The 57,671-nt window shown below is 38.5% G+C and carries 59 protein-coding genes, 1 tRNA gene, 1 riboswitch and 1 other annotated feature (2 of these 62 cut by a window edge); of the genes, 52 read left to right on the top strand and 8 right to left on the bottom strand.

What is annotated here, in order from left to right; genetic code table 11:
• A protein-coding gene (locus TZ94_RS05580) for a lactonase family protein (RefSeq protein WP_045615045.1) crosses the window boundary here: on the bottom strand, nucleotides 1-862 show its 5' portion. The gene continues 152 nt to the left of window position 1, outside the view; 862 of the gene's 1,014 nt are visible here — the first part of the coding sequence; the start codon lies at nucleotides 860-862; the stop codon falls past the left edge of the window.
• A gap of 188 nt (nucleotides 863-1,050) precedes the next feature.
• Between TZ94_RS05580 and TZ94_RS05575 the strand changes: the two genes are divergently transcribed.
• The 4 genes from TZ94_RS05575 to TZ94_RS05560 all read left to right on the top strand — a co-directional run bounded on the left by TZ94_RS05575 (nucleotide 1,051) and on the right by TZ94_RS05560 (nucleotide 4,836).
• The gene (locus tag TZ94_RS05575) at nucleotides 1,051-2,214 is read left to right on the top strand and encodes an AI-2E family transporter (protein ID WP_045615043.1); all 1,164 of its coding nucleotides are present in this window, start codon (nucleotides 1,051-1,053) and stop codon (nucleotides 2,212-2,214) included.
• Nucleotides 2,204-3,436, top strand: coding sequence for a tetratricopeptide repeat protein (locus tag TZ94_RS05570; protein ID WP_045615041.1), 1,233 nt, complete (start codon nucleotides 2,204-2,206; stop codon nucleotides 3,434-3,436). Before TZ94_RS05575 ends, TZ94_RS05570 begins: the two co-directional genes overlap by 11 nt.
• A gap of 180 nt (nucleotides 3,437-3,616) precedes the next feature.
• Complete coding sequence (locus TZ94_RS05565; RefSeq protein ID WP_045615040.1) at nucleotides 3,617-4,453, top strand: DegV family protein; 837 nt, start codon at nucleotides 3,617-3,619, stop codon at nucleotides 4,451-4,453.
• Nucleotides 4,454-4,560: 107 nt separating this feature from the next.
• On the top strand, nucleotides 4,561-4,836 hold the full coding sequence (locus TZ94_RS05560) for an HU family DNA-binding protein (protein WP_004253345.1): 276 nt from the start codon (nucleotides 4,561-4,563) through the stop codon (nucleotides 4,834-4,836).
• 212 nt (nucleotides 4,837-5,048) lie between these two features.
• On the opposite strand, the gene TZ94_RS05555 is transcribed toward TZ94_RS05560, so the two are convergent.
• Nucleotides 5,049-5,291, bottom strand: coding sequence for a type B 50S ribosomal protein L31 (locus tag TZ94_RS05555; RefSeq protein WP_000710764.1), 243 nt, complete (start codon nucleotides 5,289-5,291; stop codon nucleotides 5,049-5,051).
• A 93-nt stretch (nucleotides 5,292-5,384) separates the two neighbouring features.
• Nucleotides 5,385-6,323, bottom strand: coding sequence for a DHH family phosphoesterase (locus TZ94_RS05550; protein ID WP_045615038.1), 939 nt, complete (start codon nucleotides 6,321-6,323; stop codon nucleotides 5,385-5,387).
• Between the two features lie 103 nt (nucleotides 6,324-6,426).
• Here TZ94_RS05550 and TZ94_RS05545 point away from each other — a divergent pair, with 103 nt between their 5' ends.
• From TZ94_RS05545 to TZ94_RS05490, 12 genes are all read left to right on the top strand, one after another.
• Nucleotides 6,427-6,870, top strand: coding sequence for a flavodoxin (locus TZ94_RS05545; RefSeq protein ID WP_036757301.1), 444 nt, complete (start codon nucleotides 6,427-6,429; stop codon nucleotides 6,868-6,870).
• Between the two features lie 114 nt (nucleotides 6,871-6,984).
• Complete coding sequence (locus TZ94_RS05540; protein ID WP_045615033.1) at nucleotides 6,985-7,251, top strand: chorismate mutase; 267 nt, start codon at nucleotides 6,985-6,987, stop codon at nucleotides 7,249-7,251.
• Nucleotides 7,248-7,622 carry a fluoride efflux transporter CrcB gene (crcB, locus tag TZ94_RS05535; protein ID WP_045615031.1) on the top strand — a complete coding sequence of 125 codons (375 nt, stop codon included), beginning with the start codon at nucleotides 7,248-7,250 and terminating at the stop codon, nucleotides 7,620-7,622. Before TZ94_RS05540 ends, crcB (TZ94_RS05535) begins: the two co-directional genes overlap by 4 nt.
• A complete protein-coding gene (gene crcB, locus TZ94_RS05530; protein ID WP_045615030.1) occupies nucleotides 7,616-7,945 on the top strand; it encodes a fluoride efflux transporter CrcB in 330 nt (109 codons plus the stop codon). Before crcB (TZ94_RS05535) ends, crcB (TZ94_RS05530) begins: the two co-directional genes overlap by 7 nt.
• Before the next feature lie 118 nt (nucleotides 7,946-8,063).
• The gene (gene rplS / locus TZ94_RS05525; protein ID WP_001068670.1) at nucleotides 8,064-8,411 is read left to right on the top strand and encodes a 50S ribosomal protein L19; all 348 of its coding nucleotides are present in this window, start codon (nucleotides 8,064-8,066) and stop codon (nucleotides 8,409-8,411) included.
• 42 nt (nucleotides 8,412-8,453) lie between these two features.
• Nucleotides 8,454-8,525, top strand: a tRNA-Arg gene (locus tag TZ94_RS05520).
• 114 nt (nucleotides 8,526-8,639) lie between these two features.
• Complete coding sequence (locus TZ94_RS05515) at nucleotides 8,640-9,305, top strand: lipoprotein (protein ID WP_045615028.1); 666 nt, start codon at nucleotides 8,640-8,642, stop codon at nucleotides 9,303-9,305.
• Nucleotides 9,306-9,391: 86 nt separating this feature from the next.
• Complete coding sequence (locus tag TZ94_RS05510; protein ID WP_045615027.1) at nucleotides 9,392-10,066, top strand: hypothetical protein; 675 nt, start codon at nucleotides 9,392-9,394, stop codon at nucleotides 10,064-10,066.
• An 88-nt stretch (nucleotides 10,067-10,154) separates the two neighbouring features.
• On the top strand, nucleotides 10,155-10,826 hold the full coding sequence (locus TZ94_RS05505; protein ID WP_045615025.1) for a hypothetical protein: 672 nt from the start codon (nucleotides 10,155-10,157) through the stop codon (nucleotides 10,824-10,826).
• Nucleotides 10,827-10,905: 79 nt separating this feature from the next.
• The gene (locus TZ94_RS05500; protein WP_045615022.1) at nucleotides 10,906-11,565 is read left to right on the top strand and encodes a hypothetical protein; all 660 of its coding nucleotides are present in this window, start codon (nucleotides 10,906-10,908) and stop codon (nucleotides 11,563-11,565) included.
• 283 nt (nucleotides 11,566-11,848) lie between these two features.
• Nucleotides 11,849-12,721, top strand: a complete 873-nt coding sequence (locus TZ94_RS05495) for a hypothetical protein (RefSeq protein ID WP_045615021.1) — start codon at nucleotides 11,849-11,851, stop codon at nucleotides 12,719-12,721.
• Between the two features lie 101 nt (nucleotides 12,722-12,822).
• Nucleotides 12,823-13,149, top strand: coding sequence for a hypothetical protein (locus TZ94_RS05490; RefSeq protein ID WP_045615019.1), 327 nt, complete (start codon nucleotides 12,823-12,825; stop codon nucleotides 13,147-13,149).
• A 75-nt stretch (nucleotides 13,150-13,224) separates the two neighbouring features.
• On the opposite strand, the gene yidA is transcribed toward TZ94_RS05490, so the two are convergent.
• Nucleotides 13,225-14,031, bottom strand: a complete 807-nt coding sequence (gene yidA / locus TZ94_RS05485; RefSeq protein ID WP_045615018.1) for a sugar-phosphatase — start codon at nucleotides 14,029-14,031, stop codon at nucleotides 13,225-13,227.
• A 12-nt stretch (nucleotides 14,032-14,043) separates the two neighbouring features.
• Nucleotides 14,044-15,348, bottom strand: coding sequence for an HD domain-containing protein (locus tag TZ94_RS05480; protein WP_045615016.1), 1,305 nt, complete (start codon nucleotides 15,346-15,348; stop codon nucleotides 14,044-14,046).
• A 72-nt stretch (nucleotides 15,349-15,420) separates the two neighbouring features.
• Between TZ94_RS05480 and TZ94_RS05475 the strand changes: the two genes are divergently transcribed.
• Nucleotides 15,421-15,798, top strand: a complete 378-nt coding sequence (locus TZ94_RS05475) for a DUF1934 domain-containing protein (protein WP_142321351.1) — start codon at nucleotides 15,421-15,423, stop codon at nucleotides 15,796-15,798.
• Nucleotides 15,799-15,822: 24 nt separating this feature from the next.
• On the opposite strand, the gene TZ94_RS05470 is transcribed toward TZ94_RS05475, so the two are convergent.
• Together TZ94_RS05470 and TZ94_RS05465 are read right to left on the bottom strand one after the other, a co-directional pair.
• Nucleotides 15,823-16,905 carry a DEAD/DEAH box helicase gene (locus tag TZ94_RS05470; protein WP_045615014.1) on the bottom strand — a complete coding sequence of 361 codons (1,083 nt, stop codon included), beginning with the start codon at nucleotides 16,903-16,905 and terminating at the stop codon, nucleotides 15,823-15,825.
• Entirely contained in the window at nucleotides 16,902-17,879 is a 978-nt protein-coding gene (locus tag TZ94_RS05465) for a Gfo/Idh/MocA family protein (protein WP_045615012.1), read from the bottom strand. The genes TZ94_RS05470 and TZ94_RS05465 overlap by 4 nt, the downstream gene beginning before the upstream one ends.
• Nucleotides 17,880-18,025: 146 nt before the next feature.
• Between TZ94_RS05465 and TZ94_RS05460 the strand changes: the two genes are divergently transcribed.
• From TZ94_RS05460 to sdbB, 10 genes are all read left to right on the top strand, one after another.
• On the top strand, nucleotides 18,026-18,721 hold the full coding sequence (locus TZ94_RS05460; RefSeq protein WP_045615010.1) for a YoaK family protein: 696 nt from the start codon (nucleotides 18,026-18,028) through the stop codon (nucleotides 18,719-18,721).
• Between the two features lie 54 nt (nucleotides 18,722-18,775).
• Nucleotides 18,776-18,862, top strand: a sequence feature (ribosomal protein L21 leader region).
• 41 nt (nucleotides 18,863-18,903) lie between these two features.
• A complete protein-coding gene (gene rplU / locus TZ94_RS05455; RefSeq protein ID WP_003002830.1) occupies nucleotides 18,904-19,218 on the top strand; it encodes a 50S ribosomal protein L21 in 315 nt (104 codons plus the stop codon).
• A gap of 15 nt (nucleotides 19,219-19,233) precedes the next feature.
• The gene (locus tag TZ94_RS05450; RefSeq protein ID WP_006149980.1) at nucleotides 19,234-19,578 is read left to right on the top strand and encodes a ribosomal-processing cysteine protease Prp; all 345 of its coding nucleotides are present in this window, start codon (nucleotides 19,234-19,236) and stop codon (nucleotides 19,576-19,578) included.
• Between the two features lie 16 nt (nucleotides 19,579-19,594).
• The gene (gene rpmA, locus TZ94_RS05445) at nucleotides 19,595-19,888 is read left to right on the top strand and encodes a 50S ribosomal protein L27 (protein WP_006149998.1); all 294 of its coding nucleotides are present in this window, start codon (nucleotides 19,595-19,597) and stop codon (nucleotides 19,886-19,888) included.
• 275 nt (nucleotides 19,889-20,163) lie between these two features.
• On the top strand, nucleotides 20,164-21,423 hold the full coding sequence (locus TZ94_RS05440) for a UDP-N-acetylglucosamine 1-carboxyvinyltransferase (RefSeq protein ID WP_045615005.1): 1,260 nt from the start codon (nucleotides 20,164-20,166) through the stop codon (nucleotides 21,421-21,423).
• Between the two features lie 16 nt (nucleotides 21,424-21,439).
• On the top strand, nucleotides 21,440-21,991 hold the full coding sequence (locus tag TZ94_RS05435; protein ID WP_045615003.1) for a GNAT family N-acetyltransferase: 552 nt from the start codon (nucleotides 21,440-21,442) through the stop codon (nucleotides 21,989-21,991).
• Complete coding sequence (spxR, locus tag TZ94_RS05430; RefSeq protein ID WP_045615002.1) at nucleotides 21,984-23,261, top strand: CBS-HotDog domain-containing transcription factor SpxR; 1,278 nt, start codon at nucleotides 21,984-21,986, stop codon at nucleotides 23,259-23,261. Before TZ94_RS05435 ends, spxR begins: the two co-directional genes overlap by 8 nt.
• A 15-nt stretch (nucleotides 23,262-23,276) precedes the next feature.
• Nucleotides 23,277-24,137, top strand: coding sequence for a methionyl aminopeptidase (locus TZ94_RS05425; protein ID WP_045615000.1), 861 nt, complete (start codon nucleotides 23,277-23,279; stop codon nucleotides 24,135-24,137).
• A 128-nt stretch (nucleotides 24,138-24,265) separates the two neighbouring features.
• Complete coding sequence (gene ccdA2 / locus TZ94_RS05420) at nucleotides 24,266-24,973, top strand: thiol-disulfide oxidoreductase-associated membrane protein CcdA2 (protein ID WP_045614998.1); 708 nt, start codon at nucleotides 24,266-24,268, stop codon at nucleotides 24,971-24,973.
• 12 nt (nucleotides 24,974-24,985) lie between these two features.
• On the top strand, nucleotides 24,986-25,549 hold the full coding sequence (gene sdbB, locus TZ94_RS05415; RefSeq protein ID WP_045614996.1) for a thiol-disulfide oxidoreductase-associated lipoprotein SdbB: 564 nt from the start codon (nucleotides 24,986-24,988) through the stop codon (nucleotides 25,547-25,549).
• Between the two features lie 58 nt (nucleotides 25,550-25,607).
• Here sdbB and TZ94_RS05410 read toward each other — a convergent pair whose 3' ends face one another.
• Entirely contained in the window at nucleotides 25,608-26,594 is a 987-nt protein-coding gene (locus TZ94_RS05410) for an L-lactate dehydrogenase (RefSeq protein ID WP_045614994.1), read from the bottom strand.
• A 195-nt stretch (nucleotides 26,595-26,789) separates the two neighbouring features.
• On the opposite strand from TZ94_RS05410, the gene gyrA reads away from it, so the two are divergent.
• The 25 genes from gyrA to serB all read left to right on the top strand — a co-directional run.
• Nucleotides 26,790-29,258 (top strand): DNA gyrase subunit A, encoded by a 2,469-nt coding sequence (gene gyrA / locus TZ94_RS05405; RefSeq protein ID WP_045614992.1) that lies wholly within the window; start codon nucleotides 26,790-26,792, stop codon nucleotides 29,256-29,258.
• Entirely contained in the window at nucleotides 29,258-30,007 is a 750-nt protein-coding gene (locus tag TZ94_RS05400) for a class A sortase (protein WP_045614991.1), read from the top strand. The genes gyrA and TZ94_RS05400 overlap by 1 nt, the downstream gene beginning before the upstream one ends.
• A gap of 287 nt (nucleotides 30,008-30,294) precedes the next feature.
• On the top strand, nucleotides 30,295-31,371 hold the full coding sequence (locus tag TZ94_RS05395) for an aspartate-semialdehyde dehydrogenase (protein ID WP_045614989.1): 1,077 nt from the start codon (nucleotides 30,295-30,297) through the stop codon (nucleotides 31,369-31,371).
• 51 nt (nucleotides 31,372-31,422) lie between these two features.
• Nucleotides 31,423-32,358, top strand: a complete 936-nt coding sequence (dapA, locus tag TZ94_RS05390) for a 4-hydroxy-tetrahydrodipicolinate synthase (protein ID WP_045614988.1) — start codon at nucleotides 31,423-31,425, stop codon at nucleotides 32,356-32,358.
• Nucleotides 32,359-32,464: 106 nt separating this feature from the next.
• Complete coding sequence (dprA, locus tag TZ94_RS05385) at nucleotides 32,465-33,322, top strand: DNA-processing protein DprA (protein ID WP_142321356.1); 858 nt, start codon at nucleotides 32,465-32,467, stop codon at nucleotides 33,320-33,322.
• Between the two features lie 119 nt (nucleotides 33,323-33,441).
• A complete protein-coding gene (gene topA / locus TZ94_RS05380; RefSeq protein WP_045614986.1) occupies nucleotides 33,442-35,529 on the top strand; it encodes a type I DNA topoisomerase in 2,088 nt (695 codons plus the stop codon).
• Between the two features lie 108 nt (nucleotides 35,530-35,637).
• The gene (locus tag TZ94_RS05375) at nucleotides 35,638-35,997 is read left to right on the top strand and encodes a YbaN family protein (RefSeq protein WP_045614983.1); all 360 of its coding nucleotides are present in this window, start codon (nucleotides 35,638-35,640) and stop codon (nucleotides 35,995-35,997) included.
• Nucleotides 35,998-36,089: 92 nt separating this feature from the next.
• A complete protein-coding gene (locus TZ94_RS05370) occupies nucleotides 36,090-36,722 on the top strand; it encodes a copper homeostasis protein CutC (RefSeq protein WP_045614981.1) in 633 nt (210 codons plus the stop codon).
• Between the two features lie 43 nt (nucleotides 36,723-36,765).
• The gene (locus tag TZ94_RS05365; protein ID WP_045614979.1) at nucleotides 36,766-37,422 is read left to right on the top strand and encodes an MmcQ/YjbR family DNA-binding protein; all 657 of its coding nucleotides are present in this window, start codon (nucleotides 36,766-36,768) and stop codon (nucleotides 37,420-37,422) included.
• Between the two features lie 314 nt (nucleotides 37,423-37,736).
• Nucleotides 37,737-39,299 carry a 2-isopropylmalate synthase gene (locus tag TZ94_RS05360; RefSeq protein WP_045614978.1) on the top strand — a complete coding sequence of 521 codons (1,563 nt, stop codon included), beginning with the start codon at nucleotides 37,737-37,739 and terminating at the stop codon, nucleotides 39,297-39,299.
• An 11-nt stretch (nucleotides 39,300-39,310) separates the two neighbouring features.
• Nucleotides 39,311-40,348, top strand: coding sequence for a 3-isopropylmalate dehydrogenase (leuB, locus tag TZ94_RS05355; protein ID WP_045614977.1), 1,038 nt, complete (start codon nucleotides 39,311-39,313; stop codon nucleotides 40,346-40,348).
• Nucleotides 40,345-40,614, top strand: a complete 270-nt coding sequence (locus tag TZ94_RS05350) for a DUF1294 domain-containing protein (protein ID WP_045614976.1) — start codon at nucleotides 40,345-40,347, stop codon at nucleotides 40,612-40,614. The genes leuB and TZ94_RS05350 overlap by 4 nt, the downstream gene beginning before the upstream one ends.
• A gap of 3 nt (nucleotides 40,615-40,617) precedes the next feature.
• The gene (gene leuC, locus TZ94_RS05345) at nucleotides 40,618-42,000 is read left to right on the top strand and encodes a 3-isopropylmalate dehydratase large subunit (protein ID WP_045614975.1); all 1,383 of its coding nucleotides are present in this window, start codon (nucleotides 40,618-40,620) and stop codon (nucleotides 41,998-42,000) included.
• A 9-nt stretch (nucleotides 42,001-42,009) separates the two neighbouring features.
• The gene (gene leuD, locus TZ94_RS05340; RefSeq protein ID WP_045614974.1) at nucleotides 42,010-42,603 is read left to right on the top strand and encodes a 3-isopropylmalate dehydratase small subunit; all 594 of its coding nucleotides are present in this window, start codon (nucleotides 42,010-42,012) and stop codon (nucleotides 42,601-42,603) included.
• Nucleotides 42,604-42,628: 25 nt separating this feature from the next.
• Complete coding sequence (locus TZ94_RS05335) at nucleotides 42,629-43,408, top strand: L-threonylcarbamoyladenylate synthase (RefSeq protein ID WP_045614973.1); 780 nt, start codon at nucleotides 42,629-42,631, stop codon at nucleotides 43,406-43,408.
• Between the two features lie 199 nt (nucleotides 43,409-43,607).
• Nucleotides 43,608-44,591: a GMP reductase gene (guaC, locus tag TZ94_RS05330; RefSeq protein WP_045614972.1), complete on the top strand. Its 984-nt coding sequence runs from the start codon at nucleotides 43,608-43,610 to the stop codon at nucleotides 44,589-44,591.
• Nucleotides 44,585-44,681, top strand: a riboswitch (purine riboswitch). Its footprint overlaps the gene before it by 7 nt.
• 76 nt (nucleotides 44,682-44,757) lie before the next feature.
• On the top strand, nucleotides 44,758-45,339 hold the full coding sequence (locus tag TZ94_RS05325) for a xanthine phosphoribosyltransferase (protein ID WP_045614971.1): 582 nt from the start codon (nucleotides 44,758-44,760) through the stop codon (nucleotides 45,337-45,339).
• Nucleotides 45,339-46,598 carry a nucleobase:cation symporter-2 family protein gene (locus TZ94_RS05320; RefSeq protein WP_045614970.1) on the top strand — a complete coding sequence of 420 codons (1,260 nt, stop codon included), beginning with the start codon at nucleotides 45,339-45,341 and terminating at the stop codon, nucleotides 46,596-46,598. The genes TZ94_RS05325 and TZ94_RS05320 overlap by 1 nt, the downstream gene beginning before the upstream one ends.
• Nucleotides 46,599-46,690: 92 nt before the next feature.
• Entirely contained in the window at nucleotides 46,691-48,649 is a 1,959-nt protein-coding gene (gene ligA / locus TZ94_RS05315) for an NAD-dependent DNA ligase LigA (RefSeq protein WP_045614969.1), read from the top strand.
• A 107-nt stretch (nucleotides 48,650-48,756) separates the two neighbouring features.
• Complete coding sequence (gene pulA, locus TZ94_RS05310; protein WP_045614968.1) at nucleotides 48,757-51,039, top strand: type I pullulanase; 2,283 nt, start codon at nucleotides 48,757-48,759, stop codon at nucleotides 51,037-51,039.
• A gap of 407 nt (nucleotides 51,040-51,446) precedes the next feature.
• A complete protein-coding gene (gene glgB / locus TZ94_RS05305; RefSeq protein ID WP_045614967.1) occupies nucleotides 51,447-53,375 on the top strand; it encodes a 1,4-alpha-glucan branching protein GlgB in 1,929 nt (642 codons plus the stop codon).
• Nucleotides 53,365-54,507, top strand: coding sequence for a glucose-1-phosphate adenylyltransferase (locus TZ94_RS05300; protein ID WP_004253502.1), 1,143 nt, complete (start codon nucleotides 53,365-53,367; stop codon nucleotides 54,505-54,507). Before glgB ends, TZ94_RS05300 begins: the two co-directional genes overlap by 11 nt.
• A complete protein-coding gene (gene glgD, locus TZ94_RS05295) occupies nucleotides 54,497-55,636 on the top strand; it encodes a glucose-1-phosphate adenylyltransferase subunit GlgD (protein ID WP_045614966.1) in 1,140 nt (379 codons plus the stop codon). The genes TZ94_RS05300 and glgD overlap by 11 nt, the downstream gene beginning before the upstream one ends.
• Nucleotides 55,633-57,066 (top strand): glycogen synthase GlgA, encoded by a 1,434-nt coding sequence (gene glgA / locus TZ94_RS05290; RefSeq protein WP_045614964.1) that lies wholly within the window; start codon nucleotides 55,633-55,635, stop codon nucleotides 57,064-57,066. The genes glgD and glgA overlap by 4 nt, the downstream gene beginning before the upstream one ends.
• Nucleotides 57,067-57,128: 62 nt before the next feature.
• Nucleotides 57,129-57,671, top strand: partial view of a phosphoserine phosphatase SerB gene (serB, locus tag TZ94_RS05285; RefSeq protein ID WP_045614963.1) — the 5' portion only. Its footprint extends 99 nt past the window's final position; 543 of the gene's 642 nt are visible here — the first part of the coding sequence; it begins with the start codon at nucleotides 57,129-57,131; its stop codon lies off the right edge, out of view.

Here is a 57,671-nt window from a genome sequence, read left to right as displayed (position 1 = left end):
CAAAATCACGTGGATTTTTCCCATGCGTTGGAACAATCTCTAATAACCCTAAACTTCCATCCGCTAAAATACTATATACTGCGATAGAATCATGTCCGCGGTTCGAAGCATAGAGGTATTTGCCATCTTTAGAGAGACGAATAGCAGCAGTACCATTGAATCCATTATAGTCGTCTGGTAGGGTTGAGATGACCTGCATTTGTTCAAATTCTCCAACACCATCGTAAATCAATACTTCAATCGTACTATTGAGTTCACAGATGAGATAAGCAATCTTGTAGTGGTGGTGGAAAACAAGGTGACGAGCACCTGCACCAGGAGTACAGTTGTAGGTAGCTAATGGACTTATCTTTCCTTCTGCATCGACATCATAAGTGATAACTTCATCAGTACCTAAGTCACAAGTTACTAAATATTGGTCTGGTGTTAAATCTGTGTAGTGTACGTGAGGAGAAGTTTGGTTTTCATGTGGACCATTGCCCGTGTGTTGAACTTTGTCTGCCAATTCAAGACTGCCATCTTCTTTACGTTTATAAACTAGAACTTGACCTTTATGGTAGTTAGCGCCATAGACTAGCCCTCGTTTCTCATCAACTGCAACATAGCAGTGAGGAGCCCCCTCTTCAACAACATGGTTAAGAAGACTACCATCAGTTTTGTATGCCGCAATTCCCCCTTTGCCATCATGGCTTCCAACCGTGTATAAATGCTGGTCTTGATCAAAGGCTAAATAGGTTGGACTTGGTTCTGCTGCAAAGAGCTCTAGATTTGAGAGTTTGCCTGTTTCTGTATCAAAATCAGCCTTGTAAATCCCTTGGGAAATACGGCGTGTATAAGTTCCAAAATAGACTGTTTCTTTCATATTCATACCTCTAGAAAAATATACTACAATTATAACATAAAAAGGTCTACTAGATGAAAATTCTAAATCATAAAACAGTCCTGTACTCTTGCCAAAAAGCTAAATTTAACCTTTTTTAAAACACTATAAAAAACCCTTATTTTTCTTAAAACATGGTATAATGTTAGGACAAAGGAAAGGAAGAAAAAATGGAACAAAAAGAGAAACACTTTACCTTATCTTGGTTTTTTAAATGGTTTTTAGATAATAAGGCTGTTACTGTATTTTTGGTAGCCTTGTTACTAGGTCTGAATATTTTTATTCTCAGTAAAATCAGCTTCTTATTTATCCCTGTTATCGACTTTTTATCAGTAGTCATGTTGCCAGTTATTTTATCGGGACTACTTTTCTACCTCTTGAATCCACTAGTAGATTTGATGGAGAAGTACAAGATTAACCGCGTCTTAGCCATTAGTATTATCTTCGTCATTATTGCCGTACTCTTGATTATTGGTCTAGCTGTTGCGATTCCAAACCTTCAACGTCAAGTTGTCATTTTTGCGCAAAATGTGCCAAGTTATATAGAAGATGCTGACAGAGTGATTGATGATCTTGTAACCAAGCGTTTGCCAGATGACTTTAGACCTCAACTGGAACAGGTTTTAGCGCAATTTTCAACTCAGGCAACTGCATGGGCAAGTAATATCTCTTCCAAAGCTGTTAACTGGGTGAGTGCTATTATTAGTGGAACTTCTCAAGTAATCGTCGCTTTGATTATCATGCCATTTATGCTCTTTTATCTCCTTAGAGATGGGAAAGGGTTGAGAGATTATATCACTCACTTTTTACCAAATAAATTAAGAGAACCAGTAGGTAAGGTTCTATCAGATGTGAACCAACAACTTGCTAACTACGTTAGAGGACAAATTACGGTCGCTGTAATCGTAGCTATCATGTTTATTATCTTCTTTAAGATAATTGGGCTTCGATATGCAGTAGCGCTCGGTGTTACTGCAGGTGTTTTGAACCTTGTGCCTTATCTTGGTAGTTTCCTTGCGATGCTTCCTGCTCTAGTATTGGGGCTGATTGCTGGTCCGGTAATGCTCTTAAAAGTTATTATTGTCTTTATTGTAGAGCAAACCATTGAAGGTCGTTTTGTTTCACCACTGATTTTGGGTAGTCAATTAAATATTCACCCAATTACCATTCTTTTTGTGCTGTTGACTTCAGGATCCATGTTTGGTATTTGGGGTGTATTGCTAGGTATTCCAATCTACGCTTCCGCAAAAGTAGTCATCTCAGCAATATTTGATTGGTATAAAGGAGTTAGTGGACTTTATGAACCAGTAGAGGAGACTGAAGGTGAACAATAGTCAACAAATGCTCGAGGCCTTGGAGCAACAAGATTTATCAAAAGCAGAATCTTTTTTCCAAAAAGCCCTAGATGAAGATTCAGATGAAGTTCTTCTTGAACTTGCTGCATATCTCGAAGGGATTGGCTTCTATCCACAGGCAGCACAAATCTATGAGAAATTAGCGCCGAAATTTCCAGAAGTCTACATCAATCTAGCTGCAATAGCTGGTGAGGATGGACTTATCGAAGAAGCTTTTGATTATTTAGAGAAGATTGGTCCAGAAAGTGAATGGTACGTATCAGCTCTTGCCTTAAAAGCAGATTTATATCAGATGGAAGGATTGACAGATGTTGCGCGTGAGAAGCTCTTAGAAGCTCGTAGCTACTCCGATGATCCTCTCTTGATATTTGGATTAGCAGAGCTAGATAGCGAACTAGGAAACGATTTAGAGGCTATTCAGGGCTATGCTCAATTAGATAATCGTGCTATCTATGACCAAACTGGAATTTCAACCTATCAGAGAATTGGCCTTGCATATGCACGACTTGGAAAATTCGAATCTGCTGTTGAGTTTCTTGAAAAAGCCTTGGAATTAGAATATGACGACCAAACGGCCTATGAACTGGCAAGTCTCTATTTTGACCAAGAGGACTACCAAAAAGCAGCCTTATACTTTAAACAAATAGACACCATTTCTCCAGATTTTGAAGGGTATGAGTATGGCTATAGCCAGGCACTCCATAAGGAACATCAAACGGAAGCAGCTCTTAAAGTAGCACAACAAGGCTTATTAAAAAATCCTTTTGAAACCCGTTTGTTGCTCCTTGCATCTCAGTTATCTTATGAATTGCATCAACCAGAACAAGCCGAAGCTTATCTTTTGCAAGCACAAGAGAATGCTGAAGATCAAGAAGAAATTTTATTGCGCTTAGCGACCATCTACCAAGAACAAGAGAGATATGAAGATATTTTGGCCTTAGAAGCGCATGAACCTGAAAATCTCTTAACAAAATGGATGATTGCCCGTAGCTACCAAGAAACCGAGGAACTGGAAGCAGCTTACGAGCTTTATAAGGAACTTGCTACAGAATTGAAGGATAATCCGGAGTTCTTGGAACAATACATTTATTTATTAAGAGAACTAGGGAAGTTAGAAGAAGCAACAGAATACATTCAGGCCTATCTTGACCTAGTTCCAGATGATATTCAGATGCAAGAATTGTATAATCATCTCATTTAAAATGTTCGAAATAATCGCCTTTAAACAGGCGGTTATTTTTTTGCAAACACGTCTAAAAAATAAATTAAGAATAAGCAATCAAAATAGATAGAAACAGTATGAATTTTTGGTTATTTTTTGATATAATTGTTATAGTTAAGTAGAATAATCACAAAATTTGAAAATAGAAAGATTTGAATTATGACAAAAGTAAAAATTGTAACGGATTCGTCTGTTACCATTGAACCAGAAGTGGTCAAAGAACTAGATATTACAGTTGTGCCTCTATCTGTAATGATTGATAGTGTCCTCTATTCAGATGCAGATCTTGAAGAAGGTGAGTTTCTTCGCTTGATGCAAGCAAGTAAAAATCTTCCTAAGACTAGTCAACCACCTGTAGGACTCTTTGCAGAAATATTTGATGACTTAGGCAAAGATGGTAGTCAGGTTCTTGCGATTCACATGTCTTATGCTCTATCAGGTACGGTAGAAGCAGCTCGTCAAGGAGCAAGTCTTTCATCGGCTGATGTCACTGTTTTAGATAGCTCTTTTACAGACCAAGCGTTGAAGTTTCAAGTTGTAGAAGCTGCTAGATTAGCTAAAGAAGGAAAAGATCTAGAAACTATCTTAGCACATGTCGAAGACGTTAAAAATCACACAGAACTTTATATCGGTGTTTCTACTTTAGAAAACCTTGTTAAAGGTGGACGTATTGGTCGTGTAACAGGTTTGTTGAGCTCACTGCTTAATATTCGTGTAGTGATGCAAATGAAAGATAATGAACTTCAACCAATTGTGAAGGGACGTGGTGCAAAAACTTTTAAAAAATGGTTGGATGAACTAGTAGAGACTTTGTCACATCGTTCAGTTGCCGAGATTGGAATTTCATATGCTGGTACTAACGAATGGGCAAATGAGATGAAAGCGGTGCTTCAACCATACGTTGAAAAGCCAATTTCAGTCCTAGAAACTGGTTCTATTATCCAAACTCATACCGGAGAAAACGCCTGGGCTATCTTAATTTATTATAATTCCTAAAAAAATTGAGAAAAATTAAAGAAAAGGTGTTTTTGACTTGACCTAAAAGGAATTTTAGGTTATGATTATAAGTGTTAATTAGAAATAATTTTGGAGGATTCATTAACATGGCAAACAAACAAGATTTGATCGCTAAAGTAGCAGAAGCTACAGAATTGACTAAGAAAGATTCAGCAGCAGCAGTTGACGCTGTATTTGCAGCAGTAACTGAATTCCTTTCAGCTGGTGAAAAAGTTCAATTGATCGGTTTTGGTAACTTCGAAGTTCGTAAACGTGCAGCTCGTAAAGGTCGCAACCCACAAACTGGTAAAGAAATCAAAATCAAAGCTTCTAAAGTTCCAGCATTCAAAGCTGGTAAAGCTCTTAAAGAAGCAGTTAAATAATGATTCTATAAAAAGCCTGTCGTATTAAGCGTTTAAGCTTGTTTGACAGGCTTTTTTTGTGTATAGGGGGCATGAAAGTAGCAGGAGAAGATAAACTAGTACTTCTAGTCGGGCTACATTTCAAATCATCATTGATGACTCTCATGAAGGTAACAAAAAAACAACTTCGAATCGAAGTTGTTTTTTTAACCTCATGCATGTGATGTGGTTGATTATTTGAGACCGTATTTTTTGTTGAAACGATCCACGCGTCCATCTGCTTGAGTGAACTTTTGACGTCCAGTATAGAATGGGTGTGAGTCTGATGAAATTTCCACACGGATCAATGGGTAAGTTTCGCCTTCGAACTCAACTGTTTCGTTAGAGCGTTTTGTTGAACCGCTAAGGAATTGGTAACCAGTAGTTGTGTCCATGAATACAACTGGGCGATATTCTGGATGGATATCTTTTTTCATTTTGCAATATTTCCTTTCTGCCATGGTCTCTTTGCGAGCCATAGATTGTTACCATACTAGTCTATCAGATTATCAGAAGTTTGGCAAGACTTTTTATCTATTTTTCAGTAAGTTTTTCAATTTTTGGTAGATGAGCTCATTCTCTTCTAAACTATACGAATTTGCTCCACTAGCAAGAGGATGGCCACCGCCATCATGTTCTTTTGCGACACCATTGATAGGGACAAATTTACTACGTAGACGTACACGATAGTGACCGTCTGCTTGTTCCACAAAGATTCCCCAAAGGCTAACAGTATCGATACGTCCTGGTGCGCCAACGATGGCTGCTGTTTCAGCATCAGTAACATCGTATTTCTTCAAGATTTCTTGAGTCAGAATGACACGAGCAGCACCATTTTCATCAACCTCTAAGTGATCATAGACATAACCTTGGAGTTTGGCAATTTTAAAGCTCATAGTATCCATTTTACGTGTCAATTCGGCGTAGTCAAAGTTGTGTTCTCTGAGTTGACTTGCTACTCGAAGTGTTCGTGCAGAAGTAGACGGAAAAAGGAAACGGCCTGTGTCGCCAATAATTCCAGCACAGAGCATTTTAGCAGCGTAATCTGATAGTACTAGATTAGTTGCTTCAGCAAAGAGCGCAATCATTTCACTCGCACTGCTTGAATTAGTATCTACCCAAACAAGATCACCATAAACTTCGTCATTTGGATGGTGGTCAATCTTAATAATGGTATCAGCTTGAGTATATCGTTTATCATCGATACGGGCTGTGTTTGCAGTATCACAGATAATGGCAAGAGCTCCTTGATAGTTTGTGTCCTCTACTTGATCCATTTCAGCTAACCAAGTTAGAGTTGGTTCATTGAAACCTACGGCTTTGATCGTTTTTTCAGGAAAATGATGCTCAAGCAAGGCTTTTAATCCTACCTGACTCCCCAAGGCGTCTGGATCTGGTTTCATATGACGGTGAATGATAATAGTATCGTATGCTTTGATTTTTTCTAAAATTTGATGGCAAATTTCCATAAATAACCTCAATTCTTTCTCATTTCATTGTAGCACAAGAGTTTTTATTTTTAAAATGAAAAAGATGTGATATAATGGAGAAAGATTAATTGAGGAGGACCTTATGGCATTAGCAAAAATTGTATTTGCCAGTATGACCGGTAATACTGAAGAAATCGCAGATATTGTAGCAGATAAATTAAGAGAATGTGGTTTAGAAGTGGATGTTGATGAGTGTACAACAGTTGACGCTTCTGACTTTTTAGAAGCAGACATCGCTATTGTCGCAACTTATACATATGGTGATGGAGAATTACCAGATGAGATGATGGACTTCTACGAAGATTTAGCAGATCTTAACTTAAGTGGTAAAATCTATGGTGTAGTTGGTTCAGGTGATACTTTCTATGATGAATTCTGTAAAGCTGTTGATGACTTTGACCGAGTATTTGTAGCGACAGGAGCTGAAAAGGGTTCAGAGTGCGTCAAAGTAGACCTATCTGCCGAAGAAGAAGATATTGAACGCTTGGAGCAATTTGCAGAAGAATTAGCTGCTAAAGTGGGATAAGCATGTAGTTGCACTGATGATAGATGTCAGTGCAGTTTTTTGTTAGATATACCTATGAATAACTTGACTATTTAGTGGCTTTTTAACAATGATTCAAATAAAGAAGGAGACTCAATGGATTTAGATATTATTAGACAAGAAATTGATCAAATTGATGACCAAATCGTAAGACTCTTAGAAGAAAGAATGCATCTAGTTGAGGGTGTAGTTGCTTATAAAAAGTCTACAGGAAAACCAATTTTGGATACTAAAAGAGAAGAAGCTATCTTTGAAAAAGTTAGAAATCGTGTAGGCAATAAAAAATACGAAGATACAATTGTTGAGACTTTTTCAGATATTCTCAAACGTTCACGTGATTATCAGGATAAAACGATCAAATGAAAAAAGAAAAATTTTACCCTCTAGGAATCTTTCTAGCTGGTATGCTGGGAGGAATTGTGCGTTTTCAGATTTCGAGATGGTTGCCATCTAGTCCAGACTTCCCTTGGGGAACACTAGTAGTCAACTATTTAGGAATTTTTTGCCTTGTCTACCTTGTAAAAGGTTATCTGGTTTATAAGGGAAGTAGTAAAGGCACTATTCTAGCGCTTGGAACAGGATTCTGTGGCGGCTTAACGACATTTTCTAGTCTCCTATTAGATGCTGTGAAATTGCTGGACATAGGGCGGTACCATAGTTTGGTGACGTATTTGATTTTGAGCGTCGGTGGCGGACTTTTATTAGCTTATTGTCTAGGGAGGAAGAAATGGTAGTAATCTATCTAGCGCTTGCTTGTGGACTGGGTGCTCTTGTTCGTTATTTCTTTTCCCGTTATAATCAAGGGTCAGTGCTACCACTAGGAACACTCATAGCTAATCTTCTAGGTTGTTTTTTGATTGGATTATGCTATAACCACGTGGAGTCAAAAGAAGTCTATTCTATACTTGCAACGGGTTTTTGTGGTGGTTTGACTACTTTCTCAACTTTGAATGATGAACTCCAAAGACTGATCAATGACAAGAAGGTATTTTATAGTTATTTATTATTAACCTACTTGCTTGGTTTTCTTGCAATTTTTTTGGGAATTTTGCTTTAAATTTCTTTACTTTTTCTAGGAAATTTGATAAACTGTATCTTGTGTGTAATGGACGCACAAAAATACAGTTTATCCGCTGAGGAAGTTTCCTCAAGATTGACAAAGATAGGAGAATAAAATGAATCCATTAATCCAAAGCTTGACTGAAGGTCAACTTCGTACAGATATCCCTTCATTCCGTCCTGGTGACACTGTTCGTGTACACGCGAAAGTTGTCGAAGGAAACCGTGAACGTGTTCAGATCTTTGAAGGTGTTGTTATTGCACGTAAAGGTGCTGGCATCTCAGAAAACTACACAGTTCGTAAAATCTCTAACGGTGTAGGTGTTGAACGTATCTTCCCAATCCACACTCCACGTGTTGAAAAGATCGAAGTTGTTCGTTACGGTAAAGTACGTCGTGCGAAATTGTACTACTTGCGTGCTCTTCAAGGTAAGGCAGCTCGTATCAAAGAAATCCGTCGTTAATTCGATGAACAAAACTCTGCTGCAAGGCAGGGTTTTTCTCTAGCTCCCTTAGTTCAATGGATATAACAACTCCCTCCTAAGGAGTAGTTGCAGGTTCGATTCCTGCAGGGAGCGAAACTAGCCACAAAAACACTGGATAACCAGTGTTTTTTCTTTGACCAAATTTTGAACCATTCATAAGATATCCATGGTGTGGTATAATGGACATAGAAAGTCTAGGAGAAAGAGATGCAAAAACATAAATACTTATTTTGGGTTGTTAGTGTAACGCTAATGCTTTCGACACTTTTTGCTCTAAATGGATGTAGCTTAGGTGGTGAAACCATTCCAAAAAACAGAACAAAGGAACAGTACGAATTCGAAAAAACGTTTGAACCCATGTTTAAATTTTTAGAGCAAGAAAAGAAAGAATTTACTGGGATAGAAGCATATCAAAGTAGTGTTTATATAAAAATTGAAGATGACGTAAAGAATTATGAAGTTGACCTAGACACTACTAAAGCTGACATTAAAGGTAAGTACAAAATAATAGCTGGGGAAAACAAAGAATCAGTACCTGTTACATACTCTAGTGGGACGTTGCATTACGAATCAGATACAGACCCATTATTTGATGAAGGGATTCTTAACTTAGCAGTTTCAAGAGATTATTTCGCTTCCTTGGATGTGGAAAAGACTTTTAAGAGTGCAGAAACAGAGCTTCGTGAAATCATCTACCAACCAGAAAATCACTCTAAACTTTATAAATACCTAAAAAATAAGTATGATCTACCAGAAGATACTAACTGTAGAGTAAGAATTAAACACTCCAGTGGAGGTATTTATCGAACTTCTATACAAATGAAATCAATGACTAAGTCAATTCAAATAGATTTAAGAATATTTGAAAACTAGGGAGGAGACTCGATGAATGGAATCTAAAAGAGTAATCGGCGGATTGAAAGGTAAAGCAATATAAATTCTAGTTAGGGATACAAAATATGAAAAATCATAAATACTTATTTTGGGCTGTTAGTGTAATGCTAATGTTTTTGACACTTTTTGCACTAAATGGATGTAGTTTGGGTGGTGAAACCATTCCAAAAAACAGGACAAAGGAGCAGTACGAATTTGAAAAAACCTTTGAGCCTATGTTTAAATTTTTGGAGCAAGATAATATAGACCTAACAGGAATTAAAAGTTATTCGGTCTCAGTCAGTATTGGTGATAGAAAGACACAAAAAGAAAGTTATGAAATATTTTTAAAATCCCAAAATAATCCTGTGGATGGAATTTATACTATTCGTAAGGACGAAAACAAACAGGAGGTTCCTGTCAAATATGAAAATTCACAGTTGCTTTATTCAGCTAGTGTTGACACTGAGTTTGATGATGAGCTCTTTAACTTGTGTATTAAACGAGAGTATTTTGAATCATTAGAAGTAAAAAAATTTTTTAGAAGTTCAGAAACAGCATTAAGTACCATTGTTTATGAATATGATGATAAATCAGAACTGTTTAAAAGACTAGTCCAAAAATATAATTTATCAAACAATGTAAAGTGTTTAGTATCTATTACACATTCGGGTGGGAATGCTTATAATATTGCAATTGTATTAGAAAATGATAGTAAAACCATTCAAATTGATAAATATATTTCAGTAATGAAAGGCTAGGCTAATGAATCAGCTTGAAAAAAGTAATCATTGGTTGAATAGTAATGCTATTGATAATACAATATAAATGCTACTTAGGGATAGAAATATGAAAAAACATAAATACTTATTTTGGGTTGTCAGTGTAATGCTAATGTTTTTGACACTTTTTGCACTGAATGGATGTAGTTTGGGTGGTGAAACAATCCCCAAAAATAGAACAAAAAAACAGTACGAATTCGAAAAAACGTTTGAGCCCGTATTTAAATTTTTAGAGCAAGATAAGAAGGACTTTACGGGACTAAAGGCTTATATTTGTGATATTTATATAAAAGATGGATATCCAGTAAAGGATTATAATATTGATTTAGATATTACTGAATCAGGCATTAAGGGTGATTATACAATAACACGTGGTGACAGTAAAGAAACAGTTCCAGCTACATACTCTAATGGTAAACTAAATTATGAGTCAGAGATAAATCCTTTATTTGATGAAGAAATTTTTAATTTAGTAGTACAAAGAGATTATTTTGCTTCTTTGGATATAAAAGAAACCTTTAAGAGCGCTGAAACTGAATTGAGTGATATTATCTACGAGTCAGAAAATCAATCTGACCTCTATAAATGTCTTAAAAATAAGTACGATATGCCAGATGATACAACCTGTCGAATAATAGTTAGCTATTCTAGTTATACAATTTATGGTATTACAATTCAGATGAATTCGAAAGATAAGACAGTTCAGTTGGATTTAACAATATTTAAACAAAAGAGATGATAGTTTATGAACGAAATCGAAAAGAGCAATCGTTGGGTTGAAAGGTAAAGCAATATAAATTCTAGTTAGGGATAGAAATATGAAAAATCATAAACACTTATTTTGGCTTATTAGTGTAATGCTTATGACACTTTTTGCATTAAATGGATGTAGTTTGGATGGTGAAACAATCCCCAAAAATAGGAAAAAGGAGCAGTACGAATTTGAAAAAACCTTTGAGCCTATGTTTAAATTTTTGGAGCAAGATAAGAAGGACTTTACTGGGTTAGAAGCTTATAGAAGTCGTGTCTATATAGAAAATGGAGCTGAAGTCAAAAGATATTTAGTAGACTTAGATATCACTCAATCTGACATTAAGGGTGACTATACAATAACACGTGGTGACAGTAAAGAAACAGTTCCTGTTACTTACTCTAATGGTAAACTAAATTATGGCTCGGAGCTGACTCCTTTATTTGATGACGAAATTCTCAATTTAGTTGTTAAAAGAGATTATTTCGCTTCTTTAGATGTGAAAGAAACTTTTAAGAGTGCGGAAACAGATCTTCGCGATATCATCTACCAACCAGAGAGTCAGTCTGAACTCAATATATATTTAAAAAACAAGTATGATATGCCAGAAGATACGAATTGTCGAATCAGATTAGATCGTGCTAGTGGTACAATTTATGGCTTCTCTATACTCATGGAATCGAAGTACAAATCAGTTCAAATAGATTTATCGATATTTAAAAAATAGTAAGTCATGAAAAACGATAAAATGTCTTGTCAAATTTCATTACTTACAAAAATATTAAGGTTAATCCAAAAATAATTTAGCCAAAAATTTGACCAAATATTGACCAAGTTTATCCTAAATACTATTAGAATAGGGTTTCTAAGCCTTAGTTCGATGCTTGCAGGGAGCGAAACTAGCTACAAAAACACTGGATAACCAGTGTTTTTTCTTTGATTAAATATTGCCCCATTCATAAGATATCTATGGTGTGGTATAATGGACGTAGAATGTTTAGGAGAAAGAGATGAAAAAAGGCTTATTAATTGGCTGCTTATCCATAGTTATACTATTCGCAATATTCATAATACTTAGTCCTATTATTGCAATGATGGATATGTGGGGTCTATTTGCCCATGCTAGTCGGAATGAACTTGAGCAAGCTGTACATCGTTCTTATGAGAACTACGGCCTTACAGGGCAGTTTGAGTTAGAAGAATATGAAAAAAACTATACAAGCGTTGGAGGATTTGTAATCCATGGTACGTATAGTGAAAATATAGCTGGTAAAACCTATCAGGCTAAGACTCTTTTTAAATATTATACTCGTCCTTCAGAACTTAAAAATTATAAAAAAACAGATGCGGAAGTAGATTATAAACAAAACAAAAAAATCTATCAAACTTTTCCAGAATTAGCTTATTTAGGGATTGAAATAAGTCCAGGCACCAGTGAGTTTTTAAAAAAATTGGAGACTTCAATAACAGATCCTAAAATGACCAATTTGAAGTATGAAGGAATCAGTTTTCAATTTAACAGTAAAAATGGCAACATGTATCTTTATGATGAAATATTAGAGGAAAATCAAAGAAATGGACAAGCATTACAAGGGATGTATCCCATGGATGCTCAATATCTTTTTCAAAAAGATATTTTTATACCAGAATTTCAATTTCGTTATTACACTCCAGAAAACAAGAAAGATCAGTTATATGATGCTTATCTTAAAGACCTTGAATCACAAATGAAAGAGTTTTTTAACAATCAACCCTTACCAAGCGGTCTTTATGCTGTAAAGATTGATAAATATGAAGGGGATAAACTTGTCAATAATAGCGGTGGCTATTATGTGAAGATTGAGAATCGTCAAGTTGTAGCCTTTATCAAAGATATACAGTAGGAGTTATTATTCTAATGCTGTTTATAAAATCTTATAGCAATGATATGAGATTGAAGGTATAACATACAAACTGATAAAGAGTGAGTAAAGGAGTAAGGACTATGTTAGGCATTTATATTGATTCTATAGGGGATAAGTCAGCGACCTATAAGTTGTTAAGAAACTATTCATCCTTGCCTCTTTCTCTAATTCAATCAAGAATAAGAAATCATGATACAGTCATGGAAGTTGATATTCTAGATTTGGACGAATTAAAAAAATTAAGAGTCCTTATTCATGACTTGAGTGGCATTGGAACCATGGTTACTATGAAAGATTCGACTGGTGTTATCACCTTAAAAATATTAAATAATATTATTACCACCTATGAAGAGATTGCGGTTGAAAGAGAAGAATTAGACGCACTTATGTTTGATGAGGAAGAGTAATCCATAATTTAAAACACCCCAGAAGTTAGTTTTTTATTTCTAACTTCTGAGGTGCTTTTTTATATTCTAATAAATTTACAAGACCCAAGTACGAATCGCATGGGCAACGCCTGATTCATCATTTGTTTTGGTGATGTATTTGGCGATTTTTTTGAGTTCTGGATTTCCATTTTCCATAACAACTGGATTTTCAACGACTTCGAGCATGGCACGGTCATTTTCTTCATCCCCGATAGCCATAGTCTCATCTTTTGTTAATCCTAGTTTTTCAGCTAGATGTGTAATAGCTGAGCCCTTGTCTACACCTTTTTTGAGAAGTTCAAGGTAGAATGGTGCGGACTTATTGATAGAGTAACGTTCATAAAATTCCGCTGGGATTTTTTCAATAGCAGCATCGAGAATTTCAGGTTCATCGATGAACATACATTTGACGATTTCCTTGTCAGCCATTTCTTCAGGTGTACGGTAGAAAATCGGCATGCTGACAAGGGTTGATTCGTGTACGGTATATTTTCCGATATTGCGATTGGCAGTATAGATACCATCCTTAGTGATGGCATGCATATGGACTCCTAATTTACGACTGAGAAATTCCATATCTAGATAGTCTTCGTAGGACAAGGATTCACTGATAATCTCATGTCCTGTAGCAGTTTCCTGAACAAGAGCACCGTTGAATGTTACAACATAATCCCCCTCATCTCTTAATTTTAGTTCGTCAAGGAGTTTAGCAACACCAGCAATAGGACGACCTGTTGCAATCACAACCTTAACTCCAGCTTGTTTGGCATCTTGGATAGCTGCAAAGACTTCTGGCGTAATTTCTTTCTTGCTATTGACTAGGGTACCATCGATATCGACGGCGATTAGTTTAATACTCATAAATTTCCTCTGTTATTTCTTATCTGGAGTAAAATGATCATTCTCAATCAAATGTGAAAATTGTTGAATGGTAGAAGCAAAAATATTGTTTGGATTCAGCATTTCTTTAGGGAAGTAGAAACGGTTGTCACCATGACGACTTCCTGCAAGAGATTGAACGATAGGAGATAAGCTAGAAAGTTCGGCCAGCTCGCCATTTTTTTGGACGATTTCAATCTGTGTTCTTGGATTTTCAGACTCTGGTCGATAAATATCGTAAGGAAGGTCAAAATTCTTGTGGATAGCTGTGTAATAGTTGGGATCAAAACCAATTTCCTCTACTAAACCTCGCATGATTTCAAGTTGATTCTGGTCTTCATCAGAAAAAGTAATAGATTTAAAGACCTTCCGATTGATGAAACGTTGGGAAAGGTCAGCCAAAATCTTATCTGTACTTGTCATCCAGAGTTGGAAGTAAGTATTCATCACACCATCATCAAGCGCTAGATAGTCAGTCAAGCTAACATTTTTCTCAAAAAATGGCAGTAGATGAGGCGAAGTCAGAGCGAAGAATTCTTTATTTTCTGGATAGAGCTCTTTGGCTCGTTTCAAAAGATTTTGCAGAAGAACCTCCATGGCTCGTGTAGCTGGGTGGAAATAAACCTGCATATACATCTGGTAACGGCTGAGGACATAATCCTCGATAGCGTGCATTCCATTACGCTGAAAGGCGATACCATTTTCAACAGGACGAATGACACGAAGGATCCGTGTCAAATCAAACTGACCATAAAATGCACCGGTGAAGTAGGAGTCACGAAGGAGATAGTCCATGCGGTCCGCATCGATTTGACTTGAAATCAGTTGAACAACCTGTTTGTTGGGATAAGTGTGGTCGATAACGCTAGCAACCTTTTTAGGAAAGTCAGGAGCAACCTGCAAAAGAACCTGGTGAATCTCTGTATCAGGGTTTTGGATTATTTCCTGAGTAATTGCCTCATGGTCAGTATCAAAGAGATTCTCAAAAGTATGAGAGTAGGCACCATGTCCAAGGTCGTGGAGAAGTGCTGCAGTCATGGTCAAGAGAGACTCGTTGGGATCCCATTCTTCAGGGTATTTTTCCTCAAATATTTCAGTGATTTGACGAGCAATTTCATAGACACCCAAACAGTGAGAAAAACGACTATGCTCTCCACCATGGAAGGTATAGCTAGATGTCCCTAACTGTTTGATACGACGGAGCCGTTGAAATTCTTTGGTATTGATCAAGTCGTAAATGACCTGATTGTTGACATGGATATAGTTGTGAACAGGGTCACGAAATACTTTTTCATTCATAAGACCATTATAGCAAATTCCGTGGCTTTTTGGTAAAATAGTAGGGATAAGTGAGAAGAAAGAGGAACTCTTGTGAAGATTAGAATGAGAAATACTATCCAGTTCGATGAACAATTGGAAGTAATCGACCAACTTTATGATGTAGAACTACGTGAAAAGGGGGATTTTTTTTATCTCCTTTTCTACAATGAAGAGCAAGAAAAAGTTGTGATCAAGTTTCAGGAAGAAGAGCTCGTCATGACACGTTTCTCAAATCCCAAGACCATCATGCGTTTTCTGAAGGATTCCGATAGTTTGGCCTATATTCCAACACCCATGGGAATGCAGGAGTTTATCATTCAAACTAGCCACTATGAAGTTGGTGAAGAGAAAATTGAACTAGGCTATCAGTTGCAAAACAAAGAAGGAGTTCTATTTGCGGACTACCGTTTAGAAATTACTTGGGGATAAGAAAAAGGTTGGCGAAAGCCAACCTTATTTGATATAGAGTTCTTGATTTTTCAAGACGATCTCCCGTACACTTGCAAATTTCTTCAGTTTTTTGAGGTCTTCTGGATGGGTTACAAGAGTAATCACATAGCCTTCTTTGCCCATACGTCCAGTACGTCCAGCGCGGTGAGTGTAAGTTTCCATATCTCTAGGGACATCAAAGTTTACCACGCATTCCAGGCTATCAATGTCGATACCACGAGCTAGAAGGTCTGTCGCAAGAAGGAGTGTCAGTTGATTATCTTTGAATTTTTCTAAGATAACTTTTCTAAATTTAACGTTGACATCACTCGCAAGCGAAATAGCTAAAATATCTCGATACTGCAATTTTTCCTCAGCACTTCCAAGGTCTGACAAGCTGTTAAAGAAGACAAGTCCACGGAAATCATCGACATGTGCTAGCTTCCGAAGCATATCTACTCGGTGACGTTGGTCTACTTGCATGTAGAAGTGTTGAATATTGTCTAACTTTTGATCAGAGAGGTCAATGGTGCGCGTGTTAGCTGCAATCTTATCTTGGTCAAACTTGGTAGTGGCACTCATATAGATGAGTTGGTGGTCACGAGGAGCGTAGTGGGTAATCTTTTCAACAAAATGAATCTGTGAATCGTCAAGCAACTGATCAAATTCATCCAGAATGATAGTCTCTACATTCATCATTTTGATTTTTTTCAATTTGATGAGTTCAAAGATTCGACCAGGAGTTCCGATCAAGATTTCTGGTCCTTTTTTGAGACGTTCGATCTGACGTTTCTGGCTTGAACCTGAAAGGAATAGCTGAGCGGTTAAGCCGATAGCTTCGCCCCAAGTTTTGGTAACATCGAAAATTTGGCCAGCCAGTTCAGTGTTAGGAGCTAAAATCAACAGTTGCTGCGCTTTTTTCTTTTGGAGTTTTAAAAGACTTGGGAGTAGGTAAGCTAAGGTTTTTCCCGTTCCGGTTGGACTGACTCCAAGGAGGGTTTCTCCTTCTAAAATAGAATTAAACAGTTGTTCTTGAATGGGAGTGAATTCTTGGAAACCTAGTTGGTCAATCAATTTTTGCCATTCGTTTGGTAGTTTCGTTTTCATTTTTCTGCCTCAAATCTAATGCCAGCATCTTGTCGCATGGTATAAAGCACTTGATGAACATCTGTTGCATCGATGAGCCATTGCTGATAAAGTGTCTGGTCTGGTTGGTTAATCATATGTGCAAAAGCAGCGACTTCCTCTGTCATAGTGTGAGGTGCCTGCTGGATAGGAAGTTGAAGTTCATTTCCTTGATGGTCTATAAAAACAGCTGATTGGATATGCTCGATTGTATTGAGCGTCAAGGTGCCGTCAGTCGTATAAATCTCGCAAGGAAGGTTAGAAGTGATATTCTTTCCTGCTTTGATATGAACTTGATAGTCAGGATAGGAGAGGATACCGTCTCCGTTTAGATCAATACTGTTGTCTAGTTGCTGAGCTTGATAAGTTGCACGATTTGGCTTTCCAAATAAGCGAATGGCAGCATAGAGTGGGTAAATTCCTAAATCCATGAGAGCTCCGCCAGCAAAACGGTCTGAGAAAACATTAGGAGTATTGCCAGCAAGGAGTTCAGGCATCTTAGATGAATATTTAGCATAGTTAAAGTCTGCTCCTAAAACATGTTTGTCTGCAAGAAAGTCTTTGATTGTGGCAAAAGCATCTTCGTGGTAGTTTCTTGCTGCTTCAAAGATGAAACATTTATTATCTTTAGCCGTTTGAACTAATTCCTGCCATTCTTGTGGTTGAGTGACAGCTGGTTTTTCAAGGATAACATGTTTTCCAGCAGATAAAGCCATCTTTGCCTGACTAAAATGCAGGGAATTCGGACTAGCAATGTATACCACATCGAATGAATCATTCAAGAAATCATTTAGCTGATCAAATAGCTTAACGCCCTGATACTGTTCAACAAACTTTTTTGCGGTTTCTATTTTTCTTGAATAAACTGCACCCAGTTGAAATTTCCCGCTAGTATGGGCAGCCTCTAGAAAATGATGGCTGATTGAACTAGTTCCTATGATACCAAGTTTTAGCATAGTTACTCCTTTTCCACAAGTAATGATTGATTTCATTATATCATAGAAAGAGTCAACTAGCTTAAGAGAGGTAATTCTTTTGTTTTGAAGCTTCGAATTTTCATGGAAAAATGGTATAATAGTGATAGTAAAACTAGGAGTTTAGCATGAGATTATTACCTATGAGAAAAATTTCTCGTCATTCAAAAAGATTGGCGCTTTTTTTGACTTTTTGTGCAGGCTATGTAGATGCCTATACCTTTATTGTAAGAGGGAATACCTTAGTCGCTGGGCAAACGGGGAATGTGGTATTTTTATCAGTCGGAATCGTTCAGAGAAATTTAGCTGATGCTGAAATAAAGATATTGACACTTTTATCCTTCATGTTAGGCGTATTTTTGCTGACAATATACAAGGAGAAACTTCGCATTGTTAAAAAACCCATTATATCACTTATACCATTGGCCATTTTATCATTGATAATCGGCTTTATTCCATTGAGTGTAGATAACATGTTTATTGTTCCTCCTCTGGCTTTTTGTATGGGTCTCGTTACAACAGCTTTTGGAGAGGTTTCAGGGATAGCCTATAACAATGCCTTTATGACGGGAAATATCAAACGCACCATGTTGGCTTTTGGCGAATATGTTCGGACCAAGCATACAGCATTTTTGATGGAAGGATTGATTTTTGTGAGCCTACTAGTTAGTTTCATTCTAGGAGTAGTATTTTCAGCTTACTTAACGATTATCTTCAACGAAAAAACGATTTTAGGCGTCCCTATCATGATGAGTATTTTTTATCTAAGTATGCTTTTATCTTCTCTGCAAAAAAAGTACCAGAAAACACATCATTTTGATTGAAAATACTTGTCAAAAAATTAGAAACATGTTATACTTTTAGAGTTGACTATGCACATTCCTGTGCAACCGCACGAACATCGTTGCTTGATTTTCAAGTATAAGTGGTTCGTCCCACGATGCTAGGCGAGTCTTCACAAAAAATACGGGACGGGGAAACCCATAAAATTCATAGGAGGTGCATGATGAGCACATACGCAATTATCAAAACTGGCGGAAAACAAGTTAAAGTTGAAGTTGGTCAAGCTATCTACGTTGAAAAATTGAACGTTGAAGCTGGTCAAGAAGTTACTTTTAACGAAGTTGTTCTTGTTGGTGGTGAAAACACTGTTGTTGGAACTCCACTTGTTTCTGGAGCTACTGTTGTTGGAACTGTTGAAAAACAAGGAAAACAAAAGAAAGTTGTTACTTACAAGTACAAACCTAAAAAAGGTAGCCATCGTAAACAAGGTCACCGTCAACCATATACAAAAGTTGTCATCAACGCAATCAACGCTTAATTTTAAGGAGAACACATGATACAAGCAGTCTTTGAGAGAGCCGAAGATGGCGAGCTGAGGAGTGCGGAGATTACTGGACACGCCGAGAGTGGCGAATACGGCCTAGATGTCGTGTGTGCATCGGTTTCTACGCTTGCCATAAACTTCATCAATTCCATTGAGAAATTTGCAGGCTACGAACCAATCTTAGAATTAAACGAAGATGAAGGTGGTTATCTGATGGTTGAAATTCCAACTGATCTTCCTTCACACCAGAGAGAAATGACGCAGTTATTCTTCGAATCATTTTTCTTAGGTATGGCAAACTTATCGGAGAACTCTTCTGAGTTCGTCCAAACCAGAGTTATCACAGAAAACTAACACGGAGGAAAACATTATGTTAAAAATGACTCTTAGCAACTTGCAACTTTTCGCCCACAAAAAAGGTGGAGGTTCTACATCAAACGGACGCGATTCACAAGCTAAACGTCTTGGAGCTAAAGCAGCTGACGGACAAACTGTAACTGGTGGATCAATCCTTTACCGTCAACGTGGTACACACATCTATCCAGGTGTTAACGTTGGTCGTGGTGGAGACGATACTTTGTTCGCTAAAGTTGAAGGCGTAGTACGCTTTGAACGTAAAGGTCGCGATAAAAAACAAGTTTCTGTTTACCCAATCGCAAAATAAAAAGGTCCAGTGAACCTTTTTATCCCGAGCCTTGAAATAAAAAGGCGAGGATGCTGAAAGTAGCATTAAATAAGGCTTTCCGAGTTTTCGGGAAGCTTTTTTTATAAATAAAAAGCAGTGATAGACGAACTGATAAAATTTAACCTAAAACTAGTAGAAATTACTTGAGAGATTAGCAATATATTTCATTTATACTGATAGATAATAAGAAAGAAATATGGTATAATATAGGGTGAGACCTTATGAATAAATAGTGAAAGAGTATATAGTAATTAATGAAAAAAATTGTCATTAACGGTGGCCGTCCATTAAAGGGTGAGTTAACTATAAGCGGAGCAAAAAATAGTGTGGTAGCTCTGATTCCGGCTATTATTTTGTCAGATGATGTTGTTATCTTGGACTGTGTACCAGACATCTCAGACGTAGCCAGTTTAATTGAAATTATGGAAATCATGGGAGCTAGTGTTAAGCGCTATGATGACATTTTAGAAATTGATCCTCGTGGTGTTCAAAATAAACCAATGCCATATGGTAAGATTAATAGTCTTCGCGCATCCTATTATTTCTACGGTAGTCTGCTTGGACGTTTCGGTGAAGCAACAGTTGGTTTACCTGGTGGATGTGACTTAGGTCCTCGTCCGATTGATTTGCACTTAAAAGCCTTTGAAGCTATGGGAGCTAACACATCCTATGAGGGAGACAATATGAATCTCTCAACAAATGGTTCTAAATTGCAAGGTGCACACATCTATCTGGACACTGTCAGTGTCGGAGCAACTATTAATACGATGCTTGCAGCGGTAAAGGCTCAAGGTCGTACAGTCATTGAGAACGCTGCTCGAGAGCCTGAAATCATTGATGTGGCTACATTATTAAATAATATGGGAGCTCACATTCGTGGGGCTGGTACAGATATGATTACCATAGATGGAGTTGAGTCTTTACATGGAACTCGTCATCAAGTTATTCCTGATCGTATTGAAGCTGGTACATATATTTCAATGGCTGCTGCAGTTGGCCAAGGGATACGTATCAATAATGTACTCTATGAGCATTTAGAAGCTTTTATTGCTAAACTTGAAGAGATGGGAGTTCACATGACTGTTTCTGAAGACAGTATTTTTGTCGAAGAGCAAACAAATTTAAAGGCTGTTAATATCAAAACAGCACCATATCCGGGATTTGCTACAGATCTTCAACAGCCAATTACTCCTTTGCTATTAAAAGCAGAAGGTCGTGGAACATTGATTGATACAATTTATGAAAAACGTGTTAACCATGTTTTTGAATTAGCCAAAATGAATGCAGATATTTCAACTACAAACGACCACATCCTTTATAAGGGCGGAAATCCTTTACAGGGTGCAAAAGTTAAGGCGACAGACCTACGTGCTGGAGCCGCCTTGGTTATTGCTGGTTTAATGGCTGAAGGCAAAACAGAGATTACCAATGTTGAATTTATCCTTCGAGGCTACTCAAATATTATCGAAAAATTGCGTAATCTTGGAGCAGATATTGAGCTAATCGAAGATTAGTAATTTGAGGATAAGTATGAATATCTGGACAAAATTAGCAATGTTTTCTTTCTATGAGACGGAACGATTGTATTTCCGTCCATTCTTTTTTACGGACGTAGAAGACTTCCACCAGTTAGCTTCAGATCCTGAAAATCTCCAGTTTATTTTTCCAACGCAAGCAAGTATTGAAGAAAGCCAATATGCCCTTGCTAACTATTTCATGAAATCTCCATTGGGAATCTGGGCCATTTGTGATAAAAAAGAAGAAAAAATGATTGGAGCAATCAAGTTTGAGAAGTTGGATGAAATTAGGAAAGAAGCAGAAATTGGCTATTTTTTAAGGAAAGAATTTTGGTCTCAGGGATATATGACTGAAGCTGTTAGCAAATTGCGGGATTTATCCATGACCGAATTCGACATAAAGCAATTATTGATTGTGACGCATCTGGAAAATACTGCCAGCCAAAAGGTTGCACAAAAATCAGGCTTTGTTTTATCACGTCGTTTCAAAGGTAGCGATCGCTATACTCGTAAGATGCGAGATTATCTAGAATTTCGCTATACAAAAGGGGAACTAAATGAGTAAACACCAAGAAATATTAGCCTACTTGGAAGAATTACCAGTTGGAAAACGGGTCAGTGTTCGAAGTATATCCAATCGCCTGGGTGTTAGTGATGGTACGGCTTATCGTGCTATCAAAGAGGCTGAAAATAGAGGTTTAGTTGAAACACGTCCTCGAAGTGGGACTGTTCGTGTTAAGTCTAAAAAAGTTGCCATCGAAAAGCTAACATTTGCAGAAATTGCAGAAGTTACTGGTTCAGAAGTTTTAGCCGGACAAGCTGGTTTGAATAGAGAATTTAGTAAATTTTCCATCGGGGCGATGACTGAGAAAAATATACTTTCATACCTTCATGATGGTGGGTTAGTCATTGTTGGTGACCGAACACGTATCCAATTGTTGGCACTTGAAAATGAGAATGCTGTCTTGGTAACAGGTGGATTTGAAGTCCATAAAGATGTTTTGAATGCAGCTGATAAGAAGAATATTCCAGTATTACGAAGCAAGCATGATACATTTACAATAGCGACGATGATTAACCGTGCTTTGTCAAATGTTCAAATCAAAACCGATATTTTAACAGTTGAAAAGATTTATCGTACTAGTCATGAATATGGTTTTTTACAGGAAACAGATACTGTAAAGGATTATTTAGACTTGGTTCGAAAGAATAGATATAGTCGTTTCCCTGTCATCAATCAGCATCAGGTCGTTGTTGGGGTAGTCACCATGCGAGATGCAGGAGATAAATCTCCAGGAACAACCATTGATAAGGTTATGACTAGAACTGTCTACATGACTGGATTAGCAACAAATATCGCTAACGTTAGTCAGAGAATGATTGCTGAAGACTTTGAAATGGTACCCGTTGTGCGGAGCAATCAAACCTTACTTGGTGTCATTACTAGACGGGATGTTATGGAAAAAATGAGTCGCTCTCAGGTTTCAGCTCTACCAACATTTTCAGAACAGATTGGACAAAAGTTGTCTTATCATCATGATGAAGTTGTCATTACAGTAGAACCTTTCATGCTTGAGAAAAATGGTGTCCTTGCAAATGGTGTTCTTTCAGAAATCTTGACTCATATGACGCAAGACTTGGTCGTTAATAGTGGGCGTAACCTCATCATTGAACAAATGTTGATTTACTTCCTACAGGCTGTTCAGATTGATGATGTTCTACGTATTCAGGCTAGAATTATTCATCATACGAGACGATCGGCTATTATTGATTATGACATTTATCTCAATCACCAAATTGTATCAAAAGCAAATGTAACTGTAAAAATTAATTAGAATCTAGGAGAAAACATGATTACATTAAAATCAGCTAGAGAAATTGAAGCTATGGACAAGGCTGGTGATTTTCTTGCAAGCATCCATATTGGCTTGCGCGATATCATCAAACCAGGTGTAGATATGTGGGAAGTAGAAGAATATGTGCGTCGTCGTTGTAAAGAAGAAAATTTCCTTCCACTACAAATCGGTGTTGATGGGGCAATAATGGATTATCCTTATGCCACTTGCTGTTCACTCAATGACGAAGTAGCCCATGCTTTTCCACGCCACTATATTTTGAAGGAAGGCGATTTGCTGAAGGTTGATATGGTCCTTGGTGGGCCAATCGCTAAGTCTGACCTCAATGTTTCTAAACTCAATTTTAACAACGTTGAGCAGATGAAAAAATATACTCAAAACTTTACGGGCGGCTTGGCTGATTCTTGTTGGGCATACGCTGTTGGCAAACCGTCAGAAGAAGTTAAAAACTTAATGGACGTGACCAAAGAAGCTATGTACATCGGTATTGAAAAAGCTGTTGTAGGAAACCGTATTGGTGATATTGGAGCTGCCATTCAGGAATATGCTGAAAGTCGTGGATACGGTGTTGTTCGTGATCTTGTAGGCCACGGTGTTGGCCCAACCATGCACGAAGAGCCAATGGTTCCAAACTACGGTGTCGCAGGTCGTGGCCTTCGCCTTCGTGAAGGAATGGTCTTGACTATTGAACCTATGATTAATACAGGTGATTGGGAAATCGATACAGACATGAAAACAGGCTGGGCCCACAAAACTATCGACGGTGGTCTATCATGTCAGTATGAACACCAGTTTGTTATTACCAAGGATGGACCTGTAATCTTGACAAGTCAAGGTGAAGAAGGAACTTATTAATAAAAAAAGGGGAGCTGAGCTCCTTTTTTTATTCGTTAAAGTTGAAATTAAATTTACGTAGCAGATATCTTACAAACGTTTTCTTTTATAGTAAAATAAAAGATGACTATATGAAAGAAGGTTCTTAATTGGAAAGTATTATATTTTTTATCTCTGTGTTTTTAGCTGGTGTCTTGTCATTCTTTTCGCCCTGCATTTTCCCATTGTTACCAGTCTATGCAGGTGTTTTATTAGATGATCAAGAACAGTCAAAAACATTTCGTTTTTTAGGTAAAGAGGTTGCCTGGTCAGGATTAATTCGGACACTCTGTTTTATCGCAGGTATCTCTCTGATTTTCTTTATTCTAGGGTTTGGAGCAGGATTTCTCGGAAACTTACTCTATGCTGATTGGTTCCGTTATGTTATGGGTGGTATTATTATCATACTAGGCTTACATCAGATGGAAATCCTTCATTTACGAAAACTAGAGTTCCAAAAAACAGTAACGTTTAATCAAAAACAGTCTAGTAAATATCTATCAGCCTTTTTATTAGGTATCAGCTTCAGCTTTGGTTGGACTCCATGTATTGGTCCAGTTTTAAGCTCTGTTTTAGCACTGGCTGCCTCGGGAGGAAATGGAGCTCTTCAGGGGGCCTTATTAACCCTTATCTATACTCTTGGAATGGCGCTCCCATTTTTAGTATTGGCCTTGGCATCAGGTCTGATCATGCCTTATTTTAGTAGAATTAAATCTCACCTGCTCTTACTGAAAAGAATTGGTGGTTTACTGATTATTCTCATGGGAATTTTATTGATGTTGGGACAGTTAAATGTCTTATCTGGAATATTAGGATAAAAGGAGTTATTTATGAAAAAAATAATCTATTTTGGACTTAGTTTCTTATCTATCTTTCTTTTGATTGCTTGTGGCAAAGAAGAAAAAAAATCAAGTCAGCAAACTCAAACGACTCAAACACAACAGCAAGCAACTGTTAAACAGGTGGCTGTAGGAGCCGAAGCACCTGACTTTACCCTTCAATCGATGGATGGAAAAGAAGTCAAGCTATCTGATTTTAAAGGTAAAAAAGTTTATCTAAAATTCTGGGCCTCTTGGTGTGGACCTTGTAAAAAAAGTATGCCTGAATTAATGGAACTTGCTGCAAAAGAAGATCGTGATTTTGAAATTTTATCTGTTATTGCACCAGGTCTTCAAGGTGAAAAAACGATTGACCAATTTCCAAAATGGTTTGAGGACCAGGGCTATAAGGATATACCTGTCTTATATGACACTAAGGGAACAACCTTCCAAGCTTATCAAATTCGAAGTATCCCTACAGAGTATTTAATTGATTCACAGGGTAAAATTGCTAAGATTCAATTAGGGGCAATTAGTAACGCAGATGCTGAAGCAGCTTTTGCTCAGATGGATTAGCGAAATAAAAAATGTCTAGACTTAACTGTCTAGACATTTTTTTAAAAATCTAATTTAATTAGTTTTTAGAAGCCGCTTGGAATTCAGGGTTTTTCCATGCTTCGTCAATAATTTCTTGCAATTCACGAGCAGAAGCTTGCATTTTTTGTGTTTCAGCGTCGTTCAATGGGATGTTAACTGGGCGAACGATACCGTGTGCACCAACGATAGCTGGTTGACCGATAAAGACGTTTTCAACTCCGTATTGTCCTTCTTGGAAGACTGAAAGTGGAAGTACGGCATTTTCATCATCAAGGATAGCTTTTGTGATACGAGCAAGAGCAACTGCAATACCGTAGTATGTAGCACCTTTTTTATTGATGATTGAGTAAGCAGCGTCACGAACTGAGATGAAGAGTTCAACAAGGTCAGCTTCATTTAAGTCGCGGTTAGCTTGCAACCATTGCTCCAATTTAACACCGGCAACGTTAGCGTGTGACCAAACGGCAAATTCTGAGTCACCGTGCTCACCCATGATGTAGGCGTGAACTGAACGAGCATCAACGCCGATAGTTTCAGCAAGTGCTTGACGGAAACGAGCTGAGTCAAGTGAAGTACCTGAACCGATAACACGTTCTTTAGGGAATCCTGAGAATTTCCAAGTTGAGTAAGTCAAAATGTCAACTGGGTTAGCAGCAACAAGGAAGATACCGTCAAAACCAGACGCAACAACTTGTTCAACGATTGATTTGTTGATAGCAAGGTTTTTACCAACAAGGTCAAGACGAGTTTCACCTGGTTTTTGTGGAGCACCAGCAGTGATAACTACAAGGTCCGCATCCGCACAGTCTTCATACTTAGCAGCATAAATTTTCTTAGGCGAAGTAAAAGCAAGCGCGTGGCTAAGGTCTTCAGCATCACCAACTGCTTTTTCAAACAATTGAGGAATTTCAATGATACCAAGTTCTTGAGCAATACCTTGGTTAACAAGAGCGAAAGCGTAAGATGAACCTACGGCACCGTCACCAACGAGGATAACTTTTTTGTGTTGTTTAGTAACTGTCATTTGTCTAAACATCTCCTTTGTTTTATTCAGGGGGATTCCCCATTTGATTTCATTCTATCACTTTTGCTAAGCTTTGTCACGGATATACCTTCGGGATAAATATGTAAACGTTTTAGGTATGTTCAGAGACTGAAAATTAGGTTAAACTATGGTATAATATATTTACTTACTAATAGTGAAACGAGGCATTTTTTAATGCAAGATAAAAATCTAGTGAATGTCAATCTGACAAAGGAGATGAAGACTAGCTTTATCGACTACGCCATGAGTGTAATCGTATCGCGTGCTCTTCCTGATGTTCGTGATGGGTTGAAACCTGTTCATCGTCGTATTTTGTACGGAATGAATGAATTAGGAGTTACGCCTGATAAACCTCATAAGAAATCTGCCCGTATTACAGGGGACGTAATGGGTAAATACCACCCACACGGGGATTCATCTATCTATGAAGCTATGGTTCGTATGGCTCAATGGTGGAGCTACCGCTACATGCTTGTAGATGGGCACGGTAACTTTGGTTCTATGGACGGTGATGGCGCTGCCGCGCAACGTTATACCGAAGCACGTATGAGTAAGATTGCTCTTGAAATGCTTCGCGATATCAATAAAAATACCGTTGATTTTGTTGATAACTATGATGCCAACGAGCGTGAACCGGTTGTTTTACCAGCTCGTTTCCCAAATCTATTGGTCAATGGTGCAACAGGTATTGCCGTTGGTATGGCGACCAATATTCCACCTCATAATTTGGGTGAAACCATTGATGCTGTTAAACTCGTCATGGATAATCCTGAAGTTACAACCAAAGATTTGATGGAAGTTTTGCCTGGTCCAGACTTCCCAACTGGTGCCCTAGTTATGGGTAAATCAGGTATTCATAAGGCGTATGAGACTGGTAAGGGATCTATTGTTCTTCGTTCTCGTACGGAAATTGAAGAAACTAAAACGGGTCGCGAACGTATCGTTGTTACTGAATTTCCATATATGGTCAACAAAACCAAAGTACATGAACATATTGTGCGCTTAGTTCAGGAAAAACGTATCGAGGGAATTACTGCTGTTCGTGATGAATCTAACCGTGAAGGTGTTCGCTTTGTTATTGAAGTTAGACGCGACGCATCAGCTAATGTTATTTTGAACAACTTATTCAAGATGACTCAGATGCAGACTAGCTTTGGTTTTAACATGCTTGCTATCCAAAATGGTGTTCCAAAGATTTTATCGCTTCGCCAAATCTTGGATGCATACATTGAGCACCAAAAAGAAGTTGTGACTCGTCGTACTCAATTTGATAAAGAGAAAGCCGAAGCACGTGCACATATCTTGGAAGGTTTGCTGATTGCACTAGACCACATCGACGAAGTTATTCGTATTATCCGTGCCAGTGAAACTGATGAAGAGGCTCAAGCAGAATTGATGAGCAAGTTCAAGCTTTCTGAACGTCAAAGTCAAGCAATCCTAGACATGCGTCTCCGTCGTTTGACAGGTTTGGAACGTGATAAGATTCAGTCAGAGTATGACGAATTGATTGCTTTGATTTCTGATTTAACTGATATTCTTGCAAAACCAGAACGCGTAGCACAAATCATCAAAGAAGAATTGGATGAAGTCAAACGGAAGTTTGGAGATAAACGCCGTACTGAGTTGATGGTTGGTGAAGTCTTGACACTTGAAGATGAAGACTTGATTGAAGAGTCTGATGTTCTCATCACTTTATCAAATAAAGGTTACATTAAACGTTTGGACCAAGACGAGTTCACCGCTCAAAAACGTGGTGGACGTGGTGTTCAAGGTACTGGTGTTAAGGATGATGACTTTGTCAGGGAGTTGGTTTCTACCAGCACCCATGATCACTTGCTCTTCTTTACCAACAAAGGTCGTGTCTATCGTTTGAAAGGTTATGAAATCCCAGAATATGGTCGTACAGCCAAGGGATTACCTGTAGTGAACCTCTTGAAACTGGATGAAGGAGAAAGTATCCAAACCATTATTAACGTCGAATCAGAACGAAGTGATGATGCATACATCTTCTTTACGACTCGAGCAGGTATTGTTAAGAGAACTAGCGTAAAAGAATTTGCTAATATTCGTCAAAATGGTCTAAAAGCCTTGAATTTGAAAGATGAGGACGAATTGATTAATGTTCTTCTGACTCAAGAAGATACTGATATCATCATTGGTACTAAATTGGGATATGCAGTTCGTTTCAATCAATCATCCGTTCGTAGCATGAGTCGTAGTGCTACAGGTGTTAAAGGAGTAAATCTTCGTGAAGGTGATGCTGTAGTTGGTGCTAGAGTGATTACCGATCAAGATGAAGTTCTTATCATTACTGAAAAAGGATACGGTAAGCGTACAGTTGCCACTGAATATCCAACTAAAGGTCGTGCTGGTAAAGGTATGAAAACCGCTAATATTACTGATAAAAACGGTCAACTTGCTGGCCTACTCACAGTAAAAGGTGACGAAGACTTGATGGTCATCACAGACACTGGTGTTATGATTCGAACAAATGTTGCCAATATTTCACAAACTGGACGCTCTACTATGGGAGTAAAAGTAATGCGTCTAGATGAAAATGCTAAAATTGTAACCTTTACAACAGTTGCAGCAGCAGAGAAGGAAGAAGTTGAGGCAGAACACGAAACAGAAAGTGAAGAATAATGTCTCAAAAAAGAAGAAAAAGTAAAAAGAATAAGCGTAAGAATCTGCTGATTAATATTTTGGCGGGCTTTCTAATCCTTTTGTCTCTAGCCTTGATTTTTAATTCGAAGATACGTGATATTTTTATGATTTTTAATACTAATAAGTATCAGGTTAGTCAAGTAACGAAGGAAAATATTGAGAAGAATCAAGAAACAGAAGGAAATTTTGACTTCAACTCTGTCAAAGCACTTTCATCAGAGGCAGTGCTTTCAGCTCAATGGAATTCTCAGCAACTTCCGGTAATCGGAGGTATTGCAATTCCAGAGCTTGAAATGAATCTACCAATATTTAAGGGACTCGATAATGTTAACCTCTTTTATGGTGCTGGGACAATGAAAGCCAATCAGGTAATGGGGGAAGGGAACTATTCTCTAGCTAGTCACCGTATATTTACTGGTAATAATGCAGACAAGAAATTATTTTCACCTCTAGCTCGAGCTGAGAGAGGGATGAAAATTTATCTAACAGATAAAGAAAAAGTCTATACGTATGAGATAGATGAAGTTAAAATTGTTACTCCTGACCGAGTAGATTTAATTGAGGATCGTGAGGGGATTAATGAAATCACCCTAGTGACCTGTGAAGATGCTAATGCAGCTGAAAGAATTATTGTTAAAGGACATTGGACTGAGACAAAATCTTATTCAGATACTCCATCAAATATTTTAGATGCTTTTAATAAACCATATAAACAATTTTATGAATAGTAGAAGAGGTTGGGACAAAAGATCCCGACCTCACTTTTTATTAGCAATCAAACTTTGACGCGGTAGTTGATTGAACTTTTTGTTTGTCTTTTAGACTCCAAAAAGCTTCTAATCATCCTCGCAGGGCTGAGACTACGAAATCGAGACTTTGTCTATCGATTTCTGTCCCACCGCCTTTTCTTGTCAATTTCAGAAAATAGATAAGGTAAAGACTTTTCAATTTTTCTAAAAAGTAGTATAATGTTTCTATTATAGAAATTTTTAGAAAATTCCGAAAGAGGTTTGTTATGGGATACACAGTTGCTGTTGTCGGCGCTACAGGTGCCGTTGGTGCTCAAATGATCAAAATGTTGGAAGAATCAACTCTTCCTATCGATAAGATTCGTTACCTTGCGTCTGCACGTTCTGCAGGAAAGGTCTTGCAATTCAAAGGTCAAGATGTGACCATTGAAGAAACAACAGAAGACGCTTTTGAAGGGGTTGATATTGCTCTTTTCTCAGCTGGTGGATCAACTTCTGCAAAATACGCACCTTATGCTGTTAAAGCAGGCGCAGTCGTCGTAGATAACACTTCTTATTTCCGTCAAAATCCAGATGTACCATTGGTAGTACCTGAGGTCAATGCTCATGCTCTTGATGCTCATAATGGAATCATCTCTTGTCCTAACTGTTCAACTATTCAAATGATGGTTGCTCTTGAGCCCGTTCGTCAAAAATGGGGATTGGACCGTATTATTGTTTCAACTTATCAAGCAGTTTCAGGTGCTGGTATGGGAGCAATTCTCGAAACTCAACGTGAGCTTCGTGAAGTCTTAAATGATGGAGTTAACCCACGTGATGTTAAAGCAGAAATCTTACCTTCAGGTGGAGATAAGAAACACTATCCAATCGCCTTCAACGCTCTTCCACAAATTGATGTCTTCACATATAATGACTACACATACGAAGAAATGAAGATGACAAACGAGACTAAGAAAATTATGGAAGACGATAGCATTGCTGTTTCAGCAACTTGCGTACGTATTCCAGTTTTGTCAGCTCACTCTGAGTCTGTTTATATTGAAACAAAAGAAGTAGCCCCAATCGAAGAAGTGAAAGCTGCTATTGCTGCCTTCCCAGGTGCCGTCCTTGAAGACGATGTTGCTCACCAAATCTATCCTCAAGCTGTTAATGCTGTAGGTTCACGTGATACATTCGTTGGACGTATCCGCAAAGACCTGGATGCAGAAAAAGGAATCCATATGTGGGTGGTTTCTGATAACCTCCTTAAAGGTGCCGCTTGGAACTCAGTTCAAATAGCAGAAACACTTCACGAACGTGGTTTGGTTCGCCCAACAGCTGAATTAAAATTTGAATTGAAATAACATGTAGGAGTTCTTTTGAACTCCTTCTTTAAAATAGAGAGGAATTATTGTATGTCTTATCAAGATTTAAAAGATTGTAAAATTATTACAGCTTTTATTACTCCTTTTCATGAAGATGGCTCTATCAATTTCGAAGCGATTCCAAATTTAATTGAACACTTATTGGCCCATCATACAGATGGAATTCTCTTAGCAGGTACGACTGCTGAGAGTCCAACCCTAACACACGATGAGGAATTGCAGTTGTTCGCAGCTGTACAAAAGGTTGTTAACGGCCGTGTTCCTTTAATTGCGGGTGTTGGTACAAATGACACACGTGACTCTATCGAGTTCGTCAAAGAAGTAGCTGAGTTTGGTGGTTTTGCAGCTGGTCTTGCGATTGTTCCTTACTACAATAAACCATCCCAAGAAGGTATGTACCAACACTTTAAAGCCATTGCAGACGCATCTGATTTGCCTATTATTATTTATAACATTCCAGGTCGTGTGGTTGTTGAAATGACTCCAGATACCTTGCTTCGTTTGGCGGAACATCCAAATATCATCGGTGTCAAAGAATGTACTAGTCTTGCCAATATGGCCTATTTGATTGAGCACAAGCCAGAAGAATTTTTGGTATACACTGGTGAAGATGGAGATGCTTTCCATGCTATGAATCTTGGTGCCGACGGTGTTATTTCTGTTGCTTCTCATACGAATGGTGATGAAATGCATGAAATGTTCACTGCGATTGAAGAAAGTGATATGAAGAAGGCGGCAGCGATTCAACGTAAATTTATTCCTAAAGTCAATGCTCTCTTCTCTTATCCAAGTCCTGCACCTGTCAAGGCAGTACTCAACTATATGGGATTTGCAGCTGGTCCGACTCGATTGCCGTTGGTTCCTACGCCTGAAGAGGATGCAAAACGCATTATCAAGGTAGTTATTGATGGGGATTACGAAGCAACCAAGGCAACTGTCACAGGAGTCCTTCGCCCTGATTACTAAGATAAGCAAAAAATTGAAACTTCCTAAACAAGTCAAATTGTTTGGAAGTTTTTTTCTTTTTCTACGAATAGTTAAATAGAGAGAGAAAAAGGAGTCGATCATGAAAATTAAGATTGATAATTTTGAGATTTATAAGTTAAAGCAAGCAGGATTAAGTAATCAGCAAGTACTAAAAGTTCTTCAATATGGAGAAATTTACGATCAGGAATTGAGTTTAGAGACTATAGCAGAAGCCTCAGAGTGTCGCAATCCAGTAATCTTTATGGAACGGTATCATAAACTGACTTTTGAAAGCATGGAACGATTAAAGAAAGATTTTGAAAAGTTCCCATCATTTTCGATTCTGGATGATGTTTATCCCATTTCGCTTAGTGAAATTTACGATGCACCTGTATTGCTTTTTTATAAAGGAGATTTAAATCTCTTAAAATTACCAAAGATAGCAGTTGTGGGGAGTCGCTCTTGTAGTCAAACCGGAACTAAATCAGTTCGGAAAGTCATCGAAGAACTGGAGAATGAATTAGTTGTGGTAAGCGGACTTGCTAGAGGAATCGACACAGCAGCCCATATGTCAATTCTTCAAACTGGTGGCAAAACGATTGCAGTGATCGGGACTGGTTTAGACGTCTATTATCCCCGCTCCAATAAACGTCTTCAAGAATACATTGGAGACAATCATATAATACTAAGTGAGTACGGACCAGGGGAAGAACCCTTGAAATTTCACTTTCCTGCCAGAAACCGCATTATTGCAGGATTGTGTCGAGGAATTATCGTTGCAGAAGCTAAAATGAGATCTGGTAGCTTAATCACTTGTGAGCGTGCTATGGAGGAAGGTAGAGATGTCTTTGCGATTCCAGGTTCCATTTTAGATGGACGCTCAGACGGCTGTCATCATTTGATCCAAGAAGGAGCAAAACTAGCAACATGTGGGCAGGATATTCTCGCTGAGTTTGAGTTTTAGACATAGAATCATTTCATTTAGCAAACTTTTCTTCTATTGTATGGGTGTTAAGTCTTGACAGGTTTTTAAAAATGGTTTACACTTTATAAAGTTTAATTACTTTGAAAAGGTGTGATACTGTGGCTACGGCAACAAAGAAGAAAAAATCAACAGTTAAAAAAAATCTAGTAATCGTGGAGTCGCCTGCAAAGGCTAAAACGATTGAAAAATACCTGGGTAGAAATTATAAGGTTTTAGCCAGTGTTGGTCATATTCGTGATTTGAAAAAATCCAGTATGTCAGTCGATGTGGAAAATAATTACGAACCTCAATACATCAATATTCGTGGGAAAGGTCCTCTCATCAATGATTTGAAAAAAGAAGCTAAAAAAGCCAATAAAGTCTTTCTCGCAAGTGACCCGGACCGCGAAGGAGAAGCAATTTCTTGGCATTTAGCTCATATTCTCAATCTTGATGAAAATGATGCTAACCGTGTTGTTTTCAACGAGATTACCAAGGATGCGGTAAAAAATGCCTTTAAAGAACCTCGTAAAATCAATATGGATTTGGTCGATGCCCAACAGGCCCGTCGTGTTTTGGACCGTTTAGTAGGGTATTCAATTTCACCAATTCTTTGGAAAAAAGTAAAAAAAGGCTTATCGGCAGGACGTGTTCAGTCTGTTGCTTTAAAGCTAATCATTGATCGCGAAAATGAAATCAATTCCTTCCAACCAGAAGAATATTGGACGATTGATGGTGTCTTTAAAAAAGGTACCAAGCAATTCCAAGCTTCTTTTTATGGAATGAATGGCAAGAAGATGAAGTTGACTACCAATGATGAAGTCAAAAAAGTTTTATCTCATTTGAACAGCAAGGATTTTACAGTTGATCAAGTAGATAAAAAGGAAAGAAAGCGCAATGCTCCTCTTCCATATACAACGTCTTCTATGCAGATGGATGCTGCTAACAAGATTAACTTCCGTACTCGTAAGACTATGATGGTTGCTCAACAGCTCTATGAGGGAATTAATATCGGTACAGGTGTCCAAGGTTTGATTACCTATATGCGTACGGATTCTACTCGTATCAGTCCAGTTGCTCAGAATGAAGCTGCTAGCTACATCAATGAACGTTTTGGTAGTAAGTATTCTAAACATGGTAGCAAGGTGAAAAATGCCTCTGGCGCTCAAGACGCCCACGAAGCTATTCGTCCTTCAAGTGTCTTTAATACTCCTGAAAAAATTGCTAAGTATTTGGATAAAGACCAGCTTAAACTTTATACCCTCATCTGGAACCGCTTTGTGGCTAGTCAGATGACTGGTGCGATTTTCGATACTATGGCTGTTAAACTTTCACAAAATGGAGTTCAATTTGCTGCTAATGGTAGCCAAGTTAAGTTTGATGGTTATTTGGCGATTTATAACGATTCTGATAAGAATAAGATGCTTCCAGATATGAAAGTAGGAGATGTGGTCAAACAGGTCAATAGCAAACCTGAACAACATTTCACACAACCTCCTGCACGATATTCAGAAGCAACATTGATTAAAACTTTGGAAGAAAACGGAGTTGGTCGCCCATCTACCTATGCTCCAACCATTGAAACAATTCAAAAACGTTACTATGTAAGACTCGCATCTAAACGCTTTGAACCGACTGATTTAGGACAAGTCGTTAACAAGCTGATTGTCGAATACTTCCCTGACATTGTTAATGTGAAATTTACTGCTGAAATGGAAGGCAAGCTAGATGATGTCGAAGTCGGAAAAGAAGAGTGGCAACGGGTTATTGATGAGTTTTACAAACCATTCTCTAAAGAGGTTGCAAAAGCTGAAGCAGAGATGGAAAAAATTCAAATCAAGGATGAGCCAGCTGGATTTGACTGTGAAGTTTGTGGCAGTCCTATGGTGATTAAGATTGGACGCTTCGGTAAGTTTTACGCATGTAGCAATTTCCCTGATTGCCGACATACACAAGCCATTGTCAAAGAAGTCGGTGTTACATGTCCAAATTGTCATCAAGGGCAAATCATCGAACGCAAAACCAAACGTAATCGTATTTTCTATGGATGTAATCGTTATCCAGAATGTGAGTTTACCTCTTGGGATAAACCTGTCGGACGTGATTGTCCTAAATGTGGTCACTTCCTCATGGAGAAAAAAATCCGTGGTGGTGGGAAACAAATTGTATGTAGCAATGGTGACTACGAAGAAGAAAAGATTAAATAAAAATAATTAGGGCTGAAATGATAATTTCAGCTCTTTTTAATTTAAACTTGACAGATTTTATCTTTTTATGCTTAACTAGAAGAAGATTATTCTTACTTAGGAGTAGATATGCGCATTATTTATCTTAGCATTGGCTTTATTTCATTAGCATTGGCTATCGTTGGAGTTGCCTTGCCACTATTACCGACAACACCCTTTCTCTTGTTGTCAATAGCTTGTTTTTCAAAATCTTCTAAACGTTTTGAAGATTGGCTCTATCATACCAAGCTTTATCAAACCTATGTTGCGGACTTTAGAGAAACCAAGTCCATTGCGCGTGAACGCAAGAAAAAAATCATTGTTTCGATTTATATCTTAATGGGAATTTCTATTTATTTCGCTCCGCTTTTGCCAGTAAAAATTGCTTTAGGATGTTTAACAATATTTATAACCTATTATCTCTTTAAGGTGATTCCAGATAAAGAATAGCTAAAAAAGTAATGATTTTCCTTGATAAAAAGTAGGGGTTACTTAAAACAATATGATATAATAATATCAAATAAATCGTCAAGGAGTATCAAATGATTTACGAATTTTGTGCTGAAAATGTGACCTTGCTTGAAAAGGCTATGCAGGCTGGAGCTCGCCGAATTGAGCTCTGTGATAATCTTGCTGTTGGTGGAACGACACCAAGCTACGGAGTAACCAAGGCAGCTGTTGAGCTGGCAACTAACTACGATACGACTATTATGACTATGATTCGTCCACGTGGTGGAGACTTTGTTTACAATGACCTCGAGATTTCTATTATGCTCGAGGATATTCGTCTAACTGCTCAGGCAGGTAGCCAAGGGGTCGTCTTCGGTGCCTTAACAGCAGATAAGAAATTGGATAAGGCCAACCTTGAAAAATTGATTGCTGCATCTAAAGGAATGGAGATTGTCTTCCATATGGCTTTTGATGACTTAAGTGGCCAAGATCAACTAGAAGCTATTGATTGGCTTAGTCAAGCTGGAGTGACACGCATCCTGACTCGTGCGGGTGTATCTGGTGATTCACTCGAGAAACGTTTTGAGCACTATCGTAGAATTCTAGAACATGCTGCAGGTAAAATCGAAATTTTACCGGGTGGAGGGATTGACACGGACAACCGTCAAACTTTTATCGACCAATTAGGTGTGACACAATTACATGGAACTAAGGTTGTCTTTTAAAAAATAGAAAGGAACTGCTAGCTTATGGTAGCAGTTTTCGCTTATGTTTGAAATTTTTAAAGCCTATCAGTTTAATAGTAAAAAGGCTAAAGAGTATGGATTTGTAGAAAATCAAGGTGTATGGACCTATAATTCGACTATCTTGCAGGGAGATTTTCTCATGATGCTTACAGTTAAGGATGGAGATTTAAATTTTCAAGTTTATGACCAAGAAACTGGTGACCTATATCCTCAAGTTCATATGGAAAGTATGAGAGGTACTTTTGTCGGAAGCGTTCGAGAGGCTTGTTTAGAAGTTCTTTATGGCATTCGAAAGGCTTGTTTTGAGGTACAGGAATTTCTCTGTCCGCAGACCAAGAGAATCATGGCGCTTGTTCAAGAAAAGTATGGCAATCAGCTGGAATATCTATGGGAGAAATCACCTGATACGGCGGTTTTGCGCCATGAAGATAATCAGAAATGGTATGCTATTTTAATGAGAATTCCTTGGGATAGGCTAGATAAGGGGAGAGAAGGGCTAGTCGAAGCAGTCAATCTCAAACATGACCAAGTTGCCGACTTGCTTTCACAAAAAGGAATTTACCCAGCTTTTCATATGAATAAGCGCTATTGGATAAGTCTTCCACTTGATGATACTCTAACTGACGAAAAGGTGCTTGAATTATTTGATAGAAGTTACTTTTTGACTTCTAAGAAATGAAGGTAGCTATTTGATTTTTCAAATACGTTCAATTCGCAAAATATTCTTTATTGAAGAAATTTTCAGAAAATATTGGATTTTTTCTTGACAAGTATTTTTTCCTATGCTAGAATACTAAACAAGACATCAAACAAAGGAGAAAGCCAAACATGAAAACAGCTAAGTTTAATCAATTTGCTTTGTTGTTGAGGTACTCGGACTAGTGCAATAGCATTAGTCCTGTTTGGCTTACCAAGCGGGAGTAAATCAACATCTCGCTTGGAACTCCGAGCGAGATGTTTTTTCTATATCGAAAATGTGAAGGGAGAATTCTCATGCGTGTAGTTGAGTTTTTAGATACCAGTCTCCGAGATGGTGAGCAGACACCAGGTGTCAATTTTTCAATAAAGGAAAAGGTTGCTATAGCTAGACAACTGGAAAAATGGGGAATTTCGGCAATTGAAGCTGGTTTTCCAGCAGCTAGTCCAGACTCATTTACTGCAGTTCAGGAAATCGCAAAAGTCTTGAAGAAAACAGCGGTGACTGGTTTAGCTCGCTCTGTTAAATCAGACATTGACGCTTGTTATGAAGCACTGAAGGAAGCAAAGTATCCACAAATCCATGTTTTTATCGCTACTAGTCCTATTCATCGTGAATTTAAGTTGAATAAAAGCAAAGAGGAAATATTGGAAGCTATTAAAGAGCATGTTTCCTATGCACGTAGTAAATTTGAAGTGGTAGAATTCTCTCCTGAAGATGCGACTAGAACTGAGCTGGATTTCCTCTTACAAGTCGTTCAAACAGCGGTAGACGCAGGTGCGACTTATATCAATATTCCTGACACGGTTGGTTTTACCACACCAGAGGAATATGGGAATATCTTCAAGTATCTGATTGACAATGTTAAAACTGATTGTCAGATTATCTATTCGCCTCACTGTCACGATGACCTTGGAATGGCGGTTGCAAATAGCCTTGCTGCTGTTAAGAATGGTGCAGGACGTGTTGAAGGAACCATTAACGGTATTGGAGAAAGAGCTGGGAATGCTGCTTTAGAAGAAATAGCGGTGGCCCTCAATATTCGCCAAGATTATTATCAAGCAGAGACAAGTATTGTTCTAAACGAAACGATTAATACGTCCGAAATGGTCTCTCGCTTCTCAGGAATTCCAGTTCCAAAAAATAAGGCAGTTGTCGGTGGAAATGCCTTCTCTCACGAATCAGGTATTCACCAAGATGGTGTTCTTAAAAATCCTCTCACTTATGAAATCATCACACCTGAACTGGTGGGTGTCAAGAGCAACAGTCTTCCGCTTGGGAAATTGTCTGGTCGCCATGCTTTTGTAGAAAAACTGAGGGATTTGGCCCTAGATTTTACAGACGAGGACATCAAACCACTTTTTGCTAAGTTCAAGGCCTTAGCAGATAAGAAGCAAGAAATCACAGATGCTGATATTCGAGCTCTGGTAGCTGGCACCATGGTTGAAAATCCAGAGGGCTTCCACTTTGATGATCTACAACTCCAAACTCATGCGGATAATGACATTGAAGCGACTATTAGCTTGGCTAATTTGGATGGTGAAAAGGTTGAATTTAATGCAACAGGACAAGGTTCGGTTGAGGCCGTCTTTAACGCTATCGACAAATTCTTTAATCAATCTGTTCGCTTGGTATCCTACACGATTGATGCAGTAACAGACGGGATTGATGCTCAGGCACGTGTTTTAGTTACTGTTGAAAACAGAGATACTGAAACTATCTTTAACGCAGCCGGACTTGATTTTGATGTGTTGAAGGCTTCAGCTATTGCTTATATAAATGCCAATACTTTTGTTCAAAAAGAGAATACTGGCGAGATCGGCCCAAATCTTTCCTACCGTGACATGCCTAGTGTTTAAAGGAGAATTCTATGACAAAGAAAATAGTTGCCCTAGCAGGCGACGGAATTGGACCAGAAATTATGGAAGCTGGTTTAGAAGTTCTTGCATCGATAGCCGAAAAAACAGGATTTGACTTTGAGATAGACAGACGACCATTTGGAGGTGCAGGTATTGATGCCACAGGACATCCCTTACCAAATGAAACCTTAAGGGCTGCTAGAGAAGCGGATGCTATTCTCCTAGCAGCTATCGGTAGTCCTCAGTATGATGATGCTCCAGTTAGACCTGAACAAGGTTTGCTCGCTCTTCGTAAGGAACTCAATCTCTATGCTAATATTCGTCCGGTTAAAATCTTTGATAGTCTCAAGCATTTATCACCTCTTAAGCCCGAACGAATTGTTGGTGTTGACTTTGTAGTAGTGCGTGAGTTGACAGGTGGGATTTACTTTGGAGATCATATCCTTGAAGAGAAATCGGCACGTGATATCAACGATTATAGCTATGAGGAAGTAGAGCGGATTATACGCAAAGCCTTCGAAGTTGCAAAAGGTCGAAATAAAGTTGTTACTAGTATCGATAAGCAAAATGTGTTAGCAACTTCAAAACTCTGGAGGAAAGTAGCTGAAGAAGTCGCAAAAGATTTTCCGGATGTAACCTTGGAGCATCAGCTGGTTGACTCAGCTGCCATGCTCATGATTACAAATCCAGCCAAGTTTGATGTTATTGTGACAGAGAATCTTTTCGGAGATATCTTATCTGATGAATCAAGCGTTCTATCTGGTACACTTGGAGTTATGCCATCGGCTAGTCACTCTGAAAATGGACCGAGCCTTTATGAACCGATTCATGGTTCAGCACCTGATATAGCAGGTCAAGGCATTGCCAATCCCATTTCCATGATTTTATCAGTCGCTATGATGTTGCGTGATAGTTTTGGACGTTATGACGATGCGGAGCGTATTGAGCGTGCTGTTGAGTCAAGTCTAGCTGCAGGTATTTTAACAAGAGATATAGGAGGACAGGCTTCGACTAGAGAAATGACAGAAGCCATTATTGCAAGACTATGAAACTAAACGAAGGAATTACTTTTGCTCTCTTAATTTGGAACCTTTTGATTTTTGTCATCTATGGCATTGACAAATCAAAAGCTAAAAGAGGTGCTTGGCGAATCCCGGAAAAATATTTATTATCATTTGCCTTCTTTTGTGGCGGTTTTGGAGCCTGGTTAGCAGGAATTACTTTTCACCACAAGACGAGAAAATGGTACTTTAAAACAGTTTGGTTCCTAGGAATAGTAACTACACTAGTGGCTTTGTATTTTGTATGGAGGTAATGAATGGTAGGAAAATCGATTTTTGATAAATTATGGGACCTCCATGTAATCACAGGAGAAGAGGGACAACCGCAACTCATGTATGTGGATCAGCACTACATCCATGAAGTGACCAGTCCTCAAGCTTTTCAAGGATTACGAGATGCAGGGAGAAGATTGAGGAGGCCAGATTTAACATTTGGTACCTTTGACCACAATGTTCCAACAGTTAATATTTACGATATTCGGGATGTGATTTCCAAGGCTCAAATTGATAAGTTGGCAGAAAATGTTGCGGAGTTTGGGATTGAGCATGCGGCTCATGGTTCTGAAAAACAGGGCATTGTTCACATGGTTGGACCAGAAACAGGACGAACACAACCAGGAAAATTCATCGTCTGTGGTGATAGCCATACAGCAACTCATGGAGCTTTTGGAGCGATTGCCTTTGGGATTGGAACCAGTGAAGTCGAGCACGTATTTGCTACGCAAACCATTTGGCAGGTTAAACCCAAGAAGATGTTGGTGGAATTCACTGGAGTTCCTCAAAAGGGAGTTTATTCTAAGGACTTCATTTTAGCCTTGATTGCCAAGTACGGTGTTGCTTGTGGTGTTGGCTACGTAGTTGAGTATCGTGGTCAAGCGATTGATGCACTTAGTATGGAAGAGCGAATGACCATCTGCAATATGTCTATCGAGTTTGGATCAAAGATGGGAATCATGAATCCAGACCAAACCACCTATGACTATCTAAAGGGACGTGAGTGTGTTCCAAAGGATTTTGATGCAGCAGTAGCCGATTGGAAAAGGCTCGTTAGCGACGACGATGCTGTTTATGACAAGGTGATTCGTATGGATGTTTCTGAATTAGCACCTATGGTGACTTGGGGAACTAATCCCGCAATGGGCGTTGACTTTGATAGTAGATTCCCAGAAATAAAGGATATGAATGATGAACGTGCTTATCATTACATGGATTTACAACCAGGTCAAAAGCCAGCAGATATCCAACTAGGCTATGTCTTTATCGGTTCTTGTACCAATGCTAGACTTAGTGATTTGCAACTGGCGGCTCGGTTTGTAGAAGGGAAGAAGATCGCTCCAAATTTGACGGCTATCGTGGTACCGGGTTCTCGACCAGTCAAGCGAGCTGCTGAAAAGTTGGGCTTGGATAAGATTTTCCAAGATGCTGGCTTTGAGTGGAGAGATCCAGGTTGCTCTATGTGTCTAGGGATGAATCCTGACAAGGTACCTGATGGTGTCCACTGTGCCTCAACTAGCAATCGTAACTTTGAAGATAGACAGGGATTTGGAGCGAAGACTCATCTTTGTAGTCCAGCAATGGCAGCTGCAGCAGCTATCGCAGGACGTTTTGTAGACGTTCGTCAAATGCCAGAAGCCCAGTAAGGAGAGGATATGGAAAAATTTACAGTTTATACAGGAACAACGGTTCCTCTTATGAATGATAATATCGATACCGACCAAATCCTACCTAAACAGTTTCTCAAGTTGATTGATAAGAAAGGTTTTGGAAAATACCTCATGTATGCTTGGCGTTATCTGGATGATCAGTATGCTGAGGATCCAGACTTTGTCTTTAACCGACCTGAATATCGCAAAGCCAGTATTCTCATCACAGGAGATAATTTCGGGGCTGGTTCTTCGAGGGAACACGCAGCTTGGGCACTGGCAGACTACGGCTTTAAGGTCGTAATTGCAGGATCTTTTGGAGATATTCATTACAATAATGAACTCAATAATGGTATGTTGCCTATTATTAAACCTAGGGAAGTTAGAGAAAAACTCGCCCAGCTTCAACCAAGCGATCAAGTGACGGTTGACTTGGAACAACAAAAAATCATCTCACCTATTGGAGAATTCTCCTTTGAAATTGATAGCGAGTGGAAACACAAGCTCTTAAATGGCTTGGATGATATCGGTATTACCTTGCAGTATGAAGACTTGATTGCTGCTTATGAAAAACAACGCCCAGCCTACTGGCAGGATTAGAAAAAATAGAAAAGGAAATAGAACTATGACAAAACACATTCAATGGAACGGGACACTTTCACAAGAAGGCTATGACATTTTAAAAGGTGAGGGCGGATGTATCGTTTGCCCTACAAAAGTTGGTTACATCATCATGACTAGCGATAAGGCAGGCCTTGAACGCAAATTTGAAGCTAAAGAGCGTAACCGTAACAAACCAGGTGTTGTACTTTGTGGAAGTATGGATGAACTTCGCGCTTTAGCACAACTCAACCCAGAAATTGAAGCCTTCTATCAAAAACATTGGGATGAAGACATTCTTCTTGGTTGTATCCTTCCATGGAAACCAGAAGCCTTTGAAAAATTGAAAGCTTACGGTGATGGTCGTGAAGAACTCATGACCGATGTGCGTGGAACTAGCTGTTTTGTTATCAAGTTTGGGAAAGCTGGTGAACAATTAGCTGCCAAACTTTGGGAAGAAGGTAAGATGGTTTACGCCTCATCAGCTAACCCGTCTGGAAAAGGAAACCGAGGTAAGGTTGAAGGAATCGGAGAGCGTATCGAAGGAGCAGTGGATCTTGTCATCGAAGCAGACGACTATGTTGCATCTATCCAACCAGACAAAACAGTTGAAACACGATACGAACAAGGTGTGATGGTGTCTATGGTTGATAAGGATGGCAAACTCATACCAGAACAAGGTGGAGCACGTTCAATCTCACCAGCTCCAGTTGTGATCCGTAAAGGACTGGATATTGATAAAATCATGATGCATCTATCAGATACCTTTAACTCATGGGATTATCGTCAAGGTGAGTATTATTAAGATAAAACAGATAATAGAGAGTTCATAAACTCTCTATTTTTAATGAAACAATCAGTAAAACCCGAACGTTATAAATTTTAGGTTTCAAAATAATTGACAAAAACTTTACCTTAGTTTATAATCGTTAGAGGAAACGTCGGAAAAGGCGTAGTGATGCGAAAGCATAGGTAGGTCATTATAAAAGAAACGAGACATCGAAATGTTAAACGAATTTCCGATCTTTGACTATGAAGATATTCAGCTAATTCCTAACAAGTGTGTCCTTAAAAGCCGAGCTGAAGCCGATACACAAGTGACACTCGGGAAGCACACCTTTAAATTACCAGTTGTTCCTTCAAATATGCAAACAATCCTAGATGAAGATGTTGCTGAACAACTTGCAAAAGGTGGTTATTTCTATATCATGCATCGCTTCGATGAAGCTGGACGCATCCCTTTTGTGAAACGCATGCATGATAAGGGCTTGATTGCTTCTATTTCTGTTGGTGTTAAAGATTATGAGTATGACTTTGTTAGTCAATTAAAGGAAGATGCTCCAGAGTACATTACTATTGATATTGCTCATGGTCATGCAGACAGTGTGATTTCAATGATTCAGCACATCAAGAAAGAATTGCCAGATACCTTTGTCATCGCTGGTAACGTTGGTACTCCAGAAGCTGTTCGTGAACTTGAAAATGCTGGTGCAGATGCTACTAAGGTCGGAATCGGTCCAGGTAAAGTATGTATCACTAAGGTCAAAACCGGTTTTGGTACTGGTGGTTGGCAGTTAGCTGCCCTTCGCTGGTGTGCGAAAGCTGCTCGTAAACCGATTATTGCCGATGGTGGTATCCGTACACACGGAGATATTGCCAAGTCAATCCGCTTCGGTGCAAGTATGGTTATGATTGGTTCTTTATTTGCAGGCCATATCGAAAGCCCTGGTAAAACTGTCGAAGTCGATGGTAAACAATTTAAAGAATACTATGGTTCTGCTTCAGAATACCAAAAAGGTGCCTATAAGAATGTTGAAGGTAAGAAAATTCTTCTTCCTGCCAAAGGACATTTACAAGATACCCTAACTGAGATGGAACAAGATTTGCAAAGTTCGATTTCTTATGCTGGAGGTCGAAAGGTAGCTGATCTTAGACATGTAGATTATGTGATTGTGAAGAACTCTATCTGGAATGGAGATGCTCACTAAAAAATATCATTACTTATTTATGCCATGAATAGGCGTGGCGTTTCTACAAGGTACCGTAAATACCTAACAATGAGTAAGTCGAAGAGAGATAAAAAGAAGCAGGCTATCTGTTTCAATCTTTCCAAGGGACTTACGTTGTAAGTCCCTTTTTATTTCGGAGGTTAATGTGAAATTACTAGAGGAACGTATTTTAAAAGATGGGAATATTCTAGCTGAGAATATTCTTAAGGTGGATTCCTTCTTGACTCACCAAGTTGATTATAAGTTAATGCGTGAGATTGCTCGTACTTTTGCAGAGCATTTTAAAAATGCTGGCATTACAAAAGTAGTAACCATTGAAGCATCTGGGATTGCCCCAGCCTTATATGTGGCAGAGCAATTAAATGTACCTATGATTTTTGCTAAAAAGGCAAAAAATATTACGATGAATGAAGGAATTTTGACTGCTGAAGTTTATTCTTTCACGAAACAAGTAACTAGTACCGTATCTATTGCAGGGAAATTCTTATCTCCTGAAGATAAAGTATTGATTATCGATGATTTCTTGGCAAATGGCCAAGCAGCTAAAGGGCTGATTCAGATTATCGAGCAAGCTGGTGCTAGAGTTGAAGCCATCGGAATTGTGATTGAAAAATCCTTCCAAGATGGCCGTCAACTGTTAGAAAAATCAGGTCATCAAGTAGTATCACTAGCGCGATTAGAGCGTTTTGAAAATGGAAAAGTTATCTTCAAGGAGGCAGACATCTAATGAAACAACAAGAAAAACACTCACAGGCGGCCGTTCTTGGTTTGCAACACTTGCTAGCCATGTATTCAGGTTCAATCCTAGTACCAATCATGATTGCAAGTGCTTTGGGGTATTCAGCTCAACAGTTGACCTACCTTATCTCAACAGATATCTTTATGTGTGGGGTTGCAACTCTCTTACAATTACAACTCAATAAACACTTCGGTGTTGGTTTGCCTATTGTTCTTGGTGTAGCCTTCCAGTCTGTTGCTCCTCTTATCATGATTGGTCAGAGTCATGGTAGTGGTGCTATGTTTGGAGCCTTGATTGCATCAGGGATTTATGTCATCCTGATTTCAGGTATCTTTTCTAAGGTTGCCAATCTGTTCCCTGCTATCGTAACTGGTTCTGTTATCACAACTATCGGATTGACCTTGATTCCAGTTGCTATTGGAAATATGGGAAATAACGTAGAAAAACCAACCGGTCAAAGTTTAGCCTTGGCAATGCTTACTGTTCTCATTATTCTTTTGGTTAATATCTTTACAAAAGGATTTATCAAATCTATTTCGATATTGATTGGTTTGATTGCCGGTACGATTATCGCTGCAACTATGGGCTTGGTTGATTTTTCTCCAGTAGCAGAAGCTCCACTTGTTCATATCCCAACTCCATTCTACTTCGGTGCTCCACAATTTGAGATTTCATCTGTTGTCATGATGTGTATCATCGCTACTGTATCAATGGTAGAATCAACAGGTGTATATCTTGCTCTTTCTGATATTACTAAAGATCCAATTGATAGCACTCGTCTTCGTAATGGTTATCGTGCTGAAGGTCTCGCTGTTTTACTTGGTGGACTTTTCAATACCTTCCCTTATACAGGATTTTCACAAAACGTAGGTTTGGTGAAACTTTCAGGTATTCGTACACGTCTACCAATCTACTACGCAGCAGGATTCCTCATCTTGCTCGGTCTCTTGCCTAAGTTTGGAGCCTTGGCACAGATTATTCCTAGTCCTGTTCTAGGTGGAGCTATGCTCGTCATGTTCGGTTTCGTGTCTCTCCAAGGGATGCAAATCTTGGCTCGTGTAGACTTTGAGCACAATGAACATAATTTCCTCATTGCAGCAGTGTCTATTTCTGCTGGGGTTGGATTGAACGGAAGCAATCTCTTCAATACTTTACCGACTGAATTACAAATGTTCTTCTCAAATGGTATCGTCATTGCAAGTACAGTGGCCATCATTTTGAACGCTATTTTGAACCGTAAAAAATAAAAATAAATGAGAAGGATAGAAATATCCTTCTCATTTTCTTTTTTAGAGCTTGAGTATTGTTTCTATAGTCCTTTTTATGGTAAAATGGTTTTATGAATGAAAGAATGAAAGAGCTCGTTGAGTTGCTCAATCGCTATGCGACAGAGTATTATACAAGTGATAACCCATCTGTATCTGATAGTGAGTATGACCGTCTTTATCGTGAATTGGTCGAGTTAGAAAAAGCTCATCCGGACCAAGTCTTACCAGAAAGTCCGACCCATCGCGTCGGAGGTAAGATTCTAGATGGATTTGAAAAATATAGTCATCAGTATCCTCTCTATAGTTTGCAGGATGCTTTTTCACGTGAAGAACTCGATGCTTTTGATGCGCGGGTTCGTAAGGAATTAGATGATGTCACTTATATTTGTGAGTTGAAGATTGATGGACTATCGATTTCCTTGACTTATGAGCAGGGAATTTTTGTTGCTGGTGCGACTCGTGGTGATGGATCTATTGGTGAAAATATCACAGAAAATCTTAAACGAGTGAAAGACATTCCTTTATCCTTACCAGAAAAATTAGATATCACTGTTCGTGGTGAATGTTACATGCCGAGAGCATCATTTGATCAAGTTAACCAAGCCCGTCAAGAAAACGGCGAGCCTGAATTCGCCAATCCACGAAATGCTGCTGCAGGTACTCTTCGCCAGTTAGATACAGCAGTAGTAGCCAAACGTAATCTTGCAACTTTCCTCTATCAAGAAGCAAGCCCTTCAACTAGAGACAGCCAAGAGAAGGTTTTAAATCATCTGGAACAGTTGGGCTTTGTTGTCAATCCTAAACGCCTATTAGCGCTCAGCATGGATGAGGTTTGGGAGTTTATCCAAGAAGTAGGTCAAGAAAGAGACCAGTTGCCTTATGATATCGACGGTGTCGTGATTAAGGTCAACGACCTAGCTGGTCAAGAGCAACTTGGTTTTACAGTTAAAGCGCCTAAGTGGGCAGTCGCTTATAAGTTCCCTGCAGAAGAAAAAGAAGCAAAACTGCTTTCTGTTGATTGGACAGTAGGACGAACTGGTGTCGTAACTCCGACTGCCAATCTTACTCCAGTGCAATTGGCAGGTACAACAGTTAGTCGTGCAACGCTTCATAATGTTGACTATATCGCTGAAAAGGATATCCGCAAGGATGATACTGTTATCGTTTATAAGGCAGGAGATATCATTCCAGCCGTTCTACGTGTCGTAGAATCAAAGCGTGTGTCTGAGGAGAAACTAGATATACCAACAAACTGTCCAAGTTGTGAGAGCAAGCTGTTACACTTTGAAGATGAGGTTGCTCTTCGTTGTATAAACCCACGTTGTCCAGCTCAGATTAAAGAAGGTTTAATACACTTTGCATCCCGTGATGCCATGAATATCTCTGGCCTCGGACCATCTGTTGTAGAAAAATTATTTGCTGCCAATTTAGTTAAAGATGTTGCAGATATATATCGATTGACGATTGAAGATTTTCTCTTGTTAGACGGCATCAAGGAGAAATCGGCTCAAAAACTTTATCAGGCTATTCAAGCTTCTAAAGAAAATTCTTCCGAAAAACTCTTATTTGGGTTAGGAATTCGTCATGTTGGAAGCAAGGCAAGTCAGTTACTCTTACAACATTTCCATTCAATCGAAACACTGGCTCAAGCAAGTCCTGAAGAAGTTGCAGGCATTGAAAGTTTGGGAAGTGTCATTGCTCAAAGTCTCCAATCTTATTTTGAGACTGAGGGCGCTAAAATCCTTTTAAGAGAATTGAAAGAATTAGATGTTAATCTAGACTACAAAGGACAGGTCGTTGCAGCAGATGCAGCCTTATCGGGTTTAACAGTCGTATTGACAGGAAAACTTGAACGTCTTACTCGCTCGGAAGCTAAAAGTAAACTCGAAAATCTTGGAGCCAAGGTAACGGGTAGTGTATCGAAGAAGACTGACCTTGTGGTAGCAGGAGCAGATGCAGGAAGTAAACTGCAAAAAGCACAAGAACTTGGAATTGAGATTCGAGATGAAGCTTGGTTGGAGAGTTTGTAAACAATATACACTACTAGCTTATATGAACAGTTTAGATTCCTGTGTTCAACGAGAAAAAAAGATACTATTTTTTATAAAAATTTAACAATTAGAAATTAGGGAGAACTATGTACAATTATCCTGTACTTATTCATTATCATCGTAAGGATGGAGCATATCAGAATTGCAACTTTAGTAAGGGGTCAGCTGATTCAGTAGAATTTGTTAAAGAGGAAGAATACTTTGGAGAGAAGTTGTCATTTACTCAATCAAGTGAAACACCTCTTGAACAAATGGTGTTTACAGTTGAAAAAGATGGAGTTACCAAAGAATACCCTATCCGATTTAATTATTATCCACTTCTAACGGAAGTTTGGATTTTAGATGGAGATGACACTGTTTATTATTCTGAAAATCCAGCTATTGCAAGTCCACACTATAAAGATCAAAATCCATTTGCTTTTGATAAAGCGATTAACAGTGCTAGCTTTGATCACCACTGGGGTTACCAAGGAGAACTGGGATGCAAGGTTTCCGAAGAAGAAACAAGCTTTAAACTTTGGTCGCCAACAGCAACAACTGTACAAGTTGTAGTCTATGAATCAGCAAGCAATGACGCTCCTATCCTAAAAACGTATGAGATGAAACGTGGAAATAGTTATTCCTATAGTCACAAGGATAATACAATTGGCGTTTGGAATTTGACAATTCCTGAAAGTCTTGCAGGTCGTGCCTATCAATATCAGATTGATTTTCCACATCATCAATCATTGACCCGCGATCCATATACCATTGCGACAAGTCCAAATGGCAAACGTTCAGCAATCCTTTCAGAAAAAGAACGTCAAGTTGAAGGTTTTGAAGTTAAGAATGGAACGGAAGCAACTTGGCGATTGGAAAATCCTTGTCAAGCTGTTGTTTACGAAATGCACATTCGTGACTTGACTAAGTCTGAAACTTCAGGTGTTGCTCCAGAATTAAGAGGTACTTTCTTAGGTGCTGCCCAAACTGGAACTGTCAACAAATATGGTCAGTCTACTGCATTTGACTACATCAAAGAACTTGGTGTGAACTATGTTCAACTGCAACCAATTGCTGATCGTCACAAAGAGTATGATGCAGATGGAAATGTGACCTACAACTGGGGTTATGATCCACAAAATTACAATGCACCAGAAACCAGCATGTCTACGAATCCAAATGATCCAGGTCAAGTCATCCGCGATTTGAAGACGATGATTCAAGCTTATCATGATGCTGGAATTGGCGTCATTATGGATGTGGTGTACAACCATACGTTTTCAACTGTTGATGCCCCATTCCAAACAACGGTTCCAGACTATTATTACCGAATGAACCGCGATGGAAGTTATCAAAATGGTACTGGTGTAGGAAACGAGACTGCTAGTGAACACGAAATGTTTCGTAAGTACATGATTGATTCACTACTCTATTGGGTGAATGAGTTTAATATCGATGGTTTCCGCTTTGACTTGATGGGAATCCATGACATTAAAACTATGCAGATGATTCGTTGGGCTATGGATGAAGTCGATCCTAAAATCATCCTTTATGGAGAAGGTTGGGATATGGGTACTGGTCTAGCACCTTACGATAAGGCTAAGAAAGACAATGCCTATCAGTTACCTAATATTGGATTTTTCAATGATGATCAACGTAATGCGGTTAAGGGTGCTGAAGTTTATGGTGATATCAAATCAGGCTTCGTAAGTGGTGCTGCCACTGAACCAATTGTTGCCAAAGCTATCCTTGGTAGTCGTGAACTAGGCTCTTATCTAAGCCCTAACCAGGTTGTCAACTATGTAGAAGCCCATGATAACTATAACTTGCATGATTTATTAGCGACACTTCATCCAACAGAAGACCAAGCAAGTATCATGAAAAAGGTAGAAACAGCAACTGCAATGAATCTTCTAATGCAAGGTATCTCCTTTATGGAACTTGGTCAAGAGTTTGGACGTACCAAACTGGTTCCTACAGGTGAAAACGGTGAGTTGACTCATGATGATCGCGAACGTGCCATGAACAGTTACAATGCTCCAGACGCCGTTAACCAGGTAGACTGGGACTTAATCAATGAGCGTCAAGAAAGCATAGAATTTATTCGTCAGATTATAGGTCTTAAAACAAAGAGTAGTGCCTTTTCATACCCTACATACGAGGAAGTATACCGTCACGTCTTTGTTCACACAGCTATTGAAAATAGTGGATGGATTGTCTATGAAATTCAGGAAGATGACGAGCATTACTTAGTGGTCTTTAATGCTAAAGGAGAATCCCACTATTATGAAAATGCGGGAAACCTTGAAATGCGAATCACTAATAGTCGTTCAAACCAAGAAAACACTCTTGATAATGTGAGTGTAGCAGTCATGAATGTTTTAGTTTAAAAAAATAAAACTCAAGATTAATCTTGAGTTTTTTTATATATAAATTTGTCCTAATAAAAAATATGGGAATATTACCAAAAATAGTTGAAAATTTCAGAAAATTTGATAAAATTGTACTTAAGATACTTTATCCGAACAAAAAGTTTGATTCATGAAAATAACGTTAAGTTTTTTAAGTATCTATTTTGCAAAATTAGCATTGAAAAAAATATTGTAAGTGATTTAATGATTCAAAAACTTTTATCAAGGTAGAATATCAATAAATACTGAAAATTTAAGAAATGTCAAGATAATTACTTGAAGATTTTCTAAAAAATATTTATGATAATTCGGAAATTGGTTGAAAGTTTTCTTAAAAGATAGTATAATAGAAATATAGAAAACGCTTACAATATAAAGGGGGATTTATGGATACATTAGAAGCTTTAAGAACTTTTACAACAGGCGAAAATTTCCATCTTCAGCACTATTTGGGCGCACATCGTGAGGAGAAAGACGGGGAATGGGGTTACACATTCCGAGTTTGGGCTCCAAATGCGCAGGCTGTTCATCTAGTCGGTGATTTCACGAATTGGGTTGAAAATCAAATCCCTATGGTTCGAAACGAATCTGGAGTTTGGGAAGTTTTTACAACTTTTGCCCAAGAAGGTCAGATTTATAAATATCATATCACACGGGCTAACGGTCATCAGCTTATGAAGATTGATCCTTTAGCTGTTCGGTATGAAGTACGTCCAGGTACAGGGGCTGTTCTAACAGAAATTCCAGAAAAGAAATGGAAGGATGGACTTTGGTTAGCTCGTAGAAAACGTTTGGGATTCTTCGAAAGGCCAGTTAATATTTACGAAGCACACGCTGGTTCGTGGAAACGAAATCCAGATGGAACTCCATATAGTTTTGCTCAATTAAAAGAAGAGTTGATTCCTTACTTAGTTGAAATGAACTACACTCATATTGAGTTTATGCCTTTGATGGCTCACCCGCTAGGTTTGAGTTGGGGTTATCAACTTATGGGATATTTCGGTTTAGAACATTCTTACGGAAGACCAGAAGAGTTTCAAGACTTTGTTGAGGAGTGTCACTTAAACAATATAGGTGTTATCGTGGACTGGGTTCCAGGTCACTTCACAATCAATGATGATTCCTTAGCCTACTATGATGGAACTCCGACTTTTGAATATCAAGACCATAACAAAGCTCATAACTATGGTTGGGGGGCATTAAACTTCGACTTAGGGAAAAACGAAGTACAATCTTTCCTAATTTCTAGCATTAAGTTCTGGATTGATTTTTATCATTTAGATGGTATCCGTGTAGATGCCGTAAGTAATATCCTTTATCTTGATTATGATAATGCACCTTGGACACCAAATAAAGACGGTGGAAATCTTAACTACGAAGGCTATTATTTCCTTCAACGTTTAAATACTGTTATTAAGCTAGCTCACCCTGATGTCATGATGATTGCAGAAGAAAGCTCTTCGGCAACTAAAATAACAGGTCCGAAAGAGATGGGTGGTCTTGGATTTGACTACAAGTGGAACATGGGCTGGATGAATGATATCTTACGTTTCTACGAAGAAGATCCAATTTACCGCAAGTATGATTTTAACCTTGTAACCTTCAGTTTTATGTATGTATTTAATGAAAATTATCTCCTACCATTCTCACATGATGAGGTTGTACATGGTAAGAAGAGTATGATGCATAAGATGTGGGGGGATCGCTATAATCAATTTGCAGGCCTTAGAAATCTTTATACTTATCAAATTTGTCACCCTGGTAAGAAATTGCTCTTTATGGGTAGCGAATTCGGTCAATTCTTAGAGTGGAAATCAGAAGAGCAATTAGAATGGTCAAACCTTGAAGATCCAATGAATGCCAAGATGAAATACTTCACATCTCAGTTGAATCAACTTTATAAGGAACACCGTTGTCTTTGGGAAATTGATACAAGCTATGATGGAATTGAAATTATCGATGCAGATAATAGAGATCAGAGTGTTCTTTCCTTTATTCGTAAAGGAAAGAAAGGTGAGATGCTAGTCTGTGTCTTTAATATGGCACCGGTTGAACGTCCTGATTTCACAATTGGACTACCAGTTGCAGGTGTGTATGAAGAAATTTGGAATACAGAGTTGGAACAATGGGGAGGTGTTTGGAAAGAACACAATCAAACTGTTCAAACTCAAGAAGGATTATGGAAGGATTATGAGCAGACTTTGACCTTTACCTTGCCAGCTTTGGGGGCAAGTATCTGGAAAATCAAACGCCGCTTGAAACCCGCTAAAAAAGAATCAAATAAATCTCAAAAAGGAGTAGAAAATGAAGAATGAAATGCTAGCTTTAATCCTTGCCGGTGGGCAAGGAACTCGTCTCGGTAAACTCACTCAAAGCATTGCAAAACCTGCTGTGCAATTTGGTGGGCGCTATCGTATCATTGACTTTGCTCTTTCTAACTGTGCCAACTCTGGTATCCATAATGTTGGGGTTATTACACAGTATCAACCACTAGCTCTCAACAGCCACATTGGTAATGGTTCTAGTTGGGGTCTTGATGTAATTGATTCAGGTGTTTCTATCCTTCAACCTTACTCTGCAAGTGAAGGAAATCGTTGGTTCGAAGGTACAAGTCACGCTATTTACCAAAACATCGACTATATCGATAGCATTAATCCTGAGTATGTTTTGATTCTTTCAGGAGACCATATCTACAAGATGGACTATGATGATATGCTCCAATCACACAAGGATAACAATGCCAGCTTGACAGTAGCTGTTTTGGATGTACCACTAAAAGAAGCTAGTCGTTTCGGTATCATGAATACAGATGCTAATAATCGCATTGTTGAATTCGAAGAAAAACCTGCCCAACCAAAATCAACCAAGGCATCAATGGGGATTTATATCTTTGACTGGAAACGACTTCGCAACATGCTAGTTGCTGCTGAAAAGGCTAACCTAGATATGTCTGATTTCGGAAAGAATGTTATTCCAAATTATCTTGAGACAGGTGAAAGTGTCTATGCTTATGAATTTAATGGATACTGGAAGGATGTTGGTACAATCGAATCTCTTTGGGAAGCAAATATGGAATACATCTCTCCAGAAAATGCTCTAGATAGCCGAAATCGTCAATGGAAAATTTATTCTCGTAACCTTATCGCTCCACCAAACTACCTTGGAGAATTTGCTCAAGTAGAAGACTCTCTAGTAGTAGATGGATGTTACGTGAATGGTACTGTAAAACATTCCATTCTTTCTACAGCTGCTCAAGTTCGTAAGGGAGCAGAAGTTGTTGATTCTGTCATCATGAGTGGAGCAGTTATCGGTAGAGGTGCTAAAATTACACGTGCAATCATCGGTGAAGGTGCAATTATTGCCGATGGTGTTGAAATTGATGGTACAGAAGAAGTACAAGTAGTCGGATATAACGAAGTAGTGGGGGTAGCAACAGATGAAGATTGATAAATATTCAGCGATTTTAGGAAATACCGTTGGTTTCCATGATATGTCAACCTTGACAAGTAACCGTCCAGTGGCAAGTTTGCCATTTGGAGGAAAGTATCGTTTGATTGACTTCCCACTCTCAAGTTTAGCAAATGCTGGTGTTCGAAGTGTCTTTGGAATCTTCCAACAAGATAACATCAGCTCTGTATTTGACCACATTCGTTCAGGACGTGAATGGGGCTTGAATACCCTTCTTAGCCACTACTATCTTGGAATCTACAATACTCGTGTGGAAAGTAGTACTGTTGGTAAAGAGTATTATCAACAACTCTTGACTTATTTAAAACGTTCTGGATCTAACCAAACGGTTTCCTTGAACTGTGACGTTTTGGTAAATATTGATCTTACTCAGGTTTTCCATTTGCATAATACTACAAAATCTCCTATTACGGTTGTTTATAAGAAACTACCTAAAAAGGATATTTCAGAAGTAAATGCTATCCTAGATATTGATGAAACTGACCACGTGCTCTCTCACAAACTCTTCGATAAAAAAGCTGAACAAGAATACTACAACATGTCAACGGATATCTTTGTTGTAGATACTCAATGGTTGATTGAACGTCTGGAAGAAGAAGCTCAGAAAGAACACCCCGAAAAACTTCGCTATGTTCTTCGTGATTTGGCAGCTAAAGAAGGTGCTTTTGCCTACGAGTATACTGGCTATTTGGCAAATATTCATTCTGTAGAAACCTACTACCAAGCCAATATTGATATGCTTGATCAGCATAAATTCTACTCTTTGTTCTCTCCAAATCAAAAGATTCATACAAAGGTGAAAAACGAAGAACCAACTTATTATGCACCTGGTTGTGAAGTAAATACTTCGCAGTTTGCTTCTGGTAGTATTGTCGAAGGTAAAGTTGTTCGTTCAGTTATTTCTCGTAATGTTCAAATTCATAAAGATAGCTTAGTTAAAGAGTCTATTATTTTCCCTCGTGTTGTCATTGGTGAAGGCGCTCAAGTTGAGTATGCAATTATTGATAAGGGTGCTGAAGTAGCTGATGGAGTTGTTATTCGTGGTACAGCAGAAAATCCTGTTGTCATCAAAAAAGGTGAAAAAATAACAGAGGACATTCTTTCATGAAAATTTTATTTGTAGCAGCCGAAGGAGCCCCTTTCTCTAAAACAGGTGGCTTGGGAGATGTTATCGGGGCTCTTCCAAAATCATTAGTTAAAGCTGGTCATGAAGTTGCTGTTATCCTGCCATACTATGACATGGTGGAAGCCAAGTTTGGTGATCAAATTGAAGATGTTCTCCAATTTGAAGTATACGTTGGTTGGCGTAGACAATTTTGTGGCATTAAGAAGACTGTTTTAAATGGTGTTACCTTCTACTTTATTGACAACCAGTATTATTTCTTCCGTGGTCATGTGTATGGTGATTTCGATGATGGTGAACGTTTTGCCTTCTTCCAACTTGCGGCTCTGGAGGCTATGGAGCGTATTGGATTTATTCCTGATGTTCTTCATGCTCATGATTATCATACAGCTATGATTCCTTTCTTGTTGAAGGAAAAATACAGATGGATCCAGGCCTATCAAAACATTAAGACTGTCTTAACAATCCACAACCTGGAATTCCAAGGGCAATTCTCTGAAGGTATGCTTTGGGACTTGTTCCGAGTGGGGTTCGAACGCTATGCGGATGGTACAGTTCGCTGGAATGACTGCCTAAACTGGATGAAGGCTGGTATCCTCTATGCAGATCGTGTATCTACTGTATCACCAAGCTATGCTTATGAAATCATGACAACAGAGTTTGGATGTGGTCTGGATCAAATTCTTCGAATGGAGTCTGGTAAGGTTTCTGGTATTGTAAATGGAATCGATACAGATCTATATAATCCAGAAACGGATCCTTTGTTGGATTACCATTTTAACAAGTCTGATCTATCAGGAAAAGCTCAGAATAAAGCTAAACTTCAAGAAAAAGTTGGTCTTCCAGTTCGTCCCGATGTTCCAATGATTGGTATTGTGTCGCGTTTGACAAGACAGAAAGGTTTTGATGTCGTTGTTGAAGGTTTGCATCGCATGCTTCAAGAAGACGTTCAAATTGTTCTCTTGGGTACAGGTGATCCTGGTTTTGAACAAGCCTTCGCATGGTTTGGTCAAGTATTCCCAGACAAATTATCTGCTAATATTACTTTTGATGTGAAACTCGCACAAGAAATTTATGCAGCAAGCGATATTTTCCTTATGCCAAGTCGCTTTGAACCATGTGGACTCTCTCAAATGATGGCTATGCGTTATGGTACTTTACCTCTTGTTAACGAAGTAGGGGGGTTGAGAGATACTGTTCAACCGTTCAACCCAATTGAAGGAACAGGTACAGGATTTAGTTTTGATAACTTGACTCCATATTGGCTTAACTGGGCTCTACAAACTGCCTTGGATGTTTACTATAATCATCCAGATGTTTGGAAAAATCTTCAAGTTCAAGCTATGGAATGTGACTTCTCTTGGGATACAGCTTGTCAGTCTTACCTTGATTTGTATCACAGTTTAGCAAACTAAATAGTTAAAATCGTATGAAGTTTTCATACGATTTTTTGAGATGATGAGAGTAAGGAAGATAGATGAATAAAGCTAGAGGACTTTGTATACTAGATGTTGATGGGACCTTGATAGAAGAAGAGGTAATTGATTTATTGGGGAAAGAGGCAGATTGTGAAAAAGAAGTAGCTCAGCTAACAGCTCAAGCGATGAGAGGGGAATTAGACTTTGAATCAAGTTTGAAAAAACGTGTTTCCCTTCTTAAAGGACTCTCTATCAATGTTTTTGATAAGATTTATCATGAACTTCACCTTAGTAAAAACGCTGCTAAGTTTATTAAAGTTCTTCAAGAAAACCAGATAGAAGTCGGTTTAGTATCAGGTGGATTTACCACTATCGTAGATAGATTAGCAAAGGATTTAGGAATATCATTATTTGCTGCTAATCAACTAGAAACCAAAGATGGGTATTTAACTGGAAATCTGTCTAGTCCAGTCATCACTAGAGAAGTTAAAGAAGAAACTCTAGTAAGATGGGCTGATCAATTAGAGGTACCTTTCGAGAGTACGATAGCTATCGGTGATGGAGCTAATGACTTAAAAATGCTTAAAAGTGCAGGACTTGGT

Source organism: Streptococcus infantis (assembly GCF_000960085.1).
GTDB classification, from domain to species: domain Bacteria; phylum Bacillota; class Bacilli; order Lactobacillales; family Streptococcaceae; genus Streptococcus; species Streptococcus infantis_C.
Note: the sequence above shows the minus strand (reverse complement) of the source record. Positions and strands in the feature narration are given on the sequence as shown.

Coding starts and splice junctions, on each gene's coding strand:
- TZ94_RS05510 (WP_045615027.1), top strand. CDS start 9,392: ATGAAAAATCATAAATACTTATTTTGGGCTGTTAGTGTAATGCTAATG.
- TZ94_RS05515 (WP_045615028.1), top strand. CDS start 8,640: ATGCAAAAACATAAATACTTATTTTGGGTTGTTAGTGTAACGCTAATG.
- TZ94_RS05480 (WP_045615016.1), bottom strand. CDS start 15,348: ATGAATGAAAAAGTATTTCGTGACCCTGTTCACAACTATATCCATGTC.
- TZ94_RS05350 (WP_045614976.1), top strand. CDS start 40,345: ATGAAACTAAACGAAGGAATTACTTTTGCTCTCTTAATTTGGAACCTT.
- TZ94_RS05460 (WP_045615010.1), top strand. CDS start 18,026: ATGAGATTATTACCTATGAGAAAAATTTCTCGTCATTCAAAAAGATTG.
- rplS (WP_001068670.1), top strand. CDS start 8,064: ATGAATCCATTAATCCAAAGCTTGACTGAAGGTCAACTTCGTACAGAT.
- TZ94_RS05410 (WP_045614994.1), bottom strand. CDS start 26,594: ATGACAGTTACTAAACAACACAAAAAAGTTATCCTCGTTGGTGACGGT.
- TZ94_RS05465 (WP_045615012.1), bottom strand. CDS start 17,879: ATGCTAAAACTTGGTATCATAGGAACTAGTTCAATCAGCCATCATTTT.
- TZ94_RS05370 (WP_045614981.1), top strand. CDS start 36,090: ATGATTTACGAATTTTGTGCTGAAAATGTGACCTTGCTTGAAAAGGCT.
- TZ94_RS05375 (WP_045614983.1), top strand. CDS start 35,638: ATGCGCATTATTTATCTTAGCATTGGCTTTATTTCATTAGCATTGGCT.
- TZ94_RS05300 (WP_004253502.1), top strand. CDS start 53,365: ATGAAGAATGAAATGCTAGCTTTAATCCTTGCCGGTGGGCAAGGAACT.
- guaC (WP_045614972.1), top strand. CDS start 43,608: ATGTTAAACGAATTTCCGATCTTTGACTATGAAGATATTCAGCTAATT.
- TZ94_RS05540 (WP_045615033.1), top strand. CDS start 6,985: ATGGATTTAGATATTATTAGACAAGAAATTGATCAAATTGATGACCAA.
- rplU (WP_003002830.1), top strand. CDS start 18,904: ATGAGCACATACGCAATTATCAAAACTGGCGGAAAACAAGTTAAAGTT.
- rpmA (WP_006149998.1), top strand. CDS start 19,595: ATGTTAAAAATGACTCTTAGCAACTTGCAACTTTTCGCCCACAAAAAA.
- TZ94_RS05550 (WP_045615038.1), bottom strand. CDS start 6,323: ATGGAAATTTGCCATCAAATTTTAGAAAAAATCAAAGCATACGATACT.
- leuB (WP_045614977.1), top strand. CDS start 39,311: ATGACAAAGAAAATAGTTGCCCTAGCAGGCGACGGAATTGGACCAGAA.
- leuD (WP_045614974.1), top strand. CDS start 42,010: ATGGAAAAATTTACAGTTTATACAGGAACAACGGTTCCTCTTATGAAT.
- TZ94_RS05495 (WP_045615021.1), top strand. CDS start 11,849: ATGAAAAAAGGCTTATTAATTGGCTGCTTATCCATAGTTATACTATTC.
- ligA (WP_045614969.1), top strand. CDS start 46,691: ATGAATGAAAGAATGAAAGAGCTCGTTGAGTTGCTCAATCGCTATGCG.
- glgB (WP_045614967.1), top strand. CDS start 51,447: ATGGATACATTAGAAGCTTTAAGAACTTTTACAACAGGCGAAAATTTC.
- TZ94_RS05320 (WP_045614970.1), top strand. CDS start 45,339: ATGAAACAACAAGAAAAACACTCACAGGCGGCCGTTCTTGGTTTGCAA.
- TZ94_RS05335 (WP_045614973.1), top strand. CDS start 42,629: ATGACAAAACACATTCAATGGAACGGGACACTTTCACAAGAAGGCTAT.
- TZ94_RS05555 (WP_000710764.1), bottom strand. CDS start 5,291: ATGAAAAAAGATATCCATCCAGAATATCGCCCAGTTGTATTCATGGAC.
- glgD (WP_045614966.1), top strand. CDS start 54,497: ATGAAGATTGATAAATATTCAGCGATTTTAGGAAATACCGTTGGTTTC.
- sdbB (WP_045614996.1), top strand. CDS start 24,986: ATGAAAAAAATAATCTATTTTGGACTTAGTTTCTTATCTATCTTTCTT.
- TZ94_RS05545 (WP_036757301.1), top strand. CDS start 6,427: ATGGCATTAGCAAAAATTGTATTTGCCAGTATGACCGGTAATACTGAA.
- yidA (WP_045615018.1), bottom strand. CDS start 14,031: ATGAGTATTAAACTAATCGCCGTCGATATCGATGGTACCCTAGTCAAT.
- TZ94_RS05505 (WP_045615025.1), top strand. CDS start 10,155: ATGAAAAAACATAAATACTTATTTTGGGTTGTCAGTGTAATGCTAATG.
- leuC (WP_045614975.1), top strand. CDS start 40,618: ATGGTAGGAAAATCGATTTTTGATAAATTATGGGACCTCCATGTAATC.
- TZ94_RS05365 (WP_045614979.1), top strand. CDS start 36,766: ATGTTTGAAATTTTTAAAGCCTATCAGTTTAATAGTAAAAAGGCTAAA.
- glgA (WP_045614964.1), top strand. CDS start 55,633: ATGAAAATTTTATTTGTAGCAGCCGAAGGAGCCCCTTTCTCTAAAACA.
- TZ94_RS05500 (WP_045615022.1), top strand. CDS start 10,906: ATGAAAAATCATAAACACTTATTTTGGCTTATTAGTGTAATGCTTATG.
- TZ94_RS05400 (WP_045614991.1), top strand. CDS start 29,258: ATGTCTCAAAAAAGAAGAAAAAGTAAAAAGAATAAGCGTAAGAATCTG.
- TZ94_RS05490 (WP_045615019.1), top strand. CDS start 12,823: ATGTTAGGCATTTATATTGATTCTATAGGGGATAAGTCAGCGACCTAT.
- TZ94_RS05425 (WP_045615000.1), top strand. CDS start 23,277: ATGATTACATTAAAATCAGCTAGAGAAATTGAAGCTATGGACAAGGCT.
- TZ94_RS05435 (WP_045615003.1), top strand. CDS start 21,440: ATGAATATCTGGACAAAATTAGCAATGTTTTCTTTCTATGAGACGGAA.
- TZ94_RS05560 (WP_004253345.1), top strand. CDS start 4,561: ATGGCAAACAAACAAGATTTGATCGCTAAAGTAGCAGAAGCTACAGAA.
- TZ94_RS05565 (WP_045615040.1), top strand. CDS start 3,617: ATGACAAAAGTAAAAATTGTAACGGATTCGTCTGTTACCATTGAACCA.
- gyrA (WP_045614992.1), top strand. CDS start 26,790: ATGCAAGATAAAAATCTAGTGAATGTCAATCTGACAAAGGAGATGAAG.
- dapA (WP_045614988.1), top strand. CDS start 31,423: ATGTCTTATCAAGATTTAAAAGATTGTAAAATTATTACAGCTTTTATT.
- spxR (WP_045615002.1), top strand. CDS start 21,984: ATGAGTAAACACCAAGAAATATTAGCCTACTTGGAAGAATTACCAGTT.
- TZ94_RS05440 (WP_045615005.1), top strand. CDS start 20,164: ATGAAAAAAATTGTCATTAACGGTGGCCGTCCATTAAAGGGTGAGTTA.
- TZ94_RS05395 (WP_045614989.1), top strand. CDS start 30,295: ATGGGATACACAGTTGCTGTTGTCGGCGCTACAGGTGCCGTTGGTGCT.
- crcB (WP_045615030.1), top strand. CDS start 7,616: ATGGTAGTAATCTATCTAGCGCTTGCTTGTGGACTGGGTGCTCTTGTT.
- TZ94_RS05575 (WP_045615043.1), top strand. CDS start 1,051: ATGGAACAAAAAGAGAAACACTTTACCTTATCTTGGTTTTTTAAATGG.
- TZ94_RS05470 (WP_045615014.1), bottom strand. CDS start 16,905: ATGAAAACGAAACTACCAAACGAATGGCAAAAATTGATTGACCAACTA.
- crcB (WP_045615031.1), top strand. CDS start 7,248: ATGAAAAAAGAAAAATTTTACCCTCTAGGAATCTTTCTAGCTGGTATG.
- TZ94_RS05360 (WP_045614978.1), top strand. CDS start 37,737: ATGCGTGTAGTTGAGTTTTTAGATACCAGTCTCCGAGATGGTGAGCAG.
- TZ94_RS05450 (WP_006149980.1), top strand. CDS start 19,234: ATGATACAAGCAGTCTTTGAGAGAGCCGAAGATGGCGAGCTGAGGAGT.
- pulA (WP_045614968.1), top strand. CDS start 48,757: ATGTACAATTATCCTGTACTTATTCATTATCATCGTAAGGATGGAGCA.